47 protein-coding genes, 1 tRNA gene and 2 pseudogenes (2 of these 50 running past the window's edge) are annotated in these 57671 nt (G+C 60.3%); 21 read left to right on the top strand and 29 right to left on the bottom strand.

Features of this window, described 5'->3' with window-relative positions:
* Positions 1-1304 carry the 5' portion of a sensor domain-containing diguanylate cyclase gene (locus ORL50_RS14665; protein ID WP_266016091.1) on the bottom strand. It extends 1087 nt beyond the left edge of the window, so the window shows 1304 of its 2391 coding nt (coding positions 1-1304); its start codon is at positions 1302-1304; the stop codon falls past the left edge of the window.
* Positions 1305-1529: 225 nt separating this feature from the next.
* A complete protein-coding gene (gene rlmKL, locus ORL50_RS14660) occupies positions 1530-3800 on the bottom strand; it encodes a bifunctional 23S rRNA (guanine(2069)-N(7))-methyltransferase RlmK/23S rRNA (guanine(2445)-N(2))-methyltransferase RlmL (RefSeq protein ID WP_266016089.1) in 2271 nt (756 codons plus the stop codon).
* Positions 3801-4329: 529 nt separating this feature from the next.
* Here rlmKL and rmf point away from each other — a divergent pair.
* Positions 4330-4545 (top strand): ribosome modulation factor, encoded by a 216-nt coding sequence (rmf, locus tag ORL50_RS14655; protein WP_266016087.1) that lies wholly within the window; start codon positions 4330-4332, stop codon positions 4543-4545.
* 254 nt (positions 4546-4799) lie between these two features.
* On the opposite strand, the gene ORL50_RS14650 is transcribed toward rmf, so the two are convergent.
* The 3 genes from ORL50_RS14650 to ORL50_RS14640 all read right to left on the bottom strand — a co-directional run bounded on the left by ORL50_RS14650 (position 4800) and on the right by ORL50_RS14640 (position 6821).
* Positions 4800-5819 (bottom strand): quinone-dependent dihydroorotate dehydrogenase, encoded by a 1020-nt coding sequence (locus ORL50_RS14650; RefSeq protein WP_266016085.1) that lies wholly within the window; start codon positions 5817-5819, stop codon positions 4800-4802.
* A 75-nt stretch (positions 5820-5894) separates the two neighbouring features.
* Positions 5895-6254: a winged helix-turn-helix domain-containing protein gene (locus ORL50_RS14645; RefSeq protein WP_266016083.1), complete on the bottom strand. Its 360-nt coding sequence runs from the start codon at positions 6252-6254 to the stop codon at positions 5895-5897.
* A 159-nt stretch (positions 6255-6413) separates the two neighbouring features.
* The gene (locus ORL50_RS14640) at positions 6414-6821 is read right to left on the bottom strand and encodes an InvB/SpaK family type III secretion system chaperone (RefSeq protein ID WP_266016081.1); all 408 of its coding nucleotides are present in this window, start codon (positions 6819-6821) and stop codon (positions 6414-6416) included.
* Between the two features lie 222 nt (positions 6822-7043).
* On the opposite strand from ORL50_RS14640, the gene ORL50_RS14635 reads away from it, so the two are divergent.
* From ORL50_RS14635 to cobA, 7 genes and pseudogenes are all read left to right on the top strand, one after another.
* Complete coding sequence (locus ORL50_RS14635; RefSeq protein ID WP_266016078.1) at positions 7044-8255, top strand: CmpA/NrtA family ABC transporter substrate-binding protein; 1212 nt, start codon at positions 7044-7046, stop codon at positions 8253-8255.
* Positions 8256-8271: 16 nt separating this feature from the next.
* Positions 8272-8847: an ANTAR domain-containing response regulator gene (locus tag ORL50_RS14630; RefSeq protein ID WP_266016077.1), complete on the top strand. Its 576-nt coding sequence runs from the start codon at positions 8272-8274 to the stop codon at positions 8845-8847.
* 327 nt (positions 8848-9174) lie between these two features.
* On the top strand, positions 9175-10386 hold the full coding sequence (locus tag ORL50_RS14625) for a nitrate/nitrite transporter (protein ID WP_266016075.1): 1212 nt from the start codon (positions 9175-9177) through the stop codon (positions 10384-10386).
* Positions 10387-10393: 7 nt separating this feature from the next.
* The gene (locus tag ORL50_RS14620) at positions 10394-12064 is read left to right on the top strand and encodes a bifunctional protein-serine/threonine kinase/phosphatase (protein ID WP_266016073.1); all 1671 of its coding nucleotides are present in this window, start codon (positions 10394-10396) and stop codon (positions 12062-12064) included.
* A gap of 383 nt (positions 12065-12447) precedes the next feature.
* Positions 12448-13656: pseudogene (locus ORL50_RS14615) on the top strand (NAD(P)/FAD-dependent oxidoreductase); the annotation flags it as partial.
* A 23-nt stretch (positions 13657-13679) separates the two neighbouring features.
* Complete coding sequence (locus ORL50_RS14610) at positions 13680-16400, top strand: nitrate reductase (RefSeq protein WP_266016071.1); 2721 nt, start codon at positions 13680-13682, stop codon at positions 16398-16400.
* Between the two features lie 10 nt (positions 16401-16410).
* Positions 16411-17166 (top strand): uroporphyrinogen-III C-methyltransferase, encoded by a 756-nt coding sequence (gene cobA, locus ORL50_RS14605; protein ID WP_266016069.1) that lies wholly within the window; start codon positions 16411-16413, stop codon positions 17164-17166.
* A 517-nt stretch (positions 17167-17683) separates the two neighbouring features.
* On the opposite strand, the gene ORL50_RS14600 is transcribed toward cobA, so the two are convergent.
* From ORL50_RS14600 to ppsA, 8 genes are all read right to left on the bottom strand, one after another.
* Positions 17684-18718, bottom strand: coding sequence for an OmpA family protein (locus tag ORL50_RS14600; protein WP_122838091.1), 1035 nt, complete (start codon positions 18716-18718; stop codon positions 17684-17686).
* 107 nt (positions 18719-18825) lie between these two features.
* Positions 18826-19416 carry an RNA polymerase sigma factor SigX gene (sigX, locus tag ORL50_RS14595; protein WP_045060998.1) on the bottom strand — a complete coding sequence of 197 codons (591 nt, stop codon included), beginning with the start codon at positions 19414-19416 and terminating at the stop codon, positions 18826-18828.
* An 88-nt stretch (positions 19417-19504) separates the two neighbouring features.
* On the bottom strand, positions 19505-20329 hold the full coding sequence (locus tag ORL50_RS14590; RefSeq protein ID WP_008048604.1) for a mechanosensitive ion channel family protein: 825 nt from the start codon (positions 20327-20329) through the stop codon (positions 19505-19507).
* A gap of 2 nt (positions 20330-20331) precedes the next feature.
* Complete coding sequence (locus tag ORL50_RS14585) at positions 20332-20580, bottom strand: CrfX protein (RefSeq protein WP_266016042.1); 249 nt, start codon at positions 20578-20580, stop codon at positions 20332-20334.
* A 63-nt stretch (positions 20581-20643) separates the two neighbouring features.
* Positions 20644-21639 (bottom strand): zinc transporter ZntB, encoded by a 996-nt coding sequence (locus ORL50_RS14580; RefSeq protein ID WP_266016040.1) that lies wholly within the window; start codon positions 21637-21639, stop codon positions 20644-20646.
* Between the two features lie 27 nt (positions 21640-21666).
* Positions 21667-22158: a ribonuclease E activity regulator RraA gene (gene rraA, locus ORL50_RS14575; RefSeq protein ID WP_266016038.1), complete on the bottom strand. Its 492-nt coding sequence runs from the start codon at positions 22156-22158 to the stop codon at positions 21667-21669.
* Between the two features lie 121 nt (positions 22159-22279).
* Positions 22280-23269 (bottom strand): alpha/beta fold hydrolase, encoded by a 990-nt coding sequence (locus ORL50_RS14570; protein WP_266016036.1) that lies wholly within the window; start codon positions 23267-23269, stop codon positions 22280-22282.
* Positions 23270-23474: 205 nt separating this feature from the next.
* Positions 23475-25850, bottom strand: coding sequence for a phosphoenolpyruvate synthase (gene ppsA, locus ORL50_RS14565; protein WP_266016034.1), 2376 nt, complete (start codon positions 25848-25850; stop codon positions 23475-23477).
* 174 nt (positions 25851-26024) lie between these two features.
* On the opposite strand from ppsA, the gene ppsR reads away from it, so the two are divergent.
* Complete coding sequence (gene ppsR, locus ORL50_RS14560; RefSeq protein ID WP_090181892.1) at positions 26025-26843, top strand: posphoenolpyruvate synthetase regulatory kinase/phosphorylase PpsR; 819 nt, start codon at positions 26025-26027, stop codon at positions 26841-26843.
* A gap of 206 nt (positions 26844-27049) precedes the next feature.
* On the opposite strand, the gene prpD is transcribed toward ppsR, so the two are convergent.
* The 6 genes from prpD to ORL50_RS14530 all read right to left on the bottom strand — a co-directional run bounded on the left by prpD (position 27050) and on the right by ORL50_RS14530 (position 35724).
* On the bottom strand, positions 27050-28534 hold the full coding sequence (gene prpD, locus ORL50_RS14555) for a 2-methylcitrate dehydratase (protein ID WP_266016028.1): 1485 nt from the start codon (positions 28532-28534) through the stop codon (positions 27050-27052).
* Positions 28535-28748: 214 nt separating this feature from the next.
* On the bottom strand, positions 28749-29939 hold the full coding sequence (gene prpF / locus ORL50_RS14550) for a 2-methylaconitate cis-trans isomerase PrpF (protein ID WP_266016026.1): 1191 nt from the start codon (positions 29937-29939) through the stop codon (positions 28749-28751).
* A 56-nt stretch (positions 29940-29995) separates the two neighbouring features.
* Entirely contained in the window at positions 29996-32593 is a 2598-nt protein-coding gene (gene acnD, locus ORL50_RS14545) for a Fe/S-dependent 2-methylisocitrate dehydratase AcnD (protein ID WP_266016024.1), read from the bottom strand.
* Positions 32594-32796: 203 nt separating this feature from the next.
* A complete protein-coding gene (prpC, locus tag ORL50_RS14540; protein ID WP_266016023.1) occupies positions 32797-33924 on the bottom strand; it encodes a bifunctional 2-methylcitrate synthase/citrate synthase in 1128 nt (375 codons plus the stop codon).
* Between the two features lie 193 nt (positions 33925-34117).
* On the bottom strand, positions 34118-35008 hold the full coding sequence (prpB, locus tag ORL50_RS14535) for a methylisocitrate lyase (protein ID WP_266016021.1): 891 nt from the start codon (positions 35006-35008) through the stop codon (positions 34118-34120).
* On the bottom strand, positions 35005-35724 hold the full coding sequence (locus ORL50_RS14530) for a GntR family transcriptional regulator (RefSeq protein WP_266016226.1): 720 nt from the start codon (positions 35722-35724) through the stop codon (positions 35005-35007). The genes prpB and ORL50_RS14530 overlap by 4 nt, the downstream gene beginning before the upstream one ends.
* Before the next feature lie 302 nt (positions 35725-36026).
* Between ORL50_RS14530 and rloA the strand changes: the two genes are divergently transcribed.
* The 4 genes from rloA to pabB are packed head-to-tail and all read left to right on the top strand — an operon-like array spanning position 36027 to position 40434.
* Entirely contained in the window at positions 36027-36563 is a 537-nt protein-coding gene (gene rloA, locus ORL50_RS14525) for a retropepsin-like aspartic peptidase RloA (RefSeq protein WP_266016019.1), read from the top strand.
* A gap of 5 nt (positions 36564-36568) precedes the next feature.
* Positions 36569-38104 (top strand): osmotic stress tolerance membrane protein RloB, encoded by a 1536-nt coding sequence (gene rloB / locus ORL50_RS14520; protein WP_266016017.1) that lies wholly within the window; start codon positions 36569-36571, stop codon positions 38102-38104.
* The gene (locus ORL50_RS14515; RefSeq protein WP_266016015.1) at positions 38104-39090 is read left to right on the top strand and encodes an alpha-L-glutamate ligase-like protein; all 987 of its coding nucleotides are present in this window, start codon (positions 38104-38106) and stop codon (positions 39088-39090) included. Before rloB ends, ORL50_RS14515 begins: the two co-directional genes overlap by 1 nt.
* A gap of 6 nt (positions 39091-39096) precedes the next feature.
* On the top strand, positions 39097-40434 hold the full coding sequence (pabB, locus tag ORL50_RS14510) for an aminodeoxychorismate synthase component I (protein ID WP_266016013.1): 1338 nt from the start codon (positions 39097-39099) through the stop codon (positions 40432-40434).
* Between the two features lie 111 nt (positions 40435-40545).
* On the opposite strand, the gene thrH is transcribed toward pabB, so the two are convergent.
* Positions 40546-41163 (bottom strand): bifunctional phosphoserine phosphatase/homoserine phosphotransferase ThrH, encoded by a 618-nt coding sequence (gene thrH, locus ORL50_RS14505; protein ID WP_194690534.1) that lies wholly within the window; start codon positions 41161-41163, stop codon positions 40546-40548.
* Between the two features lie 173 nt (positions 41164-41336).
* Here thrH and ORL50_RS14500 point away from each other — a divergent pair, with 173 nt between their 5' ends.
* The 3 genes from ORL50_RS14500 to ORL50_RS14490 all read left to right on the top strand — a co-directional run bounded on the left by ORL50_RS14500 (position 41337) and on the right by ORL50_RS14490 (position 44961).
* Positions 41337-42077, top strand: a complete 741-nt coding sequence (locus tag ORL50_RS14500; protein WP_266016009.1) for a phosphoadenylyl-sulfate reductase — start codon at positions 41337-41339, stop codon at positions 42075-42077.
* Between the two features lie 576 nt (positions 42078-42653).
* Positions 42654-44177, top strand: a complete 1524-nt coding sequence (locus tag ORL50_RS14495; RefSeq protein WP_266016007.1) for an NCS1 family nucleobase:cation symporter-1 — start codon at positions 42654-42656, stop codon at positions 44175-44177.
* 55 nt (positions 44178-44232) lie between these two features.
* The gene (locus ORL50_RS14490; RefSeq protein WP_266016005.1) at positions 44233-44961 is read left to right on the top strand and encodes an aspartate/glutamate racemase family protein; all 729 of its coding nucleotides are present in this window, start codon (positions 44233-44235) and stop codon (positions 44959-44961) included.
* Between the two features lie 107 nt (positions 44962-45068).
* On the opposite strand, the gene ORL50_RS14485 is transcribed toward ORL50_RS14490, so the two are convergent.
* Positions 45069-45992 (bottom strand): LysR family transcriptional regulator, encoded by a 924-nt coding sequence (locus ORL50_RS14485; protein ID WP_266016224.1) that lies wholly within the window; start codon positions 45990-45992, stop codon positions 45069-45071.
* A 126-nt stretch (positions 45993-46118) separates the two neighbouring features.
* Here ORL50_RS14485 and ORL50_RS14480 point away from each other — a divergent pair, with 126 nt between their 5' ends.
* Positions 46119-46865 carry a 3-oxoacyl-ACP reductase family protein gene (locus ORL50_RS14480; RefSeq protein ID WP_266016003.1) on the top strand — a complete coding sequence of 249 codons (747 nt, stop codon included), beginning with the start codon at positions 46119-46121 and terminating at the stop codon, positions 46863-46865.
* A 60-nt stretch (positions 46866-46925) separates the two neighbouring features.
* Here ORL50_RS14480 and ORL50_RS14475 read toward each other — a convergent pair whose 3' ends face one another.
* On the bottom strand, positions 46926-47621 hold the full coding sequence (locus ORL50_RS14475) for an HAD-IA family hydrolase (RefSeq protein ID WP_266016001.1): 696 nt from the start codon (positions 47619-47621) through the stop codon (positions 46926-46928).
* 254 nt (positions 47622-47875) lie between these two features.
* On the opposite strand from ORL50_RS14475, the pseudogene ORL50_RS14470 reads away from it, so the two are divergent.
* Positions 47876-50728, top strand: a pseudogene (locus ORL50_RS14470) (RHS domain-containing protein); the annotation flags it as partial.
* Between the two features lie 46 nt (positions 50729-50774).
* On the opposite strand, the gene ORL50_RS14465 reads toward ORL50_RS14470, so the two are convergent.
* From ORL50_RS14465 to ORL50_RS14435, 7 genes are all read right to left on the bottom strand, one after another.
* Positions 50775-50987, bottom strand: a complete 213-nt coding sequence (locus ORL50_RS14465) for a hypothetical protein (RefSeq protein ID WP_266016222.1) — start codon at positions 50985-50987, stop codon at positions 50775-50777.
* A 95-nt stretch (positions 50988-51082) separates the two neighbouring features.
* A complete protein-coding gene (locus ORL50_RS14460) occupies positions 51083-51271 on the bottom strand; it encodes a hypothetical protein (protein WP_266015999.1) in 189 nt (62 codons plus the stop codon).
* Positions 51272-51297: 26 nt separating this feature from the next.
* On the bottom strand, positions 51298-51777 hold the full coding sequence (locus tag ORL50_RS14455; RefSeq protein ID WP_266015996.1) for a glycine zipper domain-containing protein: 480 nt from the start codon (positions 51775-51777) through the stop codon (positions 51298-51300).
* A gap of 111 nt (positions 51778-51888) precedes the next feature.
* Positions 51889-52260: a hypothetical protein gene (locus tag ORL50_RS14450; RefSeq protein WP_045058977.1), complete on the bottom strand. Its 372-nt coding sequence runs from the start codon at positions 52258-52260 to the stop codon at positions 51889-51891.
* A gap of 311 nt (positions 52261-52571) precedes the next feature.
* Positions 52572-52760, bottom strand: a complete 189-nt coding sequence (locus ORL50_RS14445; RefSeq protein ID WP_266015993.1) for a hypothetical protein — start codon at positions 52758-52760, stop codon at positions 52572-52574.
* Positions 52761-52902: 142 nt separating this feature from the next.
* Positions 52903-54234: a serine hydrolase domain-containing protein gene (locus ORL50_RS14440; protein WP_266015991.1), complete on the bottom strand. Its 1332-nt coding sequence runs from the start codon at positions 54232-54234 to the stop codon at positions 52903-52905.
* A 215-nt stretch (positions 54235-54449) separates the two neighbouring features.
* Positions 54450-54539: transfer RNA gene (locus tag ORL50_RS14435), tRNA-Ser, on the bottom strand.
* Positions 54540-54847: 308 nt separating this feature from the next.
* Between ORL50_RS14435 and ORL50_RS14430 the strand changes: the two genes are divergently transcribed.
* The 3 genes from ORL50_RS14430 to ORL50_RS14420 all read left to right on the top strand — a co-directional run.
* Entirely contained in the window at positions 54848-55537 is a 690-nt protein-coding gene (locus tag ORL50_RS14430; protein WP_266015990.1) for a crotonase/enoyl-CoA hydratase family protein, read from the top strand.
* 212 nt (positions 55538-55749) lie between these two features.
* A complete protein-coding gene (locus ORL50_RS14425; RefSeq protein ID WP_266015988.1) occupies positions 55750-56472 on the top strand; it encodes a 1-acylglycerol-3-phosphate O-acyltransferase in 723 nt (240 codons plus the stop codon).
* A gap of 786 nt (positions 56473-57258) precedes the next feature.
* A protein-coding gene (locus ORL50_RS14420; protein ID WP_266015986.1) for a magnesium and cobalt transport protein CorA crosses the window boundary here: on the top strand, positions 57259-57671 show its start. Its footprint extends 562 nt past the window's final position; only the first 413 of its 975 coding nucleotides appear in the window; the start codon lies at positions 57259-57261; the stop codon falls past the right edge of the window.

The following is a 57671-nucleotide window of genomic DNA, read 5'->3' as shown; positions in this document are numbered from 1 at the left end:
ATCGGCTTGCCATAACGCGCACTCAACTCTGCCGAGCGGGCCAGGAGTTCCCGGGGCAGGTGCAGGTTTTCCAGGGTCATGCAGCCCACCACCTCGGCGCTGGAGTAGCCCAGCATGTGCTCGGCGCCGGCATTGAAGGTGGTGATAACCCCGCGCAGGTCCGTGGCAATGATCGCCACTTGGGTCGCGGCATCCAGGACGCCACGCAACTGGCCATGCGTGCCGCGCAGTTCCTGCTCGCGGGCGCGCAGTTCCTGAGTGCGCTGCTCGACCATTTTCAGCGCTCGTTGCCGCTGGCTGACCAGCACGTACAGCAAGGCGCTGAGTAGCAGGCTGAGCATGCCGCCGAGCGCTACCAGGCTGGCTAGCGAAGAATGGTTGGCCTGGGTGAACGCCATGCTGGGCCGCATCTCGACCTGGTACTCGTGGTCGGCCAGGCGGATCAGCTGGGTCGATGACAGCTCGCTGGCGGCGGGCGTGTTGCCCGACTCGTAGAGCACTTCATGCTGATCGGCGGTCGACAGGTCGAGAATCCGCACCGAAAGAAAATCATGGGCCTCCTCCGGCAATCCATCCGCCAACAGCTGGCGCATGCTGATGACCGCCATGACATAACCCTCGGAGGCCCCACCGGGTTGTGAAGGGCTATCGACGGGCGCGACCAGCAGGATGCCGCGGGCATAGGTCGGTTCGATGCCCACCAGGTACAGCGGTTGCGACACTGCCATGCCGCCCAGTGCATCGGCCCTCTCGAGGGTCGCCCGGCGCTGAGGTTGGCCGAGCAGATCGAAGCCCAGTGGCGTCGGCAGCCGACTTTGGGTTTGCGTGTACAGCACCGGCGCGTACTGGTCGCGCTCGGCGGCGATTTGCAGGCGCCCTGCGGCATCCAGTTCGCGCACGCTGAATTCGCTCAGGCCCTCTGCATGGGCCGCCTGCTCAAGCGCCGCCCGTTCAGCGCGGGTTATCCGCGGAGCCCACGAATAGGCCTGGGTGCGGTGCAACAAAGGTTTGGCGTAGCCGTCGAATTCCGCGCGCGAGACCGCGTCGGAATTGGCAAAGAACCGGCGCAGCCCGTCCAGGCGCTGTTCCTGATCTTCGAAACGTTCTTCGATACGGCTGTAACGTTCACTGGCTAGCAGTTGGAAACGTTGCCGCAATTGATGGTGAAACAGATTTTGTGTCGACCAGGCGAGCAAGCCGGTGAGAATTCCGCCGACGAGTAATACCAGTAGCGCGACCAGCCAGGCCGAAACGTGTTCACTGATAAACCCCAGGATCTTAGGGCGCACGACGTGCAGCGACATATAGGCAGACTCGAAACGCCAAGTGCCGGGAAAACCCACTGGCCCTGGGTTGAGTTATAGCTATTAGCCACTAATTTGGCTAGCGCGGCTGATGGCCCTATCGCCGGCAAGCCGGCTCCTACAGGGGAACGCGTTGACAATATCGAGACACTACCCCGCCTGTAGGAGCCGGCTTGCCGGCGATGGCGGCGTAACAGTCGCCATCGCCCGCAGGTTCCACCAACCTCAACGCGCCATGATTTTCCATGCGCGGTGGATCTTGCCGTTTCGAGCAAAGTCCGGGTCGATGGTCTTGGCAGTGATCTCCTCGACTGCGTAGCGCTCGCTCAGGTTGGGCTCGAGCTCGAACTTGCGGAAGTTGTTGGAGAAATACAGCACGCCACCGGGTGCCAGGCGCGCCATGGCCAGGTCGATCAATTGCACCTGGTCGCGTTGCACGTCGAAGATCCCTTCCATGCGCTTGGAGTTGGAGAACGTCGGCGGGTCGATGAAGATCAGGTCGTACTCGTCACGGCAGGCATCCAGCCAGACCATCACATCGCCCTGCTCCAAACGGTTCTTGTCGGAAAAGCCGTTCAGCGACAGGTTACGCCGCGCCCAGTCCAGGTAGGTTTTCGACAGGTCGACGCTGGTGGTGCTGCGCGCCCCGCCCTTGGCGGCATGCACACTGGCCGTCGCGGTGTAGCAGTACAGGTTGAGGAAACGCTTGCCAGCCGCCTCCTGCTGGATGCGCATGCGCATCGGCCGGTGGTCGAGGAACAGACCGGTGTCGAGATAATCGGTGAGGTTCACCAGCAGCTTGACGCCACCTTCGTTGACTTCGACGAACTTGCCCTGCGCTGCCTGGCGCTCGTACTGCTTGGTGCCGCTCTGACGCTCGCGACGCTTGACCACCACGCGGCTCTTGTCGACGTTCAGCGCCTGGGGAATCGCAGCCAGGGCATCGAACATGCGCGCCGAGGCTTTTTCCGGGTCGATGGATTTTGGCGCGGCGTATTCCTGGACGTGGACCCAATCCTGATACAGGTCGATGGCCATGGAGTATTCCGGCATGTCGGCATCGTAGACGCGGTAGCAGTCGATACTCTCGCGCTTGACCCACTTGCCCAGGGCCTTGAGGTTCTTTTGCAGGCGGTTGGCGAACATTTGCCCGCCCTCGCTCAAGCGTGGCTGCTCGATCACCACCGGAGCCGGTTTGATCGGGTTGCCGTTCTTGTTGTACTTCTCGTACTTGCCCGGCGCCACGTCGTTGCCTTCGACCTGCACTTGCGCCTGCTCGCGCTCGACCTGGCGCTGTTCCGGGGTCCGACGTTCGCCGGTGACGAACTGGTCCGGGGTGACCTTGATCAGCAGCAGCTTGCACGGCAAGGCGCCGTTCCAGAACGAATACTGTTTGTGACTGCGGATGCCCATGCGCTTGCCCAGGTCCGGCGCGCCGGTGAACACCGCGGCCTCCCAGTTCAGGCAGGCCTGACGCAGGCGCTCGCCGAGGTTCTGGTAGAGATAGAGCAGGCTCGCCTCGTCGCCCAGGCGCTCGCCGTACGGCGGGTTGCAGATGACCAGGCCTTTCTGGTTCTGGTCCGGACGCGGCTCAAAGGTGCCGACTTCGCCCTGGTAGATCTTGATCCACTCACTCAGGCCAGCCCGTTCAACGTTGTTGCGACCCGGCTGAATCAGGCGCGGGTCAGCTTCGTAACCACGAATCCACAGCGGTGGCTTGGCCAGGCCGGCCGCGCAGCGCTCGGTGGCTTCTTCGTGAAGTTTTTTCCACAGTGCCGGAACGTGCCCGAGCCAGGCGGTGAAACCCCACTGCTCGCGACGCAGGTTGGGCGCCATGTCGGCGGCAATCATCGCCGCTTCGACCAGGAAGGTGCCCACACCGCACATCGGGTCAGCCAGGGCGCCGCCATCGGCAGCAATCCGCGGCCAGCCGGAACGGATCAGGATCGCCGCCGCCAGGTTTTCCTTCAGCGGCGCCGCACCCTGCTGCAGGCGGTAACCGCGCTGGTGCAGGCTGTGGCCGGACAGATCGAGGGACAGGATCGCTTCACCACGGTCCAGGCGCAGGTGAATGCGCAGGTCCGGGTTGAGTTTGTCGATCGACGGACGGTCGCCTTGCGGAGTGCGCAGCTTGTCGACGATGGCGTCCTTGACCTTCAGTGCACCGAAGTGGGTGTTGTCGATGCCCGAGCCGTGACCGCTGAACTCGACGGCCAGCGTGCCGTCGCTGAGCATGTGGTCCTGCCATTCGATGTCGAGCACGCCGTGGTACAGGTCTTCAGCGTCCTTCATCGGGAAACGCTTGAGTACCAGCAGCACCCGGTTTGCCAGGCGCGACCACAGGCACAGGCGATAGGCGGTTTCCATGGTTGCCATGCCGCGCACGGCAGAGGTGTGCTCACGCGCTTCCTCAAGGCCAAGCCCGACGGCTTCCTCGATGAGCAGGCCTTCGAGGCCTTTTGGGCAAGTGAGGAAGAGTTCGAAACGATCGGACATGGGAATTCCAGAACCTTTAGCTGAGTGAACGGGCAACGCATTGCCGGTCCGGTTTTCAATCAGGCGCTTTTCTAAAAGAACGCCCGCGTGGCACGAAGGTGTGCCGACCCACCCTTGCTGCTCGGTGTAAAGGAGCTTAGATGCAAAGACAGGCAAAAAAGTTGGTGCAACAAAATGTCATAACTCGACCCTTCGTCGAATAGTGCGCTCACTCAACGCGAGGCATTCTCACTAAGGGATTAACGTCATCATCCTGCGGGGTGCCGATCATACCGGGGTTTGACCAATAAACGCTGGCAAATATGAAGTTACTTATGGCCATACCACCTTAATGGTTACGTCCTTATGACAAAACGATCATTCCCTCGATGTGACGCATTGGTTAGAACTCATCTCAGGTTGACGCCGCAACGACGTCAACAACTTGGCTCGCGACGCCGGCAGCGAGCCCCCAACGGCAGGTTATTTCTGCCAGACCTCAATTGAGGTCAACGCGAAAAATACAGTCAACAAGTGAGGGCAACACCCTATGAGAAGACTTAAGCGTGATCCGTTGGAAAGAGCATTTTTGCGCGGATATCAATATGGCCTTGGTGGCAAATCCCGTGAGCTTTGCCCATTTACTCTACCGTCGGTACGCCAAGCCTGGATTAACGGCTGGCGAGAAGGACGCGGCGACAACTGGGACGGTATGACCGGCACTGCGGGAATCCACAGACTCAACGAACTTCACGCCGTCGGCTAATTTTACAGGGCCTAACACTCCGACACGACAATCTGAATACTGCTTGAATTAACCACGCACGCCCCATCCGGGCGGCGGGCTCCGGCCCAGGGGCTCCTTCGAGGAGCCCTTTTTTATGCCTGGGTAGAAATCCGGTCCTGAACTGTAGACACATCACCTGTGGGAGCGGGCTTGCTCGCGAATGCGGTGTATCAGTCGACATCAATGTTCGATGACAGACCGCATTCGCGAGCAAGCCCGCTCCCACAGGGGAATTAACGCAAGGCGGCTATGGCGTCCACAGACTCACGAATCAACGCAGGGCCCTTGTAGATGAACCCGGAGTAGATCTGCACCAGGCTTGCCCCAGCGGCGATTTTTTCGGCCGCGTGCTTGCCTTCGGTGATCCCGCCCACCGCGATGATCGGCAAACGACCCGCCAGCTCCGCCGCCAGCACCTTGACTGTATGCGTGCTCTTCTCGCGAACCGGGGCGCCAGACAAACCGCCCGCCTCGTCACCATGCTCCATACCTTCGACGCCAACGCGACTCAAGGTGGTATTGGTGGCGATGACGGCGTCCATTCCGGTCTCAATCAGGGCCTGGGCGACCTGGGCCGTTTCTTCATCGGTCATGTCCGGCGCGATCTTTATGGCCAGCGGCACATGTTTGCCGTGGCGCAAGGCCAGTTCCGCGCGGCGGGTGGCCAGGTCAGCGAGCAATTGCTTGAGCGAATCACCAAATTGCAGGCTGCGCAGCCCAGGTGTGTTCGGCGAACTGACGTTGACCGTCACATAGCTGGCGTGGGCGTACACCTTGTCCAGGCAGATCAGGTAGTCATCCACGGCGCGCTCGACCGGCGTATCGAAATTCTTGCCGATGTTGATACCCAGCACGCCCTTGTATTTCGCCGCAGCCACCCGGGCCAGCAAATGATCGACGCCCAGGTTGTTGAAGCCCATGCGATTGATGATTGCTTCGGCTTCCGGCAGACGGAAGATCCGCGGCTTGGGATTGCCCGGCTGCGGACGCGGGGTAATGGTGCCTATTTCGACAAAACCGAAACCCAGTTGGGCAAAACCGTCAATGGCCGCGCCGTTCTTGTCCAGGCCCGCAGCCAGGCCTACCGGATTGGGGAAATCCAGGCCCATGACGGTCACCGGCTTCTTCGCCGGGGCCTTGCACAGCATGCCGTTGAGCCCCAGGCGTCCGCCCGCGCCGATCAAGTCCAGGGACAGATCGTGGGAGGTTTCTGGAGAAAGTTTGAACAACAGCTGACGGGCCAGGGTGTACATGGGCGGCTTTGACTCTGGGCGGTGAAAAGTGGCGGCGATTATAGCCGGGGTGGAGGGTGGCGTGCGAGAGACCGGTTAAAACGAGTTCGGCAGATTGGTTCGCTCAGCAGCCGCAATCACCGGACAGTCGAATCGATACCCCTGACCATATACAGTCGCGATGAAGTCCCGGTTCTCCTTCAACAGCTTGCGCAACACGTAGATACAGCGGGTCAGGGACTCCTCGGCGGCGTCGGTCTCGGGCCAGACCGCGCCCAGCAACAGGTCCTTGCTGACCACCCTGCCGGCCGAACCCAGCAGCAGGCGCAGCACGCATAATTCTTTGGGCGGAACGTGGACGACCTTGCCCCGGTGCATCAGGGTGCCGTCATTGTGAAGCTGCCACTGGTCAAAGACGAATGACTCGGGTGTGAATGAATCAGTACCGCTGTTCATTGTTCGCAATCCCCTATGGTTGTGCGCTTCCAGGCTCAACGATGAGTGGCGCGACTATAGAGAATCGGGCGACAGCCTTCCGTAGGACTCCCGACTTACCAATCAGGGGAAATGTCGATCCTGCATGTAGGATTGTTTACCGCCATTCAAACACCTGCCTCACGGCCGAAGGATGGTGCACAGCTCCTCGTGCACCGCCATGAAGTGGTCCAGGGCCTGGGAAAAATGGCGGGCGTTGACCAGTGCCTGGTCGTTGGTCTGCAGGCGCAATTCAAGCTGCCCCTGCACCTCGCACAGATGCAGTTGCCCAGTGCGAGACCAGGGGCAGCCCTGGAGCAATATGCGCAGCAGGTCGACTGCGCAATGTCGCAGCAGCTCGGGCCTGGATTCCATGACTGTCGACCAGATCACCACGTCGCCCTCCACGTCCGCCACATGGATGCTGGGCAGATCGGCCATCCGCAGGTCGAGGGTGCTGCGGTCGTCAAAGTGCATCGGCGGCCTGCCCGCGCAGGTGCTGTACAACAGCGCTTCGTTCAGCAGTCGGGCAATCTCCGCGTGTCTCATTCAGCGTTGATCCTTATGGCAATTGGAGGAACGCGGCAGGATGGATCACGCAGCGGCTTGAATCCTGATGAAAAGCTGATGATCGCTGGCATATGCCTTGCACCAATACTTGCATCAGTGCTCGGACCAACGTCGGACATGAGCGCAAAGACAATGGCGTCGCCACCCGGCTCTGCTCGCGCATGGATCGGTGGCGACGTCTTTTTTATAGGTGCACAGTCAATGAATGAACCCTCCGCCGGCCCGTTGGCCTGGGTCAATGGCAGCGATGCCCCGGAAAAGACCGAAATCAACCTCGGTTTCATGGCCCTGAGCGACTGTGCCTCCGTGGTCGTCGCCGCCACCCAGGGCTTTGCCCAGCCTTACGGCCTGACCCTTAACCTCAAGCGCCAGTCCTCCTGGGCGAACCTGCGCGACAAGCTGGTCAGCGGCGAACTGGATGCCGCCCACAGCCTGTACGGCTTGATTTACGCGGTTCACTTGGGCATCGGTGGCATCGCGGGCACCGACATGGCGGTGCTGATGGGCCTGAACCAGAATGGTCAGAGCATCAACCTTTCCCCCGGCTTGCAGGCGCTTGGCGTGACCAGTCCTGAGGCGCTGGATCGCCACGTGCACCAAAGTCGCCCACGACTGACGTTTGCCCAGACTTTTCCCACCGGCACCCACGCCATGTGGCTGTACTACTGGCTGGCAAGCCAGGGCATCCATCCGCTGCAGGACGTCGACAGTGTGGTGGTGCCGCCGCCGCAGATGGTTGCGCACCTGCAGGCTGGACGTATCGACGGCTTCTGCGTGGGCGAACCCTGGTCCGCCAGCGCGGTGAAACAAAACCTCGGATTTACCCTGGCGACTACCCAGGCCATCTGGCCCGATCACCCGGAGAAAGTCCTGGGCTGCACGCGCACCTTCGTCGAGCAGTACCCCAATACGGCCCGCGCCCTGGTCATGGCGATTCTCGAGGCCAGCCGCTTTATCGAAGCCAGCAGCGAAAACCGTCGCAGCACCGCGCAATTGCTCAGTGCCCAGCAATACCTCGATGCGCCGCTCGACTGCATCGAGCCGCGACTGCTGGGTGAGTACGCCGACGGCCTCGGTAATCGCTGGCAGGACCCACACGCCCTGCGCTTTCATGGTGATGGCGAGGTCAATCTGCCTTATCTGTCCGATGGCCTGTGGTTCATGACGCAATTCCGGCGTTGGGGATTGTTGCGCGACGATCCGGATTATCTCGCGGTCGCCCGGCAAGTTCAGCAGCTCGACCTGTACCGCGAAGCCGCCAGCGCCGTGGGTGTCGCCTGCCAGCCTGGGGATATGCGCCGCAGCCAGCTGATCGACGGCAAGGTCTGGGACGGCTCGGACCCTGCCGGCTATGCACACAGTTTCAAGCTGCATGCCCTGAATGCCCCCTCTGCACTATTCGCCAGCCGCTGAACAGGAGATTGCCGACATGTTGCGAATCCTGCTGATCAACGACACGGCGAAAAAAGTCGGACGCCTCAAGGCCGCGCTCACCGAAGCCGGTTTCGAGGTGATCGACGAGTCCGGCCTGACCATCGACCTGCCCGCACGCGTCGAAACGGTGCGTCCGGACGTGATTCTGATCGATACCGAGTCACCGAGCCGCGACGTCATGGAGCAGGTGGTGCTGGTAAGCCGCGACCAGCCAAGGCCGATCGTAATGTTTACCGACGAACACGACCCGGACGTGATGCGCCAGGCGATCAAGTCCGGGGTCAGTGCCTACATTGTCGAAGGCATTCACGCACAGCGCTTGCAGCCGATTCTCGATGTGGCCATGGCGCGGTTCGAGAGTGACCAGGCCCTGCGCGCGCAGCTGCACGCCCGGGATCAGCAGCTGGCTGAACGCAAGCGCATAGAACTGGCCAAGGGCTTGCTGATGAAGATGAAGGACTGCAACGAGGAAGAGGCCTACACCTTGATGCGCCGCCAGGCGATGAGCCGGCAGCAGAAGCTGATTCAGGTGGCCGAGCAGATCATTACGATGAGTGAGCTGCTGGGCTGACGTTGGAGGGTGGCTGTGCGAGCGCTATCGCGAGCAGGCTCACTCCTACAGGGTTCACCGCCCTCTGTAGGAGTGAGCCTGCTCGCGATGGCCACACCTCGGTCCAACTGGTTGGCACAATTCTGGCTAAGTAATCACCACAGGTAACCAACGGCGGTTGCCCCACCTACGACAAAGACGTCGCTCACCTTGTTTGCCCCTGGCGAATCCGGTAGCGGCGTTTTTTCGTTTTGGCCCCACAGCACGGGGTCGGTGGTGCGGCCGTCAAGGCGCCCCATCTGCTAGCTCATGGTTCCCACTCGAGACTCTTCACAGCTGAGGTGCGCGATGAATTCAAGCTTCTGGAAATCCGGCCATACCCCGACTCTGTTCGCGGCGTTCCTCTATTTCGACCTGAGTTTCATGGTCTGGTACCTGCTCGGCCCCCTGGCGGTGCAAATAGCCACCGACCTGCAGCTGACTACCCAACAACGCGGCCTGGTCGTAGCCACGCCCATTCTGGCCGGGGCGATACTGCGCTTCATCATGGGCATGCTGGCGGATCGCCTTTCGCCTAAAACCGCCGGGATCATTGGCCAGGTAATCGTCATCTGCGCGCTGTTCGTGGCCTGGAAGCACGGCATCCACAGCTACGAACAAGCGTTGTTGCTGGGGTTGTTCCTCGGCATGGCCGGCGCATCGTTTGCCGTGGCCTTGCCCCTGGCTTCGCAGTGGTATCCGCCGCAACACCAAGGCAAGGCCATGGGCATCGCGGGCGCGGGCAATTCCGGCACGGTGCTGGCCGCATTGATCGCCCCGGTACTGGCGGCCGCGTTCGGCTGGAGCAACGTGTTTGGTTTCGCCCTGATCCCGTTGATCCTGACCCTCGTGGTTTTCACCTGGCTGGCGAAAAACGCCCCGGAGCGCCCAAAAGCCAAGTCGGTCACCGACTACTTCAAGGCGCTGGGCGATCGTGACAGCTGGTGGTTCATGTTCTTCTACAGCGTGACGTTCGGCGGCTTCATCGGCCTGGCCAGCGCCCTGCCCGGCTATTTCAACGATCAATATGGGCTGAGCCCGGTTACCGCCGGTTACTACACCGCCGCCTGCGTGTTTGGCGGCAGCCTGATGCGCCCCCTGGGCGGTGCGCTGGCAGACCGGTTCGGCGGGATTCGCACGCTGTTGGCGATGTACACCGTAGCAGCCGTGTGCATTGCAGCAGTCGGCTTTAACCTGCCAAGTTCCTACGCTGCTCTGGCACTTTTCGTCTGCACCATGCTCGGTTTGGGGGCAGGCAATGGCGCGGTTTTCCAACTGGTTCCGCAGCGCTTTCGTCGGGAAATCGGCGTGATGACCGGCTTGATCGGCATGGCAGGCGGCATTGGCGGCTTCGCCCTGGCAGCCGGCATGGGCGCCATCAAGCAGAGTACCGGCAGCTACCAGCTGGCCTTGTGGTTGTTCGCCAGCCTGGGAGTGCTCGCCTGGTTCGGCCTGCATGGCGTCAAGCGTCGCTGGAGAACCACCTGGGGTTCTGCCGCAGTCACCGCCGCCCGGGTCTGAAGGCGCAATGAGTCTGCAGCTGAGTTTCGCCGAAGCCAGCGCCATCGGGCCGCGCGAGGAGAACCAGGACGCCCTGCGCCTGGTGACACCGACCCCGGCGCTGGCCGCGAGCAAGGGCTACCTGTTCGCGATTGCCGATGGGGTCAGCCAATGCGCCGACGGCGGGCTGGCGGCCCGCTCGACCTTGCAGGCACTGGCACAGGATTACTACGCGACCCCGGAAACCTGGGCAGTTGCCCAGGCTTTGGATCGCTTGCTGCTGGCGCAGAACCGCTGGCTGCAGGCCAATGGCGGCGGGCAACCGCTACTAACCACTGTCAGCGCCCTGGTGGTTCGCGGCCGGCGCTTCACCCTGGCGCACGTGGGTGATTGCCGGGTGTATCGCTGGCATGCCGGCAAGCTGCAGCGCATCAGCGAGGATCACGTCTGGGATCAGCCCGGCATGCAGCATGTGCTCAAGCGCGCCATGGGCCTGGACCAGCATCTGGTGCTGGATTTCCTCGACGGCGAGTTGCGCCTGGATGAGAGCTTTGTCCTGCTCAGCGACGGCGTCTGGGCGGTGCTGGGCGACACGGCGATCGCGGCGATCCTGCGCGACCAGCCGGATCTGCACAGCGCCGCGCAAACCCTGGTCAGTGCCGCGCACCTGGCGGGCAGCCAGGACAACGCCAGCGCGCTGCTGGTGCGGGTGGATGCCCTGGGCGAAACCAGCATCGGCGATGCCCTGGTGCACTTGCAGCAATGGCCGTTGCCGCCGGCGCTCAAGTCGGGGCAGATGTTTGAGGGCTGGCAAGTCGACGCCATACTCGCGCAGAGCCAGCAATCGCTGCTCTACCGGGTGCATGACGGGCAGCAACAGCCCTGGTTGCTGAAAACCCTGCCCGGGCGCCTGTACGACGACCACCAGGCCGGGCAGGCCTTGCTGGCAGAAGAGTGGTTTCTCAAGCGAGTGGCCGGGCGGCACTTTCCTGAAGTCCATCCCGCCTCCCAACGTCAGCATTTGTACTACGTGATGCGGGAATATTCCGGTTCGACCCTGGCGGCACTCTATGCCGACGCCGGCCCGCTGCCGCTGGCTCACTGGCTGGACCTGGCAGAGCGTCTTTTGCGCGCGGTCGGCATGCTGCATCGCCGGCAAATCCTGCATCGCGACATCAAGCCGGAGAACCTGCTGCTGGGGGATGACGGCGAGCTGCGGCTGCTGGATTTTGGCCTCGCCTATTGTCCGGGTCTGTCCCAGGACCAAGTCTGCGCCCTGCCCGGAACCCCGACGTACATTGCCCCGGAAGCCTTTGGCGGTGCTGCGCCGACCCCACAACAGGACCTGTACTCGGTCGGGGTGACCCTGTATTTCCTGCTGACCGGGCACTATCCCCATGGCGAGATCGAAGCGTTCCAGCGCCCGCGTTTTGGCGTGCCGGTCAGTGCCAGCCGCTACCGCCCGGACCTGCCGGAGTGGATCGCGCAGAGCCTGGAGCAAGCTGTTGCGGTTGATCCGGCCCAGCGCTTTGAAACGGCGGAACAATGGTTGCTGGTTCTGGAGCAGGGCGAGCGACGCAGCTTGAGCGTTCGACCCAGGCCGCTGCTGGAGCGCGAGCCGGTGAAGGTTTGGCGGACTGTGGCGTTGGTGATGTTGGTGGTGAACGTGGTGCTGCTGGTTTTAGTGTTTCAGAGCTGATAGCGGGTCGCGCACTTCGCGAGCAAGCCCGCTCCCACAATTGGACCGCATATCTCCATGGTTACCCGGTCAACTGTGGGAGCGGGCTTGCTCGCGAAGACGCACTCAAAGACGCTCCATTTCCGGGCGACGCGCATTCATTCGGTGCACCACATCGAACGCTGTAAAGAAAACACACAGCGCTTCTCCCATTAAATCCGCCGTCTGACGACTTTGGCACAACCACTGCATTACCTCCCCCAACAGACATAAAGCCCATCCTCAACGAAGAGGGCTGCGCTTCCCGATAGAACGGGACAAGGACAAAGGCGTCCTCGCTAGGCAACTAGCGGGACGCCTTTTTTTTGTTTGCGCGAAATTTCTCGAAGACGCCGGAGAACCTGATGAAAAAATTGAAACTGGTGATGATCGGCAACGGCATGGCCGGGGTTCGCACCCTGGAGGAACTGCTCAAGCTGAGCAACGACCTGTACGACATCACCGTCTTCGGCGCCGAACCCCATACCAACTACAACCGCATCCTGCTGTCGCCGGTCTTGGCCGGCGAGCAGACATTCGAAGAGATCGTGCTCAACGACCTCGACTGGTATCACGACAACCACATCAAGCTGTTGCTTAACCGCAAAGTGGTGCAGATCGACCGGGTACGGCGCCGGGTGATCGCCGATGACGGCACCGAAGCCGAGTACGACCGCCTGCTGATCGCCACCGGCTCGACACCTTTCATCCTGCCGATTCCGGGCAATACTTTGCAGGGCGTGATCGGCTACCGCGACATCGCCGACACCCAGGCGATGATCAATACTGCCAAGACCCACACCCACGCGGTGGTCATCGGCGGTGGCCTGCTCGGCCTCGAAGCGGCTAATGGCCTGATGCTGCGCGGCATGCATGTCACCGTGGTGCACATCGGCGAGTGGCTGCTGGAGCGGCAGCTGGACAAGACCAGCGGCCAGCTGCTGCAAACCGCCCTCGAAAGCCGCGGCCTGCACTTTCGCCTGCGCGAACAGACCCAGGCACTGCACGACGCCGGCAATGGCCGGGTCGGCTCGGTGCAATTCACCAACGGCGACGTGATCCCTGCCGACCTGGTGGTGATGGCAGCCGGTATTCGGCCCTGCATCGAGCTCGCGGAGCAATCCGGGCTTCCCTGCAGCCGCGGAATCCTGGTCAACGACACCCTGCAAACCTACGACCCGCGCATCTATGCGATCGGCGAATGCGCCAGCCATCGGGGCACTGCCTACGGCCTGGTCGCGCCGCTGTTCGAACAGGCCAAGGTCTGCGCCAACCATCTGGCCCAGCTGGGTTTCGCCACTTACAAGGGCTCGGTGACTTCGACCAAGTTGAAGGTGACCGGTATCGATCTGTTTTCCGCCGGTGATTTCATGGGCGGCGAAGGTACGGAAACCATCACCCTGTCCGACCCGATCGGCGGAATCTACAAAAAACTGGTGATCAAGGATGACGTCCTGGTCGGCGCTTGCCTGTACGGCGATACCGCAGACGGCGCCTGGTATTTCCGGCAGATCCGCGAGAACCAGGACATCGAGCACATCCGTGACCACTTGATGTTTGGCGATAGCTGCTTGCCAACATTGCGGGAAGCAAGCTGATGGACCGGCAAATCACCGCTTCGACCTGCTGCTACTGCGGGGTCGGCTGCGGCGTGCTGATCGAACATGACGGCGAGCGCATTCTCGGCGTCAGCGGCGATCCGACGCACCCGGCCAACTTCGGCAAATTGTGCAGCAAGGGCTCGACCTTGCACCTGACGGGCGATCTGGCGGCGCGAGCGCTGTACCCGGAATTGCGCCTGGGTAAATCCCTGGCCCGCAGCCGCACCGACTGGGACACCGCCCTCGATCACGCCGCCAGCGTCTTCGCCCGCACCATCGCCGAGCACGGCCCCGACAGCGTGGCGTTCTACATCTCCGGACAATTGCTGACCGAGGATTACTACAGTTTCAACAAGCTGGCGCGAGCGCTGGTGGGCACCAACAACATCGACAGCAATTCGCGCCTGTGCATGTCTTCGGCAGTGGTCGGCTACAAGCGCAGCCTCGGCGCAGACGCCCCGCCCTGCAGCTACGAAGACCTGGAGTCGAGTGATTGCGTGATGATCGTTGGCAGTAATATGGCCTACGCCCACCCGGTGCTTTTCCGACGCCTGGAAGAGGCCAAATCCCGCCGGCCGCAAATGAAAGTCATCGTTATCGACCCCCGTCGGACCGACACCTGCGACCTGGCCGACCTGCATTTGGCGATTCAGCCCGGCAGCGATGTCGCCCTGTTCCACGGGATCCTGCATCTATTGTTGTGGGAAGACTGGATTGATCGCGACTTTATCAAGGCGCACACCCAAGGCCTGCCGGAGCTGAAAAACCTGGTGCGCGACTACACCCCGCAAATGGTCGCGCAACTGTGCGGGATCAGCCTCGAACAACTGCAGCAATGTGCGCAGTGGGTGGGAACCTCGCCGACTTTCCTGTCGTTATGGTGCATGGGGCTCAACCAGTCCACAGCGGGCAGCGCCAAGAACAGCGCGCTGATAAATCTGCACCTGGCCACCGGGCAAATCGGTCGTCCAGGTGCAGGATCTTTCTCGCTGACCGGTCAGCCCAATGCCATGGGCGGACGCGAAACCGGCAGTCTGTCGAACTTGCTGCCAGGCCATCGCGAAGCCGCCAATGCCCAGCATCGTGCAGAAGTGGCGGCCTACTGGGGCGTTGAGCAACTGCCGCACAGCACCGGCCTGACCGCGATCGAGCTGTTCGAGCAGGTCCGTAGCGGTCGGATCAAAGCCCTGTGGATCGCCTGTACCAACCCTGCGCAATCGCTGCCCGACCAGAATGCCGTGCGCGAAGCCCTGCAGGCGTGCCCGTTCGTGGTCTTGCAGGAAGCCTTTCGCACTACGGAAACCGCAGCCTTCGCCGACCTGTTGCTGCCTGCCGCCAGTTGGGGAGAAAAGGATGGCACCGTCACCAACTCCGAACGGCGCGTTTCCCACGTGCGCCAGGCCGTTGTCGCACCTGGCGAAGCCCGGCCGGACTGGGCCATCACGGTGGATTTCGCACGCCGCCTGGAACACCATCTGCGCCCACAGCAAACCAGCCTGTTTGCCCTGGACTCTGCGGCGCAGATCTTTGATGAGTACAAGCAGCTGACCCATGGCCGCGACCTGGACCTGTCGGGACTCAGCCACGCCTTGATCGACCAGATTGGCCCGCAGCAATGGCCGTTCCCTTGCGGTGCCAGCCAAGGCACAGCGCGGCTGTACGCTGACGGGGTGTTCCCGACCGCCAACGGTCGCGCCCAATTCGTCGCCGACCCTTTTTGCGCAGCCAAGGAACAACGCGATTCTCAGTTTCCCCTGACCTTGATCACCGGGCGCCTGCGCGATCAATGGCACGGCATGAGCCGCACCGGTACCGCCGCGCAGTTGTTCGGTCACGTCAGTGAAGCGGTGCTGAGCCTGCACCCGGATGAACTGCGCCGCCACCGCTTGCAGTCCGGCGACCTGATCAGCCTGGAGAGTCGGCGCGGCGCGGTGATTCTACCGGTGGCGAGTGACGAGAACGTACGGCCGGGGCAGGCGTTTTTACCCATGCACTGGGGTGACCGGTTTCTCAAAGGCGGGGTTAATACGCTGACTCAACCGGCCTTCGACCCCTTGTCGAAACAGCCTGAACTGAAGCACAGCGCTGTACGAATTGATCCGGTAGAACTGCCGTGGCAGCTGTTTGCCCTGGTCGAAGGCAATGTTCAACAGCGATTTGAGCGCCTGCGATCGCTCTGCGAGGAATTTTCCTACGTCAGCCTAAGCCTGAGTGGCCGTGAGCGCCCAGCGTTGCTTATACGCGCTGCCAGCGCCTCGGCGCCTGCTGCTTCGCTGTTACGCGACATCGATCAATGCCTGGGCCTGGACCAGGGCGCGGTGCTGGCCTACGACGACGAACGGCGCTCGATCGGCAAACGGGTGCGCATCGAGGACGGCAGAATCATCGCCATCCGCCTGGCCGGAGAAACCCTGGCCCAGCACTGGCTGCACAACCTGTGGCTCGAAGGGCGCACCACTGAACAACTGCGGCGCTGGATGTTGGCCCCCTTGATTGCACCACCCGGCGGCGACGGCGCCGCCGTTGGCATGGCCAATAAAATCCTCTGCAACTGCCGCAACGTCAGCCACACCGCAGTCTGCGCCGGCATCGGCCGAGGCTTGGATTTGCAGGGGCTTAAACAGGAACTGGGTTGCGGCACGCAGTGCGGTTCGTGCGTCCCGGAAATCAAACGACTACTGGCCGCCACGGCGCGAGCGATCGCTGTTATCTCGTGAGGAAAACACTATGAGCGCAAAAGTCTGGCTGGTGGGTGCGGGTCCTGGCGACCCGGAATTGTTGACCCTCAAAGCGGTACGCGCCATGCGCGACGCAGATGTGGTGCTGATCGACGACCTGGTCAATGAAGCAGTCCTGGAACACTGTCCCCATGCGCGAATCATTGCCGTGGGCAAGCGCGGCGGCTGTCGCTCCACGCCACAGGCGTTCATCCATCGCCTGATGTTGCGCTACGCGCGCCAGGGTAAGTGCGTGGTGCGGCTCAAAGGCGGTGACCCGTGCATTTTCGGCCGTGGCGGAGAGGAAGCACAATGGTTGCGTGAGCGTGGTGTTGAGGTTGAGCTGGTCAATGGCATCACGGCGGGGCTTGCCGGCGCGACCCAGTGCGACATTTCCCTGACCCTGCGCGGAGTAGCCCGGGGAGTGACGCTGGTGACGGCGCATACCCAGGACGGCAGCAGCCTGAATTGGCAGGCACTGGCCCAGGGCGGCACAACGCTGGTGGTGTACATGGGGGTGGCGAAACTGAGCGAGATCCGCGAGCAACTGCTCGCCGGCGGCATGGCACCGGAAACGCCGGTGGCCATGATCGAAAACGCCTCCCTGCCCCATCAGCGCGAATGCCGCAGCGACCTGAGCGCCATGGAACAGGCCGCCAGCGCGTTCGAACTGAAGAGCCCGGCGATTCTGGTGATTGGGGCTGTGGCAAAGGATCAAAAGATCGCAGCCTGCGGCAGCTCCTACGCAATGGCATCAGGCCTCTAGACCATAGGAGCCTGCTTGCTGGCGATCGTCGCAGCGCGGTGTACCTGGCGTACCGCCATCGCTGGCAAGCCAGGCTCCTACACAATCATGTGCAAGCCCCAGGTCCTGTGTACACCACCAAACCGTAGGAGCCTGCTTGCTGGCGATCACTGCCACGCGGTGTGCCAGGCGTACCGCCATCGCTGGCAAGCCAGGCGCCTACAAAATCATGTGCAAGCCCCAGGTCCTGTGTACACCACCGAACCGTAGGAGCCTGCTTGCTGGCGATCACTGCCACGCGGTGTGCCAGGCGCACCGCCATCGCTGGCAAGCCAGGCTCCTACACAATCATGTGCAAGCCGCAGGTGCTGTGTACACCACCGAACCGTAGGAGCCTGCTTGCTGGCGATCACTGCTACGCGGTGTGCCAGGCGCACCGCCATCGCGAGCAAGCTTTGCTCCTACTGGCTTGCCGAGCCAAATCGCAGGCAAAGAAAAGCCCGGCCTAAGCCGGGCTTTTCTCAGAGCTGCGAGCTAATTACTTAGCTTGAGCTTCAACCTGCGCTTCTACGCGACGGTTTACAGCGCGGCCAGCGTCAGTTGCGTTGTCAGCAACTGGGCGGGATTCGCCGTAACCAACGGACTGAACGCGGGACGACTCAACACCGTACTGGTTGGTCAGAACTTGCTTAACGGCGTTTGCACGACGCTCAGACAGTTTCTGGTTGTAAGCGTCAGGACCGACGGAGTCAGTGTGACCTTCAACAGTGGTGCTGGTGGATGGGTACTGCTTCATGAAGTCAGCCAGGTTCTTGATGTCGCCGTAGCTGTTGGTTTTAACAACAGATTTGTCGAAATCGAACTTAACGTCCAGCTCTACACGAACAACTTCAGCAACTGCTGGGCAGCCGTCAGCGTCAACAGTTACGTTGGCTGGGGTGTCCGGGCACTTGTCAACGTTGTCGCATACGCCGTCGTTGTCGCTGTCGGAGCAGACTTCAGCTGGTGCTGGAACTGGAGCAGCAGCAGGCTTGGAGCCGCCACCGAAGTTCACACCGATACCGACGCTAGGAGCCCACTCAGTGTCGCCCTGGTCGATGTTGTATTGAGCTTCAACGCCAGCACGGGCGTAGAAGTTCTCGGTGAAGTACAGCTTGGCACCGCCGCCAACGTTGGCGAAGGTGGAACGGTTACGACCGTTCGAGCCGTTCTGATCGATGCTCTGATCGGAGAAACCAGCCGAGACGTATGGACGAACCATGTCGCCTGGGTTGTTGAAGTGGTACAGAGCGTCCAGAGCGGTGTTAGCGCCCTTGATGTTCTGGCCGCTGTCGGAACGGACATTGTGCACTTCGTCGTAGGCCAGACGCAGTTCAACGTCGTCAGTCAGGAAGTAACCTACGGAACCGCCGAACAGGTTGCCGTCATTCTTGAAGTTACGAGCGCTGTCGAATTGTTCTTTCTTAGCGAAGCCTTCGATTTCAACTGCGCCTTGGCCTTGTGCCAGAGCGCCGAACGAAGTGGCAGCAATAAGAGAACCAATGGCCAAGCCCAAGGTGTTTTTCAGTTTCATCCGTTAAATCCCCATCTGGTGATTGTGAAGCAGTCCCGCAAACCGGGGGACAACTCGGCGGCAAGTCTATCAGAACTTGCCTACACGTAAGAGATATTTGCGTCGAACTAAGTTTCAGCCACGCCTGCAAATTTCTCACGCAATTTATCTAGAGCACGTTTGTAACGCATTTTTGTCGCACTCAAACCCATGTGCATGATGTCTGCGATCTCCTGAAATTCCAGCTCTGCGACAAATCGTAGCACCAGAATTTCGCGGTCAATCGGGTTCACATACACCAGCCAGCGATCAAGTCCACCCTTTTCCTCGGCTTTGGGCATCTTTTCTTCAGATGCTTCCTCGAGGGGGTCCAGACTCAAAGCGTCCATCAAGCGACGCTTACGCCGTTCCTTCCGATACTGCGTGATGCATTCGTTGTACGTGATGCTGTAGAGCCATGTCTTGAACTTCGATTTCCCCTCGAAGTTCTTCAGGCCATACAACACCTTCAACATCACTTCCTGACAGACATCGTCCGCGTCGCGATCGTTCCCAAGATATCGTGCGCAGACGTTAAATAATGTTCTCTGGTAACGCCGCATCAGTTCTTCATAGGCGCGCGTTACGTGAAACAGCTCGGTGTGCGAGCGCGCGACCAACTCCTCATCAGAGAGCTCGCGGGGGTCGTAGCGCGTGGAGAGCGATTGAGCTTTATTCAAAACAAGTCGGGCCGACAGTCAGGTCAATGTCCGCCGCAGCCCTTTCCAGGGCAATTTGCGGCGGCATACATTAGCAGGGTTTGCCGGGTTAGCGGCTACTCACATGCTGCTCCAGGAGGATCCGATTGGAGAGAGAGACTAGCTCACCCTCGTCGGTCAGCAATGTGGTTTTAACCGTGCCGATCTCTTCGATCTGGCCTTCGACCTCGCCAACACGCACTTGTTGCCCAACCTGATACAACTCACGCACATAGATTCCCGCAAGAATCTGACCGGCAATTTCCCGGCTTCCCAAGCCCATGGCCAGCGCTACTGCCAGACCAACGGTAATCAAAACGATCACGATCACATGGTTGAGCAGGTCAGTCTTGACCTCCAACTGGCTGATCGCCACCGAAATACTGATGATGATCACCAGGCCCTGAGCGATTCGCCCCAGGCCCGATGCGTAATCCAGCCCCACACCCTCTGCGGCTCCGCGCACCAGCCCGTTGGCCAGTTGCGCCAGAAGCACACCCACCAGCAGCACCAGCGCGGCGCCGAAAACCTTCGGCAAATACAGCGCGAGCATGTCTAGCGTAGCTGAGACTCGCTCAAGTCCAAGAGATTCCGCAGCAGATACCAAAAAAATCAGCAGAACGAACCAATAGACGATTTTACCAATCAATGTCGAGATTGGCACCTGCAGCCCGGCGCGGGACAGCAGCTTGGTCAGCCCGGTGCCGCCCATCAGGCGATCAAGGCCGAGTTTGGCGAGCAATTTGGAGAGCAGCGTGTCGAGCAACTTGGCCACCACGAAGCCCAGGAGCAGCACCACCAGTGCGCCAAAGAGGTTCGGGATGAAGTTTGCAACCTTGGTCCATAACGCAGTCATTGCAGTGACGAGGCTCTGAGTCCAGAGATCAAGTTCCATATTCAATCAGCCTTATCAGCAGTGCGAACGTTAGGTTTACGGTGACGGGAAACCGGCGACACATGGGCCGATCCGTTATTCAGGGCGATCATCAGCGCGGGCAACCAGCGGCCCAGCAGGCTGAACAGATCACCGGCGCCGACCTGGCGGTTGGCGGTTTTCAATACACGCCCAAGGCACGCATCGTCGTCCCGAGTGGACGGTGATGCCTTGAGCATGTCGCGCAAAGACTGTTCAAACGGATCGTGCATACGCACCTCTCGTGATGTCTGTGAAAGACGCGACCAAATTTGCCCGGGTCACATGACGCATGTTCAGACCCACCGCAAACGACGGAATAACCACCATTGCCCGAGTGCCACCGAGATCATCATCAGGCAGGCAACAAGGAAGCCATAAGGGCTCTCGGAGAACGGAATTCCGCCCACATTGATACCCAGTAGGCCGGTCAGGAAACTCATCGGCAAAAAGATCCCGGTGATGATCCCGAAACGGTACATCGTGCGGTTCATGCGCACGCTCAAACGCCGGTCTTCGGCCTCGAGGACCAGCCCCACCCGCTCCCTCGTCAATTCCAGCTCTTCGAGATAACGGGTCAGGCTGTTGTTCAATTCGTTCCAGTAATCGGCATCGTCATCGACGAACCAGGGGAGTTTGATCCGCGTCAGCTGGCCGAAAATATCCCGCTGCGGAGCCAGGAATCGTTTCAGCGCCGCAGCCCTGCGACGGATCTGCAAAATGGCCCCATGCTCAGGCGTATACCGTTCGTCGGCATCCAGCTTTTCTTCTTCCTCATCGACCACTTCGGAGAGGCAACTGACCAGATCCTGCACCTTGTTGGTAAGGAACTGCGCCATATAAAGGATGAGTTCAGAGGCGGTTTTCGGCCCTTTGCCTTCATCGAGTTGCACCAGCAACTCATCGGTGGCCCGCAAAGGACGCAGACGCAGGGAAATCACCCGCTGCGCCGAGCCGAAGATGCGGACCGAGACCATGTCTTCGGGTTCAGCCCCCGGGTTGAGATTGATTCCGCGCAGGAACAGCAGCAACTCGGAGTCCGGCAGCGGCAACAGGCGCGGCCGGGTATTCTCTTCAAGCAGCAGGTCGCAGCTGAACTCAGTCAGGCCGCTGTATTTGCGCAGCCAGGTCTGGGTCTGCGGGTGACTGCGGTCCCAGTGCAGCCACAGGCTTTCGTGGGCCTGCAACTGCAAGTCATCGAGCTCAGTCCGGGCTATCGAACGCGCACCGCCTTTACCATCCAGCACCAGGGCATGCACCAGCCCCCACTGCGCGTTGTCTTCCTCGAACATCCTCACCCCTAAGTTGGTCGTGCGCTGTTACTCGGGCATCTGCAGCGGGCTTGGCGAGATGATCACGCCGTTGTTGTCCGCATAAATGTAATGGCCTGGATGGAACGTCACGCCGGCAAATGTCACCGGAACATTGAGTTCACCGATTCCGCGGCGGTCGGACTTGCGCGGGTGACTGGCGAGGGCCTGAACCCCAAGGTCGGTCTGCGCGATGATATCGACGTCGCGGATGCAGCCGTAGATCACCAGCCCGGCCCAGCCGTTCTTCGCAGCCTTCTCGGCCAGCATGTCGCCCAGCAACGCATGACGCAGGGAGCCTCCCCCATCGACCACCAGCACCTTGCCATTGCCCTCAAGCTCGACCTGTTCCTTGACCCGCGAGTTGTCTTCGAAGCACTTGATGGTCACGATTTCGCCGCCGAAGGAATCACGGCCACCAAAATTGCTGAACATGGGTTCCAGCACCTGGACCAGCTCCGGGTAGGCGTCGCACAGGTCAGGCGTGATGTAATGGTTCATCGAGAAACTCCTGTAGAGAGGAAGACAATCGAGGATGTCGCAAAGTGACCAGAAAAGCTTGATGCGTCATATCTTAGCCGCAACCCGGTGAGAGCGAAATGCCCTTGATAGAGCCCCAGGCTCAAATTGCCGCGGCAAAATCAGCCTGCCCGCCCAGCAGCGGCGTCCGCTGATCTGCCAGCCAGCGCGCCACCAACGGCCACACTTCAGCCTGCGCCGCTTTGCTGACGAGCATTTCGACGTGACCGAAATTATCGGTGAATCCCTGCTCCCGGCCCAGATTGACGAACTGCTTGTGTTCCGAGCCGATTTGGTCGAACAGCTTGCGACAGGCCCAGGCCGGGTCCTGGTGATCACCCGCAGCGCTCACCGCGAGTACCGGCAATTGCACGTCCGCCAACCCCGCCCACCAATCCTTGTCCGCGTCGCCAAAGCGCCCGAACAGGCCGTACCAGCGCATGCTTTCCAGGGCCAGGCCGATCGGCTCGTCCTCCGGGCCGCGCTTGAGCCTTGAGCCGGACAGTTGGGCAAAGCGCTTGAGGATGAAGCGCCCGCCCCACTCCAACGGTGGAATTTTCAGCGGCCAATAAGTGCGGCTGACCTGTGTTCCGAAGAACGCGGCAGACGCTACCACCGCCTCATCGATGTACTGGCCACCCAGCGCTGCCGCCAGGGTAATGCCCCCCAGCGAATGGCCGATCCAGTGTGCGGGCTGGCCACTCTGCTCGCGCACGAACGCGCCGATGGCCGGCAGGTCGTAGCGCGCGTAGTCGCTGACGCGGTTCTGGCGATACCCCTGGTTGCGCTGGGACAGGCCGTGGCCGCGCATTTCCGGGATCCACACATCAAAACCGAGGCGGGCCAGGTAAGCACCCAGCCCCAGGCCTTTGGGGGAAAACCAGAATCGGCGATTGGAGAAGCTGCCATGCAACAGAATGACCGGCACGCCGCGCTGCGCTGGCTCATCGGCCATGCCCAGGCGCGTCACGGCCAGCTCGACGGTACCGTCAGGGCTGTTGGCGGGTTTCAAACGATAGACGTCTTCGCTCAGATCACTGCGGCGTTCAGCGCTGATCAGGGCGACAGGAAATAGGTTGCTGCTGCTTTGCATAATGCTCTTGCACAAAAAAGGGCGGCTTCCAGAGGAGCCCGCCCTACTTCAATCTCAAAAGACGGCCGCCCTGACTTTATGTCGACCCCTGTAGGAGCCTGCTTGCTGGCGATGCAGGCACCACGGTCTGTCGAGAAAACCGTGGTGATGCAATCGCCGGCAAGCAGGCTCCTACAAAGGCATGGCAGCGGCCGGTCTCACACCGTTACGCCGAAGCTTGGCCTTCCGCCAGGAAGAACCAGGTTTCCAGTACGGAGTCCGGGTTCAGCGAAACGCTTTCGATGCCCTGCTCCATCAGCCACTTGGCCAGGTCCGGGTGGTCCGAAGGCCCCTGCCCGCAAATGCCGATGTACTTGCCGGCCTTGTTGCACGCGGCAATGGCGTTGGCCAGCAGCTTTTTCACCGCCGGGTTACGCTCGTCGAACAGGTGGGCGATGATCCCGGAGTCACGGTCCAGGCCCAGGGTCAGCTGGGTCAGGTCGTTGGAACCGATGGAGAAGCCGTCGAAGAACTCGAGGAACTCTTCCGCAAGGATCGCGTTGGATGGCAGTTCGCACATCATGATGATGCGCAGACCGTTCTCGCCGCGGGCCAGGCCATTTTCCGCCAGCAGGTCGATCACCTGGCTCGCTTCGCCGAGGGTACGGACGAACGGCACCATGATCTCAACGTTGGTCAGGCCCATCTCGTTGCGCACACGCTTGAGGGCACGGCACTCGAGTTCGAAGCAGTCGCGGAACGACTCGCTGATGTAACGCGAGGCACCACGGAAGCCCAGCATCGGGTTTTCTTCTTCCGGCTCGTAGAGCTTGCCGCCGATCAGGTTGGCGTATTCGTTGGACTTGAAGTCCGACAGGCGCACGATGACCTTTTTCGGGGTGAACGCCGCAGCCAGGGTGCTGATGCCTTCAACCAGCTTGTCGACATAGAAGTCCACAGGATCGTTGTAACCGGCGATGCGCTTGTCAACGCTGTCCTTGATGTCTTGCGGCAGGCCGTCGTAATTCAGCAGCGCCTTGGGGTGCACGCCGATCATGCGGTTGATGATGAACTCCAGACGGGCCAGGCCCACACCGGCGTTCGGCAGTTGCGCGAAGTCGAATGCACGGTCCGGGTTACCGACGTTCATCATGATCTTGAACGGCAGGTCAGGCATGGCATCGACGGAGTTTTTCTTGATGTCGAAGCCCAGCTCACCTTCGAAGATGTAACCGGTGTCGCCTTCCGCGCAGGAAACAGTCACGCCCTGGCCATCTTTCAACAGCTGGGTGGCGTTGCCGCAACCGACCACGGCCGGGATGCCCAGCTCGCGAGCGATGATCGCCGCGTGGCAGGTACGACCACCACGGTTGGTGACGATGGCGCTGGCGCGCTTCATGACCGGTTCCCAGTCCGGGTCGGTCATGTCGGAAACCAGGACGTCGCCCGGCTGGACCTTGTCCATCTCGGACACGTCCTTGATGATGCGCACCTTGCCCGCGCCGATGCGCTGGCCGATGGCACGACCTTCAACCAGCACGGTGCCGGTTTCTTTCAACAGGTAACGTTCCATGACGTTGGCCTGGGTACGGCTCTTCACGGTTTCCGGACGAGCCTGAACGATGTAGAGCTTGCCGTCGTCACCGTCTTTGGCCCACTCGATGTCCATCGGGCACTGGTAGTGCTTCTCGATGATCATCGCTTGTTTGGCCAGTTCGCTGACTTCGGCGTCGCTCAGGCAGAAACGTGCACGGTCAGCCTTGTCGACGTCGATGGTTTTCACCGATTTGCCGGCCGTGGCGACTTCGCCGTAGATCATCTTGATGGCTTTGCTGCCCAGGTTGCGGCGCAGGATGGCCGGACGACCGGCCGCCAGCGTGCCCTTGTGGACATAGAACTCATCCGGGTTCACCGCGCCTTGTACGACGGTTTCACCCAGGCCGTAGGCGCCGGTGATGAACACCACGTCACGGAAACCCGATTCGGTATCGAGGGTAAACATCACGCCGGCGGTGCCGGTTTCGGAGCGGACCATGCGCTGCACGCCAGCCGACAGGGCGACCAGCTTGTGGTCGAAGCCCTGGTGCACGCGGTAGGAGATCGCACGGTCGTTGAACAGCGAAGCGAACACCTCTTTGGCGGCGCGAATAACGTTTTCGACACCACGGATGTTCAGGAAGGTTTCCTGCTGACCGGCGAAGGAAGCATCCGGCAGGTCTTCGGCGGTAGCGGAAGAGCGCACGGCCACGGCCATGTCAGGGTTGCCGGCCGACAGCGTGGCGAACGCGGTGCGGATCTCGGCGTTGAGCTTCTCGGGGAACTCGGCTTCCATGATCCATTGACGGATCTGGGCGCCGGTCTTGGCGAGGGCGTTGACATCGTCGACGTCAAGCGCGTCGAGGGCGGCGTGGATCTGGTCGTTCAGGCCGCTGAGTTCAAGAAAATCACGATAAGCCTGAGCTGTCGTGGCGAAGCCACCGGGCACCGATACACCGGCACCTGCAAGGTTGCTGATCATCTCGCCCAGGGATGCGTTCTTGCCCCCCACATGCTCAACATCGTGTTTGCCGAGCTTATCGAGGGAAACTACGTACTCTACCAAGGTGATCTCTCCACTAACTGTGTTGGAAAAGCTCAGAAGCCGGCTGCCCTGAGGAGCGTTTACCGGCTGTATGGCCTGGACCTGGAAAATAAGTGAGAATGCGGGCCATTGGCGGCCGACAAATCGCGCCTATCATATCCAAGATTCGTCACGAGCTTAAGGCCCAAGGTGCAAATGAAACGATCTGCTTTCTTTATTTCCGACGGCACCGGCATCACAGCCGAAACCCTGGGCCAAAGCCTCCTGGCGCAGTTCGAAAACATAACCTTCAGCAAATTCACGCGACCGTACATCGACAACGTGGATAAAGCGCGGGCCATGGTACAACAAATCAACAAAGCCGCCGAAACCGACGGCTTCCGGCCGATCATCTTCGACACCATCGTCAATCAGGACATCCGTGAGATCCTCGCGACCTCCAATGGTTTCATGATCGACATTTTCTCGACCTTCCTGGCGCCTCTGGAACAGGAACTGACCGAGCATTCTTCCTACACCGTCGGCAAATCCCATTCGATCGGCACCAACTCCAATTACATGGAGCGCATCGAGGCGGTGAACTTCGCCCTGGACAACGACGACGGCGCCCGCACGCACTACTACGACAAGGCCGACCTGATCCTGGTGGGCGTCTCGCGGTGCGGCAAGACTCCGACCTGCCTGTACATGGCCATGCAGTTCGGCATCCGTGCGGCAAACTACCCGCTCACCGAAGATGACATGGAACGCCTGCAACTGCCTGCGGCCCTGCGCGCCCACCAGCACAAGCTGTTCGGCCTGACCATCGACCCGGACCGCCTGACCGCCATCCGCAACGAGCGCAAACCCAACAGCCGCTATTCGAGTTACGCCCAATGCGAATTCGAAGTGCGCGAGGTGGAGAATCTGTTTCGTCGCGAGAACATTCCGAATATCAATTCGACGCATTTTTCGGTTGAAGAAATCTCCGCGAAAATTCTGGTGGAAAAAGGCGTTGAGCGGCGGTTCAAATAACCCTGTAGAGCCTGATCCACCGCCATCGCGGGCAAGCCTTGCTCCACAGGTTGCCAGGGTGTTCGCAAGTTTTTGCAGCCACTGCAAACCCCTGTGGGAGCAAGGCTTTCCCCCACAGGTTGCCAGGGTAATTCGCGAGTTTTTGCATTCACTACAAAACCCTGTGGGAGCAAGGCTTGCCCGCGATTGAACGATAACGCGGTCAATCAAATAACAAACAAATCCACAAACCGGTTAACCGGTGTTGCCTCAAGACTTTGCTGATCCTTGCACAACGCAAAAATCTCCTCGCTCCGCTGACCGGTGAATCGTGTCAGCAGGTTGGCCTTGAACTTGTCCTGCAGCAGCGCAATGCCCTGCGCACGGCGGCGACGATGGCCGATCGGGTACTCCACCGCCACGTCCTCGGTGCTGGTGCCGTCCTTGAAAAACACCTGGATCGCATTGGCAATGGAACGCTTGTCGGCTTCCAGATATTCGCGGGTGTACTGCGGGCTTTCGACGATGACCATTTTCTCGCGCAGCACATCGATGATCGGATGCGCTTGATGGAAATCATCTTCGTACTGCTCGGCCACCAGATTGCCGAACGCCAGCGGTACTGCGGTCATGTACTGGAGGCAATGATCGCGGTCCGCCGCGTTGGCCAGCGGCCCGACCTTGGAAATGATACGAATCGCCGACTCATGGGTGGTGATGACTATCCGGTCGATTTCGTGCAGGCGGTTACGCACCTGGGGATGCAGGATCACCGCCGCCTCGCAGGCGGTCTGGGCGTGGAACTCGGCGGGAAAACTGATTTTGAACAACACGTTTTCCATGACATAGCTGCCGTACGGCCGGGAGAAACTGAACTCACGCTTGGCTTCGGCTTTCAACGCCAGATCGTTATTGGTGTGGCTGAACAACACGTCGTAGAACCCCCACTGCCTGGCGGTCAGCACGCCAGGGATTCCCATTTCCCCGCGCATGGCGATATCCGCCAGGCGCACGCCACGGCTGGTGGCATCGCCCGCCGCCCAGGACTTGCGCGAGCCGGCGTTCGGCGCATGGCGGTACATGCGCAGCGCCTGGCCGTCGGCAAACGCATGGGACAAGGCTGACAACAGCTGTTCGCGACTGGCGCCCATGAGCTTGGCAGTGACCGCCGTCGAGGCCACTTTGACCAGGATGACGTGATCCAGGCCGACCCGGTTGAAGGAGTTCTCCAAGGCGATCACACCCTGGATTTCGTGCGCCATGATCATGGCTTCGAGCACTGCACGCATGGTCAGCGGGGCATCGCCATTGGCCAGGCGCTTTTGCGAAAGGTGATCGGCTACCGCGAGAATGGCACCGAGGTTATCGGACGGATGGCCCCATTCGGCCGCCAACCACGTGTCGTTGTAGTCGAGCCAGCGCACGATGCAGCCGATGTCCCAGGCGGCCTTCACCGGGTCGAGGCGATAACTGGTGCCCGGCACCCGTGCGCCAAATGGCACCAGCGTGCCTTCGACGATCGGGCCCAGGTGCTTGGTGCATTCGGGGAAGCGCAGGGCCAGCAGGCCGCAGCCGAGCGTGTCGATCAGGCAGTTGCGGGCGGTGTCCAGCGCTTCTGCGGATTCGATTTTGAAGTGCAGGACGTAGTCGGCGATGTCCTGCAGGACGGAGTCGTAGTCGGGGCGGTTGTTCTGGTCGACGTTGGTGCTCATGTTCGATTCACTCGTGAAGTGGTTCGTTGATGGGACCTCGGTTCAGGGTTTCTCTCGGCGGATGCACATTGTTGTTTTGGTAAATCGATCCAAACTGTGGGAGCGGGCTTGCTCGCGAAAGCAATGTGTCAGTCGACATAATTGTTGAATGTCAGTCCGTCTTCGCGAGCAAGCCCGCTCCCACAGGGGTTAGGCATCTGTTGCAGGAATTGGGTTAGAAGGAATCACCCGGCACGCGCACGAAACCTTCCATCAACACCCGCGCACTGCGGCTCATGATGGCTTTGTTGACGGTCCACTCGCCATTCACCTGGCTGGCCTCGGCGCCGACGCGCAAGGTGCCGGACGGATGGCCGAAGCGCACGGCATTGCGTTCAATACCGCCCGCCGCGAGGTTGACCAGCGTGCCGGAAATCGCCGCCGCCGTGCCAATGGCCACCGCTGCCGTGCCCATCATCGCGTGGTGCAGCTTGCCCATGGACAACGCCCGAACCAGCAGATCGACGTCACCGGCCTTGACCGCCTTACCGCTAGACGCCACGTAGTCCGCTGGCTTGGCCACGAACGCCACTTTCGGCGTGTGCTGACGCTTGGCGGCTTCGTCCAGATCCTTGATTAAACCCATGCGCAAAGCACCGTAGGCGCGAATGGTCTCAAACATCGCCAACACTTTCGGATCGCCATTGATCGCACCCTGCAACTCGGTGCCGGTGTAACCGATGTCTTCGGCGTTGACGAAAATCGTCGGGATACCGGCGTTAATCATGGTCGCCTTGAAGGTCCCGACGCCGGGCACTTCCAGGTCGTCCACCAGGTTGCCGGTGGGGAACATCGAACCACCGCCGCCCTCTTCTTCCGCCGCCGGGTCCATAAATTCGACCTGCACTTCAGCCGCCGGAAAGGTCACGCCGTCGAGTTCGAAATCACCGGTTTCCTGCACTTCTCCGTTGGTGATCGGCACGTGGGCGATGATGGTCTTGCCGATGTTGGCCTGCCATACGCGCACCACTGCAATACCGTTCTGCGGAATGCGGTTGGCGTCCACCAGACCGTTGCTGATGGCGAACGAACCGACCGCTGCCGACAAGTTGCCGCAGTTGCCGCTCCAGTCGACGAAAGGCTTGTCGATGGAGACCTGACCGAACAGGTAATCGACGTCGTGATCGGCCTTGAGGCTTTTCGACAGGATCACGGTTTTGCTGGTGCTGGAGGTCGCGCCGCCCATGCCGTCGATTTGCTTGTCGTAGGGGTCCGGGCTGCCGATCACCCGCAGTAGCAACGCATCGCGTGCGGGGCCGGGAACCTGTGCCGCTTCGGGCAGATCAGTGAGGCTGAAGAACACGCCTTTGCTGGTGCCGCCGCGCATGTAAGTCGCAGGGATTTTAATTTGCGGTACGTGAGCCATGGGTGCTCCTTCAAGGCGGGCCAGGGAATGCACATTCCCGGCCCGCACAGCGTGTTTTAAACGGCGACTGCCGACTCTTCGAGGAAGTCCTGGGCGAAGCGTTGCAACACGCCGCCAGCCTCATAAATCGACACTTCTTCAGCGGTATCCAGGCGGCAAGTCACCGGCACATCCACGCGCTCGCCGTTCTTGCGATGGATCACCAGCGTCAGCTCGGCGCGCGGGGTGCGCTCGCCGATCACGTCGTAGGTTTCGCTGCCGTCGATGGCCAGGGTGTGGCGGTCGGTGCCCGGCTTGAACTCCAGTGGCAACACGCCCATGCCCACCAGGTTGGTGCGGTGGATGCGCTCGAAACCTTCGGCGGCAATCGCTTCCACACCCGCCAGGCGCACGCCCTTGGCCGCCCAGTCTCGGGACGAACCCTGACCGTAGTCGGCACCGGCGATGATGATCAGCGGCTGCTTGCGTTCCATGTAGGTTTCGATGGCTTCCCACATGCGCATCACCTGACCTTCAGGCTCGACGCGAGCCAGCGAACCCTGCTTGACCTTGCCGTTTTCCTTGACCATTTCGTTGAACAGTTTCGGGTTGGCAAAGGTTGCGCGCTGCGCAGTTAAATGGTCTCCCCTATGAGTCGCGTAAGAGTTGAAGTCCTCTTCCGGCAGGCCCATTTTCGCCAAATATTCACCGGCCGCGCTGTCGAGCATGATCGCGTTCGACGGCGACAGGTGATCGGTGGTGATGTTGTCCGGAAGCACCGCCAACGGGCGCATGCCTTTGAGCGGCCGTGCACCGGCCAGTGCGCCTTCCCAGTACGGCGGACGACGGATGTAGGTGCTCATCTCACGCCAGTCGTACAGCGGCGTGACCTTCGGGCCGGTGTCTTCGTGGATGGCGAACATCGGGATGTAGACCTGGCGGAACTGCTCGGGCTTGACCGATGCCTTGACCACCGCGTCGATCTCTTCGTCACTTGGCCAAATGTCTTTCAGGCGAATTTCGTTGCCCTGCGCATCGAGCCCCAGCACGTCTTTTTCGATATCGAAACGGATGGTCCCGGCGATGGCGTAAGCGACCACCAAGGGCGGCGACGCCAGGAACGCATTCTTGGCGTAAGGGTGAATCCGCCCGTCGAAGTTGCGGTTACCGGACAGCACGGCGGTGGCGTACAGGTCGCGGTCGATGATCTCTTGCTGGATCACCGGGTCCAATGCGCCGGACATGCCGTTGCAGGTGGTGCAGGCAAATGCGACTACGCCGAAACCCAGCTGCTCCAGTTCGTCGGTCAGGCCGGCTTCGTCGAGGTACAGCGCCACGGTTTTCGAGCCGGGTGCCAGGGACGATTTAACCCATGGCTTGCGGGTCAGCCCCAGCTTGTTGGCGTTGCGCGCCAGCAGGCCGGCGGCGATCACGTTGCGCGGGTTGCTAGTGTTGGTGCAGCTGGTGATGGCGGCGATGATCACCGCGCCATCCGGCATCTGGCCTGGCACGTCGTCCCACTGACCGGAGATACCTTTGGCGGCCAGGTCCGACACTGCCACGCGAGCGTGCGGGTTGCTCGGGCCGGCCATGTTGCGCACTACCGACGACAGGTCGAAGGTCAAGCCGCGCTCGTATTGCGCATGCTTCAAGCTGTCAGCCCACAGACCTGTGGTCTTGGCGTAGTTCTCGACCAACTGCACCTGCTCGTCTTCACGACCGGTGAGCTTGAGGTAGTCGATGGTTTGCTGGTCGATGTAGAACATCGCCGCCGTGGCGCCGTATTCCGGGGCCATGTTGGAGATCGTCGCGCGGTCGCCGAGGGTCAGCGCGGCGGCGCCTTCGCCGAAGAATTCCAGCCATGCGCCGACGACTTTTTGCTGACGCAGGAACTCGGTCAGCGCCAGCACCATGTCGGTGGCGGTGATGCCCGGTTGCAGCTTGCCAGTGAGTTCAACGCCGACGCTTTCCGGCAGGCGCATCCACGACGCGCGGCCGAGCATCACGCTTTCCGCTTCCAGGCCGCCGACACCGATGGCGATCACGCCCAGTGCATCGACGTGCGGAGTGTGGCTGTCGGTGCCGACGCAGGTATCCGGGAACGCCACGCCATCGCGCACCTGGATCACCGGGGACATTTTCTCCAGGTTGATCTGGTGCATGATGCCGTTGCCAGGCGGGATCACATCAACGTTCTTGAAGGCTTTTTTGGTCCAGTTGATGAAGTGGAAACGGTCTTCGTTGCGACGGTCTTCAATGGCGCGGTTCTTCTCGAACGCCTCTGGATCGAAGCCACCACGCTCGACGGCCAGGGAGTGGTCGACGATCAACTGAGTCGGCACCACCGGGTTCACTTGCGCGGGATCGCCACCCTGCAGGGCGATGGCGTCACGCAGGCCGGCGAGGTCGACCAGCGCGGTCTGGCCGAGAATGTCGTGGCACACCACCCGGGCCGGAAACCACGGGAAGTCGAGGTCGCGTTTGCGTTCAATGAATTGCTTGAGGGATTCGGTGAGCGTGGCCGGGTCGCAGCGACGCACCAGGTTTTCCGCGAGCACGCGGGAGGTGTATGGCAGGGTGTCGTAGGCACCCGGCTGGATGGCTTCGACAGCCGCGCGGACGTCGAAGTAATCCAGATGGCTGCCGGGCAGCGGTTTACGGAATTCAGTATTCATCGTCAGGGACTCGGTCACGGTAATTGCAAAAGGTCGGGGCCGGCACCGGACTTGAAGTCGCACAATCCACTGTAGGAGTGAGCCTGCTCGCGATAGCGGTAAATCAGTCGACATCCATTTCGAATGTCAGTCCGTCATCGCGAGCAGGCTCGCTCCTACAGGGATCTGTGTTGAATTCAGATCCCGCTGCAAGCCTCCACCATTCAGCGTTGTTCGATTGGCACGAACTTGCGCTGTTCGACGCCGGTGTACTCGGCGCTCGGGCGGATGATGCGGTTGTTGGCGCGTTGTTCGAACACGTGCGCCGCCCAGCCGGTCAGGCGCGAGCAGACGAAAATCGGGGTGAACAACTTGGTCGGGATGCCCATGAAGTGATACGTCGACGCATGGTAGAAGTCGGCGTTGGGGAACAGTTTTTTCTGCTCCCACATGGTCTTGTCGATCGCCTCGGACACCGGGAACAACACCGTGTCGCCGACTTCTTCGGCGAGCTTTTTCGACCAGCCCTTGATCACCTCGTTGCGCGGATCGTTGTCCTTATAGATCGCGTGGCCGAAGCCCATGATCTTGTCCTTGCGCTCGAGCATGCCGAGGGTGCCCTTGATCGCCTCTTCCGGCGACGAGAAACGCTCGATCATTTCCATCGCCGCTTCGTTGGCGCCACCGTGCAGTGGGCCGCGTAGCGAACCAATGGCTGCGGTGATGCACGAGTACAGGTCGGACAGGGTCGAGGCACACACTCGCGCGGTGAAGGTCGAGGCGTTGAATTCGTGTTCCGCATAAAGGATCAGCGAAACGTTCATCACCTTGACGTGCAGCTCGCTTGGCTTCTTGCTGTGCAGCAGGTGCAGGAAGTGGCCACCGATGGATTGTTCGTCGCTCACGCAGCTGATGCGCTTGCCGTCGTGGCTGTAGCGATACCAGTAGCACATGATCGCCGGGAACGCGGCCAACAGGCGGTCGGTCTTGTCGTGCTGTTCGGAGAAGTCTTTCTCCGGTTCCAGGTTGCCCAGGAACGAACAGCCGGTGCGCATCACGTCCATCGGGTGGGCGTCGGCGGGGATGCGTTCCAGCACTTCTTTCAGCGCTTGCGGCAGGTCGCGCAGCTTGCCGAGTTTGTCCTGGTAGGCGGCGAGCTGCGCCTGGGTCGGCAGTTCGCCGTACAGCAGCAGGTACGCCACTTCTTCAAATTGAGCGTCTGCCGCCAGTTCGCGAACGTCATAACCGCGATAGGTCAGGCCTGCGCCCTCCTGGCCCACGGTGGACAGTGCGGTTTGCCCGGCTACCTGACCACGGAGCCCGGCGCCACTGAGTACTTTTGCTTCGGCCATTGCTGTCTCCAATCTTGAATTTGTTAGGGAATCGGCAAATTTTTCAAATTGCATCGCACACTCTGTAGCAGCTGGCGAAGCCTGCGTCCGACTGCTCAGCAGTCGTAAGACCTGCACACACGATCGCCCGGTTCAGCGAGTCCTTCGGCCTCGAACGCAGCCTCGCAGGCTCGGCAGCTGCTACAGGATTGCGTTATTTCTTTGCGGCAAACAACGCATCAAGCTTCTGCTCGAACGTGTGGTAATCGATGCGATCGTAAAGCTCCATACGAGTCTGCATGGTGTCGATGACGTTCTGTTGCGTGCCGTCGCGGCGGATTGCGGTGTAGACGTTTTCCGCGGCCTTGTTCATGGCGCGGAAGGCCGACAGCGGATACAGCACCAGCGACACGTCGGCAGCGGCGAGCTGCTCGGTGGTGTACAGCGGGGTCGCCCCGAACTCGGTGATGTTGGCCAGGATCGGCGCTTTCACGCGGCTGGCGAACAGCTTGTACATGTCCAGTTCGGTGATGGCTTCCGGGAAGATCATGTCGGCGCCCGCCTCGATGCACGCTGCAGCGCGATCCAGGGCAGATTCCAGGCCTTCCACTGCCAGGGCGTCGGTGCGCGCCATGATCACGAAGCTGTCATCGGTCCGCGCATCCACGGCCGCCTTGATGCGGTCGACCATTTCCTGCAGCGACACGATCTCCTTGTTCGGGCGATGACCGCAGCGCTTGGCGCCAACCTGGTCTTCGATATGAATCGCCGCCGCGCCAAATTTGATCATCGACTTGACGGTGCGCGCGACGTTGAACGCCGAAGAACCAAAACCGGTGTCCACGTCCACCAGCAGCGGCAGGTCGCACACGTCGGTGATGCGCAGCACGTCAGTCAGCACGTCATCCAGGCCAGTGATGCCCAGGTCCGGCACACCGAGGGAGCCAGCCGCTACCCCGCCACCCGACAGATAGATGGCCTTGAAACCGGCGCGCTTGGCCAGCAACGCATGGTTGGCGTTGATCGCGCCAACGACTTGCAGCGGATGCTCGCTGGCGACCGCATCGCGGAAACGCTGGCCTGGAGTGCTCTTGTTGGAACTCATGACTCACCTCGTTCAGTGGCTGTCTGGTTAGCGCCGTCCTGGTAGTGACGGGCGATATTGCGTTTGGAGGCGCCGATATGGCGGCGCATCAACAACTCGGCCAGTTCACCGTCACGGTCGGCGATGGCATCGAGAATTCTGTGGTGTTCGGCGAACGCCTGGTGCGGGCGATTGGGCGTGGTGGAAAACTTCATGCGGTACATGCGCACCAGTTGATACAACTCGCCACAGAGCATCTGGGTCAGGGTCCGGTTGCCGCTGCCCTGGATGATCCGGTAGTGAAAATCGAAGTCGCCTTCCTGCTGGTAGTAGCCGATGCCGGCCTGGAACGCCTCATCGCGCTCATGGGTTTCAAGCACCCGGCGCAGTTCGTCGATTTCTTCCAGGGTCATGCGCTCGGCCGCCAGGCGGCAGGCCATGCCCTCGAGGGATTCGCGAATTTCGTAGAGTTCCAGCAGTTCTGCGTGATTCAGCGAAACCACGCGCGCCCCGACGTGCGGCACGCGCACCAGCAGGCGCTGGCCTTCCAGGCGATGGATGGCCTCGCGCAGCGGCCCACGGCTGATGCCATAGGTGCGCGCCAGCTCCGGCTCGGAGATCTTGCTGCCCGGGGCGATCTCACCCTTGACGATGGCCGCCTGGATGCGCCGGAAGACGTTCTCGGACAAAGTCTCCGAATCGTCCTGCGTTATGACCGGGGGATCGAGTTGATCCAGCATATTGTCGACACCTTGAAAGCTGATGCCGCAAAAACTAGCTAAAACAGCGCGCACAGTCAAAGGAAATATGGATATTGTCGACAATCGTCTAATAACCGCTTATTTCATACCCAAGCGGCACTAGAGGTTATAGCCCCCTGCCAGCGGTGGCGCCATAAAACCACCGTGCTAGAATGCTGCCCGCATTTGTTTGTGACATCTGCACTGCCTGTCATCAAATGATGGCTGGCATACGAGGGAGCTTGCGCAGCGATGCCAGGGCCTAGAATCAATACACGGACCGCTGCGCCCCAGGATTTATGAGACTCAAGCCCTTTTCCACCTTCCTTTATTTCCTTTGCCTGCCCGGCTTCGCTGCGGCGGGAGAAAAGACCGTTTACGGCCTCAACGAATATGCGTCCCTCAATGGCATCGACCTCGAAGTCGCGGCCAAGCTCGACACGGGCGCGAAAACCGCCTCGTTGAGTGCCCGGGATATCAAGCGCTTCAAGCGCAATGGCGAATCCTGGGTGCGCTTCTACCTGGCCATCGACGCCGCGCACTCGCACCCGATCGAAAGACCGCTGGCCCGGGTCAGCAAGATCAAGCGACGCGCCGGCGACTACGATCCCGATGAGGGCAAGAAATACACCGCCCGTCCGGTGATCGAGCTGGATATCTGCATGGGTTCGGCTTTACGCAGCATCGAAGTGAACCTAACTGACCGCAGTGCTTTCCAATTCCCGCTCCTGATCGGCTCCGAAGCGCTGAAACGCTTCGACGCGCTGGTCGATCCCAGTCTTAAATACGCTGCTGGCAAACCCGCCTGCGCCACCGACGCACATACCGCAGAGTAATTCCAATGCGCGCTCTTACCCTCCATCTGAAAATCCTGATCGCCATCTTGGTGGTGCTGGGCATTTCAGTTACGGCCTATCAGATTTTCGTGCTCGGCATTCCCGTGACCGAAGACGCCACCGACGACTTGTGGAACATCGACGCCAAGGTCGAGTTCGTCGCCAGTGCCAAGGATCCGGTCAAGATCCAGATGTTCGTGCCACCGCTGAGCCGCGACTATGTCAGCCTCAACGAAAGCTTCATCTCCAATAACTATGGCGTGGCGGTCAACCGTGTCGACGGCAACCGCAAGGTCACCTGGTCTGCGCGCCGGGCCAAGGGCAACCAGACGTTGTACTACCGCCTGGTGCTGACCAAGCGCTACACCGGCGAGAAAGCCAAGATCAAGGGCCCGACTTTCCGCGACAGCATCGTCGTCGAAGGCCCGGAAAAAATCGCCGCCGAAGCACTGCTCGCGCCAATCCGCCAGCACTCGGCCGACGTCGAGACCTTTATTGGCGAGGCGATCAAGCGCGTCAATAATCTCAACGACGACAACGTGAAACTGCTGCTGGGTGGCGATCCTTCCACCGTGCACAAGGCGCGGATCGTCGAACTGCTGCTGTCCATCGCCCACGTGCCGATCGAGAAGGTGCACACCATTCGCCTGGTGGCCGACCAGCCGCAAGTGCCCGAATTATGGCTGCGCAGCTTCAACGGCACCGACTGGCTGTACTTCAACCCGGAAACCGGCGAGCAGGGTCTGCCAACCGACCGCCTGCTGTGGTGGACCGGTGATGAAAACCTGATCACCGTCGATGGCGGCAAAAAAGCCAATGTGACCTTCAGCCTGAACAACAGCGAAATGAACGCCATTCGCCTGGCCAAGCTGACGGATGAAAACACCGACGCCAACTTCCTCGAATATTCGCTGTATGGCTTGCCGCTGCAGACCCAGCAGACGTTCATGATCATGGTGATGATCCCGATCGGCGTGCTGGTGATCCTGATCCTGCGCAACCTGATCGGCATCCAGACCCTCGGTACCTTCACCCCGGTACTGATCGCCCTGGCCTTCCGGGAAACCCAGCTGGGCTTTGGCATCGTGCTGTTCACCATCATTACGGCGCTGGGGCTGTCACTGCGCTCCTACCTCGAACACCTGAAGTTGCAGATGTTGCCAAGGCTGTCGGTGGTGCTGACGTTCGTGGTGGTGCTGATTGCGGCTATCAGCCTGTTCAGCCACAAGCTCGGCCTGGAACGCGGGCTGTCGGTCGCGCTGTTCCCGATGGTGATCCTGACGATGACCATCGAACGCCTGTCGATCACCTGGGAAGAGCGTGGTGGCGGCCATGCCATGAAAGTGGCGATTGGCACCCTGTTCGCCGCGTCATTGGCGCACCTGATCATGAGCGTGCCGGAACTGGTGTACTTCGTGTTCACCTTCCCGGCGGTCCTGCTGATCCTGGTGGGCTTCATGCTGGCCATGGGTCGTTATCGCGGTTACCGCCTGACCGAACTGGTGCGTTTCAAGGCGTTCCTGAAGAAGGCTGACGCCTGATGTTCGGTTTCTGGAAGACCTGGAAGGCCCTGGAAGCCCGGGGCATCATGGGCATCAATCGGCGTAATGCGGACTACGTGCTCAAGTACAACAAGCGCAGCCTGTACCCGATCGTCGATGACAAGATCATCACCAAGGAACACGCCATTGCGGCCGGCATCCACGTGCCGGAACTGTATGGGGTGATTTCCACAGAGAAGGAAATCGACAAGCTCGACGCGATCATCGGCGGGCGCACCGACTTTGTGGTCAAGCCCGCACAAGGCGCGGGCGGCGACGGCATTATCGTCATCGCCGACCGCTTCGAAGGACGCTACCGCACGGTGTCCGGCAAGATCATCAGCCACGAGGAGATCGAGCACCATATCTCCAGCATCCTCACTGGCCTGTACTCCCTGGGCGGTCACCGCGACCGGGCCCTGATCGAGTACCGGGTGATCCCGGACCAGATTTTCAAGAGCATCAGCTATGAGGGTGTGCCGGACATCCGCATCATCGTGTTGATGGGCTACCCGGTGATGGCCATGTTGCGCCTGCCGACTCGCCAGTCCGGCGGCAAGGCCAACCTGCACCAGGGCGCCATTGGCGTGGGAGTCGACCTTGCCACCGGCCTGACATTGCGCGGCACCTGGCTGAACAACATCATCACCAAGCACCCTGACACCACCAATGCGGTCGATGGTGTGCAGTTGCCTTATTGGGACGGGTTCATGAAGCTCGCCGCCGGCTGCTATGAGCTGTGTGGCCTGGGTTACATAGGCGTCGACATGGTGCTCGACCAGGAAAAAGGCCCGCTGATCCTGGAGCTCAATGCCCGGCCAGGCCTGAACATCCAGATTGCCAACGATTGCGGGCTGACGTTGCGCACCCATGCAGTCGAGGCGCGGCTGGAAGACCTGAAGGCCCGTGGCGTGACCGAGACGGTCGAGGAGCGCGTGGCGTTCGTGCAGGAGATGTTCGGGCATATTCCGCCGGTTGAAGGCTGACCGCTCATGCTGACCTGCTCCGTACACCCGCTACCCTATCGCGCCAATCCCGCCGACTATTTCGCGCGCATTCACCATTCTCCAGGGGCCGTGCTGCTCGACAGCGGCCGGCCAACCGCCGATCGCGGTCGTTATGATCTGCTCAGTGCCTGGCCGCTGGAGCAGCTGGCGGTGCTGCCTGACGAAAGTGGCAGCCATTTCCTGCAGCGCCTGCGCGCCAACCTGGCACGTCTGGGCGAAGCCTCGGTGCCACTGGACCTGCCTTTCGCTGGCGGCCTGATCGGCTATTTGAGTTATGACTTCGGCCGCCATCTTGAGCACCTGCCGAGCCTGGCCAAGGACGATCTGCAGCTGCCAGACGCACGCTTCGGTCTGTACGCCTGGGCGCTGATCAGTGACCACCAACTGGCCACCAGCCAGCTGGTATTCCACCCGACAATGACCGATGGCGAACGCCAGCGCCTGATCGAACTGTTCAGTCAGCCGGCCAGCGAAGAAGTCGAGCCGTTCAAACTCACCGCGCCAATGCATGCAGACCTGAGCGCCGATGAATATCGCCAGGCGCTGGAGCGTATTCAGCAGTACATCCAGGCCGGTGACTGTTATCAGGTCAACTTCGCCCAGCGCTTCCGCGCCGAATGCCAGGGCGATCCCTGGGCCGCCTATTGCGCCCTGCGAGCCGCCTGCCCGACTCCATTTTCCGGTTTCCAGGCTCTGCCTGATGGCGGCGCGGTGCTGAGCCTGTCACCCGAGCGCTTCGTCAAGGTCAGCCAGGGCCAGGTTGAAACCCGCCCCATCAAGGGCACGCGGCCTCGCGGGCTGACGGAAGCTGAAGACCTGGCGAACGCCGCCGAATTGCTCGCCAGCCCGAAGGACCGCGCAGAAAACCTGATGATCGTCGATTTGCTGCGCAACGACCTCGGCCGCACATGCCGCATCGGTTCGGTGCGGGTGCCGGAGCTGTTCAGTCTGGAAAGCTACCCGAATGTGCATCACCTGGTGAGCAGTGTCACCGGGGAACTGGCCGCAGACCACGACGCCCTGGACCTGATCGCCGGCAGCTTCCCCGGTGGATCGATTACCGGCGCACCGAAAATCCGCGCGATGCAGATCATCGACGAACTGGAGCCGACCCGGCGCGGATTGTACTGCGGCTCGCTGCTGTATCTGGATGTGCGCGGCGAGATGGACAGCTCGATCGCGATTCGCAGTTTGCTGGTCAAGGATGGGCAGGTGTGTTGCTGGGGTGGCGGCGGAATCGTCGCGGATTCGCAGTGGCAGGCTGAGTATGCGGAGTCGATTACCAAGGTGAAGGTGCTGCTCGATACCTTGCAAAACCTCTAAAAGCATCGCGAGCAAGCTTTGCTCCCACAGGTTTTGTGTCGGCACTCAATTGTGGTTTGACACAGAACCTGTGGGAGCAAGGCTTGCCCGCGATTGCATGCGAACAGTCGACTACAGGCTCAGGGCCCGGTTGGAGGCCTTGATAAACTCCTGCTTCAACTCCTCAAACGTATGCACCGCCGGGAACTGCGGGAACTCGCGAATTACATTGTCCGGCGCGTGAAACAGGATCCCCGCATCAGCCTCGCCCAACATCGTCGTATCGTTATACGAATCCCCCGCCGCAATCACCCGATAGTAGAGGCTCTTGAACGCCAGCACCGATTGGCGCTTGGGATCTCTCTGGCGCAACTGATAGCTGGTGACCCGCCCGGTATCATCGGTAATCAGGCGATGGCACAACAGCGTCGGGAACCCCAGCTGCCGCATCAGCGGCTGCGAGAATTCGTAGAACGTATCGGACAGGATCACAACCTGGAAGCGCTCGCGCAGCCAATTGACGAACTCCACCGCGCCGTCCAGCGGCTTCAGCGTGGCGATCACTTCCTGGATATCGGACAGCTTCAGGCCGTGCTCGTCAAGAATGCGCAGGCGCTGCTTCATCAGCACGTCGTAGTCGGGAATGTCCCGGGTGGTGGCCTTGAGGGATTCGATTCCGGTTTTTTCGGCAAAGGCGATCCAGATTTCCGGAACCAGTACCCCTTCAAGATCCAGGCATGCAATTTCCACAAGACACTCCCATTTGTAGTGATTATTGAGTCGAGCGAGCAAAAAGACTGCCGAACTCTAACCACTCGCACTGGCCTGCGCAACGCACAGGGCGCGCCAGCGCTCGCCGGATTTTGTTACCATCAGCCCCATATAGAGCGCCCAGCGCCACCGACCTGTAGGAAGCCGCCCTGATGAGCCCATCGTTCGATGTCGTGGAACTCGCCACGACCTATGCCAATAAATCTGCCCAGGACATTCTCAAGCTCGCGTTTGCCGAGTTCGGCGATGACCTGTGGATATCTTTCAGCGGCGCCGAAGACGTGGTGCTCGTGGACATGGCCTGGAAGCTGAACAAGAACGTCAAGGTCTTCAGCCTCGACACCGGCCGCCTGCACCCCGAGACCTATCGCTTCATCGACCAGGTGCGCGAGCATTACAAGATCGACATCGAACTGGTGTCGCCGGACTACACGAAACTTGAACCCTTCGTGAAGGAAAAAGGCCTGTTCAGTTTCTACAAGGATGGCCATGGCGAATGCTGTGGCATCCGCAAGATCGAACCGCTGCGGCGCAAACTGTCCGGCGTCAGCGCCTGGGCGACCGGCCAGCGTCGCGACCAGAGCCCGGGCACCCGCAGTGCCGTGGCCGTGATGGAAATCGACACCGCCTTCTCCACCCCGGAACGCACCTTGTACAAGTTCAACCCGCTGGCGCAGATGACCAGTGAAGAGATCTGGGGTTACATCCGCATGCTCGAACTGCCGTACAACAGCCTGCATGAACGCGGCTTCATCAGCATCGGCTGCGAACCCTGCACGCGCCCAGTGCTGCCAAACCAGCATGAGCGCGAAGGCCGCTGGTGGTGGGAAGAGGCGACGCAGAAAGAGTGCGGGCTGCACGCGGGGAATATCATCGGTAAATCCAAGGCCTGACCTCGCGCCGTGCAATTTCCAAATGTGAGAGCGGGCTTGCTCGCGAAGAGGCCGTAACATTCACCATTATGGTTAATTGTTAAACCGATTTCGCGAGCCAGCCCGCCGCCCCAGTGGCCTGCGCCACTCCAATAAAATGTGTACACACAACTGTCACCATCGGTGCCATTTGTGTGTGCACTTTTAGTTTGTGCGCCCCAAAAAGTTACACCTCCCCGCCCTGACTCCCTCAGTCGACCTTGTGCCTCCTCCCGACAGCAAAAATAAATACCTGTTCAATTGGTCAATTTATTTAGCCAGCTATTCAACGACTTACTTGGAACCGATAACAAAACGAAATTATCAGGCGGTTTCATAGATCGCTCACTGGCACAGATCTCGCTTAAGTGCATACATGTTTTGTATACAACACTCATCAAAACATACACACACTTTAGATCCGCAAGCCTGAAGCGCCCTATCCCGTACAGGCTGCAGATGCCCCGAAACCAATGATGCTTGCCGTTCGCGACGAAGATTTGTCGAGCCTTGCTCAAGCACAGTCATCGCAGCGCCAAGCTTCAGGAGCCTGCCGGAATGCGTACTAGCCTCTCCAATAACAATATTGCGCTGGATCTACACGTCCCTCTTGATCAAACCTCTCCCGGCCCCGTGGTGCTTAGCCCGCGCCTGCATAACAAGGACCTGGCCCCGACCAAGGCCGAAGGTCGGCGCTGGGGCCGATACAGTATTTTTGCCCTGTGGACCAATGACGTGCACAACATTGCCAACTACTCCTTCGCCATCGGCCTGTATGCGCTGGGGCTGGGCGGTTGGCAGATTTTGCTGTCCCTGGGGATCGGCGCAGCGCTGGTGTACTGCTTCATGAACCTGTCCGGCTACATGGGCCAGAAGACCGGAGTGCCGTTTCCGGTGATCAGCCGGATCAGTTTCGGCATCCACGGCGCGCAAATTCCTGCGTTGATCCGCGCCGTTATCGCCATCGCCTGGTTCGGTATTCAGACGTACCTGGCTTCCGTGGTCTTCCGGGTATTGCTGACGGCCGTGCATCCGGGTTTTGCCGACTACGACCACAACTCGATCCTTGGCTTGTCGAGCCTGGGCTGGGTGTGTTTCGTGGCGATCTGGCTGGTGCAACTGGCAATCCTGGCCTACGGCATGGAGATGGTCCGGCGCTACGAAGCGTTTGCCGGCCCGGTGATTTTGCTGACCGTGGCCGCCCTCGCCGGCTGGATGTACACCCAGGCCAACGCGACCATCGCCTGGTCGATCCGCGAACCGTTGAGCGGCGCCGAGATGTGGCGCAACATCTTTGCCGGCGGCGCCTTGTGGCTGGCCATCTACGGCACGCTGATCCTCAACTTCTGCGATTTCGCGCGCTCTTCGCCCTGCCGCAAGACCATCAAGGTGGGCAATTTCTGGGGGCTGCCGGTGAATATCCTGGTGTTCGCCGCCATCACCGTCCTGCTATGCGGTGCGCAGTTCCAGATCAATGGCCGGATCATCGAAAGCCCGACCGAGATCATTGCCTCGATTCCCAACACCTTCTTCCTGGTGCTTGGATGCCTGGCGTTCCTCATCGTCACGGTGGCCGTGAACATCATGGCCAACTTTGTCGCACCGGCTTTTGTCCTGAGCAACCTGGCGCCGAAATACCTGACCTTTCGCCGGGCCGGCCTGATCAGCGCGACCATTGCGGTGCTGATCCTGCCGTGGAACCTCTACAACAGCCCACTGGTGATCGTGTACTTCCTCTCCGGCCTGGGCGCCCTGCTGGGCCCGCTGTACGGGGTGATCATGGTCGATTACTGGCTGGTGCGAAAAGGCCAGGTCAACGTTCCGCAGTTGTACAGCGAAGACCCGAACGGCGCCTATTACTACAGCCGCGGGGTCAACCTGCGCGCGGTAGCTGCGTTCATTCCGGCGGCGCTGATCGCCATCGTCCTGGCGCTGGTGCCGGGTTTCCACAGCGTGTCGCCATTTTCCTGGCTGATTGGTGCCGGGATTGCCGGGATGCTCTACCTGATCATCGCCAGGCGCGAGCCGCATTACGCCGACGTCAGCGGCGAATCCATCGCAGTCGACAACGCCAGTCATTAACCCTTGGCGGCCCGCCGGCTGCGGGCCGCAGAACCACCTGTCATAAGGACTTCCCATGCGAATTCTCGTGGTCAACGTCAACACCACCGAGTCCATCACCCAGGCGATTGCCCGTTCGGCCCAGGCCGTTGCCGCCCCCGGTACCGAAATCGTCGGCCTGACCCCCTACTTCGGCGCCGACTCAGTGGAGGGCAATTTCGAAAGTTACCTGGCGGCGATTGCCGTGATGGACCGGGTGATGTCTTACGATCAGCCTTTCGACGCAGTGATCCAGGCCGGCTACGGCGAGCACGGCCGCGAAGGCCTGCAGGAGCTGCTCAATGTGCCGGTGGTGGACATCACCGACGCAGCCGCCAGTACCGCGATGTTTTTGGGCCATGCCTATTCGGTGGTCACGACCCTGGATCGCACCGTGCCACTGATCGAGGACAGGTTGAAACTCTCCGGCCTGTGGGACCGCTGCGCCTCCGTGCGGGCCAGTGGCCTGGCGGTGCTGGAGCTGGAAGCGGACCCGAAGCGTGCGCTGGAAGCCATCGTCCGCCAGGCGGAATTGGCCGTGCTGGAAGACAAGGCCGAGGTGATCTGCCTGGGTTGCGGCGGCATGGCCGGGCTGGACGAGCAGATCCGCCAGCGCACCGGGGTGCCGGTGGTGGATGGCGTGACGGCGGCGGTGACCATTGCCGAGTCGCTGGTGCGGCTCGGGTTGTCGACGTCCAAGGTGCGGACTTACGCGACGCCGAGGCCCAAGACCATTATTGGCTGGCCAGGGCGGTTTGGCCGGTAGACCGAGGCGCGACTATCGCGGGCAAGCCTTGCTCCCACAAGTTACATGTCACCCTGTGGGAGCAAGGCTTGCCCGCGATGGGCGCGACTCGGTATCAAGCCAAACACTCAAACCGCACTGAACCGCTGCCCCAACCCCTGCTCCGCGAACTGCTCAATCACAAAATCCACAAACGCCCGGGTCTTGCCCGGCAGCAATTTATGCTCCGCGTAGTAGATGGAGATGTTGCCATCGTCGACATACCAATCCGGCAACACCCGCTGCAAGGTTCCCGCCTGCAGATACCCGGCGGCAAAGGGCATGCTGACCAGCGCGATGCCCAATCCCTGAGCCGCCGTGGCACACGCGGCTTCGGAATCGCTCATGGTCATGCGCGCCTTGAGCACCAGGGGGCTGTGTTGGCGGGTGCGGCTGGTCAATTGCCAGGAACGCACCCGTCCGGTTTGTGGCGAGCGGATCAGGATGCCGTCGTGTGCCCCGAGGTCCTCAGGCTCGAGGATCGGCGCCCGGTGCGCCAGGTAATCAGCCGAGGCCACCAGTACCCGATGCGCCGGCGTCAGCTTGCGAGCGACTACGCCCTGGGGCAGTTCAAAGCCTCCGCCAATCGCCGCGTCAAAACCCTGGGCGATCAGGTCGACCTGGCGGTTATCGAAATGCCAGTCCGGGTTGATCGCCGGGAACCGCTGCAGAAACTCGCCCAGCATCGGCACTATGTACAACCGACCAAACATCGTGCCCATGCTGACCTTCAGCGTCCCCGCCGGGCGCCCCTCCGCGCTGGCCAGATTGGCCACGGCATTCTGGATGGTGTGCAGGCTGGAGCTGACCTCACCGAGAAACAGCTGGCCGGCCTCGGTCAACGTCAGGCTCCGCGTACTGCGCTGGAACAACCGCACGCCCAAGCGCGCCTCGAGCTTGGCGACGCTTTTGCCCACGGCGGCCGGAGTCAGGCTCAAGCGCCGCGCGGCCTCGGCAAAGCTGCCGACTTCGGCACTGCGCACGAAGCATTCGATACTGCTGAAGGTTTCCATAATCACCATTATAAACTTCCGGTTTACACAGACTATCGTAATGACCGTCTACTCAGCAGGTAATCTCGAACTGATACTAGGCTCCATCAACCGGGACATCTCGCCCCGGCGACTTTGGAGACAGACATGACTACTCAGAACCTCAGCGGCAAAGTGGCTTTGATTCAAGGCGGGTCCCGCGGCATTGGCGCAGCCATCGTCAAACGCCTGGCCGCTGAAGGCGCGGCGGTTGCCTTCACCTACGTAAGCTCCACGGCCAAGGCCGAAGAATTGCAGAACAGCATTACGGCCAATGGCGGCAAGGCCCTGGCCATCAAGGCGGACAGCGCCGATGCCGAGGCAATCCGCAACGCCGTCACGGCCACCGTCGAAGCGTTCGGCGCCCTGGATATCCTGGTCAACAATGCGGGTGTGCTGGCGGTTGCGCCACTGGAAGATTTCAAGCTCGAAGACTTCGACCAGACCCTGGCCATTAACGTACGCAGCGTATTCATTGCGACCCAGGCTGCTGCCAGGCACATGACCGAAGGCGGTCGCATCATCAACATCGGCAGCACCAACGCCGAGCGCATGCCCTTCGCCGGTGGCGGTCCCTACGCCATGAGCAAGTCGGCACTGGTCGGCCTGACCAAAGGCCTGGCCCGCGACCTCGGCCCGCGCGGCATTACCATCAACAACGTCCAACCCGGCCCGGTCGACACTGACATGAACCCGGCCCAGGGTGACTTTGCCGACAGCCTGATCCCGTTGATGGCCGTAGGTCGGTACGGTGAAGCTGATGAAATCGCCAGTTTCGTCGCCTACCTGGTGAGCCCGGAAGCGGGCTACATCACGGGTGCCAGCCTGACCATCGACGGCGGGTTTGGCGCCTGATAAAGGCATAAAAAAAGCCGGCCACCTCAGCAGGTGGCCGGCTTTTTCATGCCAGCTGATTTACGCCCATTGCAACGCCGGCAAACCACAATCACCGGGGTTAAACGCTTTCAACGTGCGCAGAATGCCGTCGGCATGTGCGTATTTTTCATCTGCCATGGCCGCATCCGGGATGGCAATCGCCGTCATGCCGGCCGCTTTGGCGGCGGTGACGCCGAAGGGCGAATCCTCGAACACCAGGCAGTCGGCCGGATCGACACCCAAACGCCGTGCGGCTGTCAGAAAAATATCCGGCGCCGGCTTGGCCGCGCCAACTTCAGGATCATCCGCCGTGACGATGAAATCGAACAACTCAAACCAGTCCCGGTGCAGAGTGGTTTTCTGCCCGAACGACTGACGGGACGAACTGGTGCCCACGGCGATAGGGATATTGTTCGCCTTCAAATGCCGCACCAGTTCCTGGGCGCCCGGCATTGCCAGCGCCTGTGGGAACCGCTCACGCATCAGCGGTTCGCGAATCACCAGGAATTCTTCGGCAGAGATTGGCAGGTCCAGTGCTTCCACCACGTACCGCGCCAGATCATTCGCGCCACGTCCGATGATGTTTTGTTTAATGCTCCAGTCGAAAACCCGGCCATAACGCTGGGCGATCATCGACGTGACTTCGGTGTAGATGCCCTCGGTATCCAGTAGCAAGCCGTCCATATCGAAAATCACGGCCTTGATTGGACCGAACTCGTTCAGCGGTGCATTCATCGCATCTGATCCGTTTTTAACAACATGAGGGACCCGCACGTTAGCATCGATTCTGCGCCGGATTAAAGGGTTCAGCACGATAACGATAACGGCCCGCGCGAGCGCCCCTGCAACAAAATTGTCATTATTTAGTCATTTTTCCCTGACCCTGCGCTGCCTTTTCCTACTTTTTTCCGCCCGAATCCCACGCAAAGTCTCGCGCTCATTCAGATCCGCATGAGGGGCTGCGAATGTTCGAACCTGACAAGGTGTGGGCCTTGACCACCAGCATTGGCCCGTCGGCCCATGCGGTTCCGGGTGCTGCACTGCTGACGCTGACGGACGGTTCCTTGCCGGGCATCCTGCCGCTTGAATTCACTCGCCACTATTGCATCGCTGCCGCGCACCTCGATTGCGGGCTGGGTATGGGTTGGAGCCATTGCCTTGCCCATCGACTTGATGTCGAAGCAGAACAGGTCATCTGGACCGATGATGAACAGCGCCGTACGACATTTCCCCGTCCGACAGCCACGCGCCCACCGTCCTGTAAAAACCTGTCCGATCCCGCCATTTACCTGGGGGATAAACCTGAAGAATGGATCATTGCACTGCCTGGCCGTTTCCTGCATTTCCACTGCGGCCAACTGACTGCAATCAGTGACGCCTACGACAACCGACTCACCCTGCAACGGGACAGTGCCGGCAGGATTCAGCGCCTGTACAACGCTGCCGGACGCGCACTGTTGCTGCGCTGGGACCGGCGCTATCTGGCCGCCGTGGAGTATCAGTGCCTTGATCTGACCGCGCGCAAGTCGTGGCGTACTCAACAAGTAATGGTCAGCTATCGCTACGACGCCTGTCATCGCCTGACGAGCGCGACCAACGCCGGCGATGAAAGTGAGCGCTACGACTACGACGACCAGCACCTCATGCTGCAACGGCAACTTGCCGGTGGGGCCAGTCTGTTCTGGGAGTGGGAAAAGACCGAAGAGGTAGTGCGATGCGTCAGGCACTGGGGCAGTTTCGCCCAGTTGGACAGGCAATACCTCTGGGATGAGCAGGGTGGAGTCACGGTAAAACACGTCGACGGTAGCGAAACGGTGCATCCGCCTGAACAGCGCCACGCCTCCTGCCAACGCGATTTCCTGAACCCGCCAGCAGGATGGAATTATCAACACAATGCCCAAGGCGATGTGATCCAGGCAACTGATCCTGCGGGTCACGCCACCCGCTTGCGCTACGACTCCCGGGGACAACTTTGTGCCATCGAGTATCCCGATGGCCGCCAGCACAGTTTCACCCATGACGCCTTCGGTCAGTTAATCAAGGAAACCTTGCCTGATGGTAGTCAGCGGACATGTTCGTACGATGTGCTGGGTCGCCAGAGCTCTGTAGTGGATGAGAACGGTAGCGTAACCGCCTACCAATGGGACGCAGTCGGACGTCTCGCCCTGGTCACGCTGCCCTCAGGGGCCAATCGCGCTTACTCCACAAACGCTTACGGCATGCCCACTGCGCAACGTTGCGAGCTGGGCCGAGTGACGCGGTTCGAGTACGCCGATGATTTACACCTGGTGAGCCGCCGGATCAATTCCGATGGCTCGCGTCTGCAGTATCGTCATGACCATCCACTGCTGTTGCTGACCGAAATGCAGAATGACTCCGGCGAAAGCTACCGCAGGGACTACTTGCCCGACGGAGCACTGCAACAGGAGACCGCCTTCGATGGGCGACGCACCGCGTATGCCTACGACTCTGCGGGCAACCTGTCGCAGAAGACCGAATTCGGCGACGATGGCTCGCAACTGGTCACGCGGTACAAACGCAACAAGGCAGGGCAATTGCTACTCAAGACACTCGCGGATGGGGCGCAGGTCGAATACCGATACGACTCGCTTGGTCGCCTGGTGAGCGTCAGCGATGACCAGCAGCCGCTAGCGTTCGAATACGACGTGCAGAATCGACTGGTCGCCGAGCACCAGGGAAGTCACCGTTTACTTTACCGATATGACGCCTGCGGCAGACTCAACCACCTGCGCCTGCCCGACGATAATACCCTGGACTTTCATTTCGCCAGCGGCGGAGCGCTTGCAGCGATCGACCTCAACGGCGCTCGGCTGACTTCCCACCAATTTGTCGCAGGGCGCGAGTTGCAACGCCAGCAGGGCTCAATCAGCAGCATTTATGGTTACGACGATCAGAGCCGCTTGACCTCGCACGCCCTCGCCCACGGCTCAACACCCTTCTACCGTCGGGATTTTTCCTACAGTGCCAACGGCAACCTTGAGTGCATTGCCGACAGCCGAAACGGTACGCGAAGCTATCAATATGACCAGCTGGACCGCTTGATCCGCGTCCACCACTCCCGGGAACACCAGCCGGAAAGCTTTGTGCATGATCCTGCAGGCAACTTATTAATGCTCGACCGTCCGGGAGCGATCACGCTCAAAACCCATCGCCTGCTCAAGCAAGGTAACCGCCACTACACTTACGATGCCTTCGGCAACCTCATCCGCAAATGCCGGGGCAGCGCGCCTGTGCTGGTGACCGAATACCGTTATGACTGCCAGCACCGCCTGGTCGGCATCACCCTGCCCTGTGGTGTCCACGTGAGATATCGCTACGACACCTTTGGTCGCCGGATCAGCAAGACCGTCGACGGCAAGAGCACTGTGTTTATCTGGCACGGTGACACCCTCATCGCCGAAAGCAGCGCGGAGCATTACCGCAGTTACCTGTACGAACCAGGCACCTTTCGCCCGCTGGTGATGCTCGACGGCAATGGCCCCGCCAAAGCTCGCCCCTATTATTACCAACTCGATCACCTGGGCACGCCGCAGGAGCTCACTGATACCCGCGGCCAGGTCGTGTGGGCTGCCCAATACGCCGCCTACGGCCGACTTACCCGGCTCAATCGCGACACGGACGAAATCCTTGAGCAGCCGTTGCGCTTCCAGGGACATTACTTTGACGCGGAGACAGGCCTGCACTTCAACCGCCAGCGCTACTACAACCCGGACGTGGGTCGGTACCTGACGCCGGGATCGCTGGCAAATGGCTGGAATGGCTATCACTACCCGGGCAACCCGACGGGCTGGATTGCGCCAATGGGATCTGCGGGAATGCCAAACGAAAAGGCCCGGCAGAAGCCGGGCCAGATGCATGACGAAATGTTCAGCTGGGTTCACCCGATGCATCATCACCGGCAATGTCCGGATCATCGGGACTGGCCTCTACATCCCCTCGATTCTTATCATCGTTGGGCACCTGTTCGACACCATTCTCATCGTCAGGCGGGCGTTGATCCCGACTCAGGGAGTCCGTGGGTGACGGCAGCGGATATTCAGGCGTTTCGTCCGGGTCGAATGCTTTGGGATCAGAATTCATGAGTCACCTCTCGACGGGCCTGCAAGGGCAGGCCCTGTTAGTTCGATGACTGCGTCGGTGAGCTGGTTCTGCAAGACAGACGATCGGTCGACGGCTTATTGCTCGTCTTCGTCCAGCTCTTCGTCCTCGTATTCGGTGTTGCCGACATCACCAGCGTCATCGGAATCGTTGAGCGGCACTGTAGCGTCATCCATAAGCGAACCCGGATCTTCGTTGCCCGGATCGTTAATGAATGGCAGTCCACTCGGGCCTTTTTCTTCCTTGCCTTCAGTCTCAGGAGTCATGGCGCATACCTCGCACAGTGCCGGGATTAATCACGATGTTTGTACTTGTTTTTGTTTTTATGTTTGTTCTTGTGCTTGTGGTTGCCATTGGAATGCGAACCACCGTCATCGGTACCCAGATTGTTACCAACTGCGCCACCTGCCGCGCCGCCCAGGCCTGCGCCGATAGTTGAACCGGTGGAACCACCCAGGCTGTTACCAATCACCGAACCACCTGCGGACCCCAAACCGCCACCAATTGCAGCTTCCGTGCGGCTGCCCTTGGGCGCACCGACCGCACTACCTGCGGCCCCACCAACACCTGCGCCGATGGCCGCACCCGTACTGCCACCCATTTGTTGACCCACAACATTACCGAGTGCACCACCCAGGCCTCCGCCGACTGCGGCAGTGCCGTCGCCAGCCGCCAGGGCGCCTTGACTGACCATCAGTCCCAATACCAATGCAGACAACGTCAAGCCTTGACGACGACAGTCGCCTGGTTTGCTTGCGGATTTCGATGTCATGGTGCACCTCTTATACGGGGGGTTAGTAATGGCTTTGAGCCGGTTTCAGGAGAAACGTTCATAAACGCAAAAGCCCGGCATGTAGCCGGGCTTTCGGGTGGATCAACCAGATCAGTGACGCTTGTGCCCTTTTCCAAGGTTGCTGCCCACGCCGCCGCCCAACGCACCGCCCAGGCCTGCGCCGATGGTCGAACCCGTCTTGCCGCCCAGGCTGTTACCGATCACCGAGCCACCTGCAGCGCCAACACCACCGCCGATCGCGGCCTTGGTGCGGCTGCCTTTACGTGCAGCAACAGCGCTGCCGGCTGCGCCCGCAACCCCAGCGCCCACTGCGGCGCCCGTGCTGCCGCCCATGCTTTGGCCGACCACGTTACCCAACGCGCCGCCCAGGCCACCACCGATCGCGGCAGTGCCGTCGCCAGCCGCCATTGCACCTTGAGCAACGAAAAGTCCCAGAACCAGAGCAGGCAGTGTTAAACGCATGACGAAAACCTCAAAAAATAGGGAGAAACCGAAACCCGGGCATTGAATGCCCCAGCGGAGGAAACGTCCACACAAATCCTCCGTTCTTCGAAATAGCGACGGTTGGACAGCGATATTGGAAAAGGTTTTATGACAGGCAAAAAAAAGCCCGCTGGGGAAACGGGCCAGGTGTTGCTTTCTAACGGATGAGCTGAGACTACGTAAGCCCTTGTGAAAAAGTTGTGAAAGACTTCGGGAGAAACACGCCTGGTCAAACTTTTTTTCCAGACATAAAAAACCCCGCTGTTTAACGGGGTTCAGCAGGTGACTGCTTACTTTCTGGAGGATGCCGCTACCTTGGGTAGAAACTTCGCCTTGGGCCCCTGGCTCACCATGGATTTGATTTTGCCAACCTGGTGTTTGTCCTCACCAAAGCTAGCCACATATTCGGTCTGGCCACACTGCACGCAATTGTTGATCGGAAACTCGGACCCGTCGTCTTCGATATACGGTTCAGTCATCACTTCGCCCCTTCAAAAGCGGGATCGACACCGGCAAGCCCTATTTGCCTGAAACATATCGATCACCAAGATTTCGAGACTAGTCGGTCACGACTGGACTTGTCATTCAGATCGCGGTGCAGCCGACGAATGGACCGCAGCGTTATCGGGACAAGTGCCGAGCCAGCGCCTCGAATGCCGGCAGCGTCACCGGGTCATTGGCGGCATTGGCCGCGACCGGGTGCGACGCATATCGCACGATGACCACCTCTGCCTTGGGATCGACATAGATGCGCTGGCCATACACCCCGCGCGCCATGAACGCCCCGCCCTCCTTGTCCGTCACCCACCACATCGAGCGATAGCTCCAGCCTTTGAGCAGGTCATAGCCGGCCTTGGCAAACGCTTGTTTATCGCCACCGCGACGGATGTCGTCGATCACCGCCTTAGGCACAATCTGCTGCCCGTTGTACCGGCCGTCGTTGCGCAACATCTCACCGAAACGCGCCAGATCTCGCAGGCCGGTGTTCAGCCCACCACCGGCAAACGGCGTGCCGATGGAATCAACGGTAAAATACCCGTCCTGCTCCGCGCCCAGACGGCTCCAGATCCGCTCCGACAGCAATTGCGCGACGTTACGCCCGGTCGCCCGCGCGATGATCCAACCCAGCACATCGGTGTTGACCGTCTTGTAGGCAAAGGCTTCGCCATGGTTTCCCTGGGGCTGCACTGTCTGCAGGAATTCGAAGTAGCTGCGCGGTCCGGTGTAATCCTTGGCGAACGGCAGAGGACTCCCTGCCCGCCCATGAGCCCAGACATCGGCCTTCGGGTCTGCGTAGTCTTCACTGAACTTCAGGCCAGTGGTCATATCCAGCACCTGACGCACCGTCGCATTGCCAAACGCCGACCCGGCCAGCTCAGGAACGTACTCGACCACTCGCTTGTTTTGGTCGATCTTTGCTTCAGCCACCAGCGTGGCACCGAGTATGCCGACCACCGACTTGGTCACCGACATCGCCGCGTGCTGACCCTGTGGGTTCAGCACACCGAAGTAACGCTCATAGACCATCTTGCCGCGATGCAGGACAACGATCCCGTCGGTATAAGTCGCCGCCAGGGATTGTTCCCAGGTCATCGGCTCCGACGCACCCAAGGGGGTAAAGCTCAAAGCATCGATGTCCTGGCGCAATGCCGACTCCAACGCAACAGGCGCACCCAGCCCACGGGATACGTTGACGGTGGGCATCAACTGCCGGAAGTTGGAAACGCTCCAGCGCATCGCCGGAAACTGGAAGTAGCTACCGTCAGCAAACCGCACGGTGCGCTCAGGGGGTGGCGGCGAGCCGACCATCCAGCCGAGTTTGGCGGGGTCGCTGGCTGCGGCGTCCGGGAAGGTGGTCGGCGTTGCAGCAAGGCACAGGGCTGGCAGGATCGATATCAGCAGCGCGGCCGCAGACTTGGCGATATTCGGGTGGGCGGCGATGGGGAATAGCATGAGGATCGATTCCATTCGAGAGGGGCCAGGAATGGATGGTAACAGCACACGTGTGAGAATGAAGACCGCAACAACATGTCTGGCGGTTCACATCGATGGGCGTGAATCTCGCTCTCGCCAGGCGGCGAATGACAGACCACGGTGTTATTCAGACGCCAGAAACCACAAACCCCCGATTTTCTCCAGGAAAATCGGGGGTCTGTGTTTACTTAATGTGGCGGTGAAGGAGAGATTCGAACTCTCGATACAATTTCTTGTATACACACTTTCCAGGCGTGCTCCTTAAGCCACTCGGACACTTCACCGTATCTCTTCAAACATGTTCTGTCTGTCGAGGCGCGCTAATGTAGTCGAAAGCTTTTCCGATGGCAAATATTTTTTTCAGAATTTTCATGCGGTTAGCGATTTAGTTGTTCTGGCTGCCCGCAAGCCAGGGCAAACCTGCCAATCTCCGGCTTCGCGGCCCCTTCTATATAGAGGCCAAGGCGCAGCAGCGGTGGCGGGCCAAGCGTTGAGGACCAACGCCGGGTGACCGGTGAGTCAGTCACGGCGCTTTACCTGGCCTACGGCGGTGGGTAACGTCTGCCTCATCTTTCATACAAGGAATAGCGTCATGAGTGAGTTGATCTCCTACCACCTCGAAGACGGTATCGCGACTCTGACCTTGAGCAATGGCAAGGTCAATGCGATCTCGCCGGATGTCATTGCCGCGTTCAACGCTGCGCTGGATCGGGCAGTGACTGATCGCGCGGTGGTGATCATCACGGGCACTCCGGGGATTCTGTCGGGTGGTTATGACTTGAAGGTCATGACTTCCGGGCCCAAGGAAGCCGTAGCGTTGGTGACGGCAGGCTCGACGCTGGCTCGCCGCCTGTTGGCGCACCCCTTCCCGGTGATCGTCGCCTGCCCAGGACACGCGGTGGCCAAGGGTGCATTCCTGCTGTTGTCGGTGGATTACCGCATTGGTGTCGAGGGCGCGTTCAGCATCGGCCTCAACGAAGTACAGATCGGCATGACCATGCACCACGCCGGCATCGAACTGGCTCGTGATCGCCTGCGCAAGTCGGCGTTCCACCGTTCAGTAATCAATGGCGAGATGTTCAACCCGCAAAGTGCAGTCGACGCCGGCTTCCTCGACATCGTGGTCTCTGCCGATGAACTGCAGGGGGCTGCGCTGGACGCTGCACGTCAGTTGAAGAAGATCAACATGACCGCGCACAAGAACACCAAGCTGAAGGTGCGCAAGGCATTGCTGGAGGCGCTGGACAGCGCCATCGTCCAGGATCAGCAACACATGGGTTAAACCCCACACGTTCCATGAACAGCCCGATGCTCGTGTCGGGCTTTTTCTTGCGCCTATTGTTGAAAATCCTACAAACGCTCTAGAACGCGTCTGACATCCAAGTCGGAAACATGCGCTCAAACATCGCCTATCTCCCCACTCTATAGCGGCAATTGCCGAAAACAGTGCACATCCGTACACTGCGCCACCTTTTGTCCCGGTGGGGCCTTTAAATGCTGTTCGTGTTTCGTATGTTATTGATGGGTCTGCACTTTATTCTCGCCGGTGTACTCGGTGTAATTCTGGGCCTGTGCCGACCTTTCAACCCGGACAACAGCCGCCTGTGCGCCCGCCTCTATGCCTGGCCGGCGATGTGTATCCTGCGCCTGCGGGTAAAGGCTGAGGTCAGCACGCTGATGGAAAAACCCGAAAGCTGCGTGATCATTGCCAATCATCAGTCCAACTATGATCTTTTCGTGTTCGGCAATGTGGTGCCGCATCGTACCGTCTGTATCGGCAAGAAGAGCCTGAAGTGGGTGCCGCTGTTCGGGCAGTTGTTCTGGTTGGCCGGTAATGTGCTGATTGACCGGGGCAACGCGCACAAGGCGCGGCAGTCGATGTTGAAGACCACTCACACGCTGCAGAATGAAGACACTTCGATCTGGGTGTTTCCGGAAGGTACGCGCAATCTGGGCGAGGATTTGTTGCCGTTCAAGAAAGGCGCCTTTCAGATGGCGATTGCGGCGGGGGTGCCGATTGTTCCGGTGTGTGTCAGCAGTTATGTGAAGCACATGCGTTTGAATCGCTGGAATAGCGGGAAGATTCTGATTCGCTCTTTGCCGGCGATTCCTACGGCTGGGTTGAGTCTGGATGATATGCCGGCGTTGATTGAGCAATGTCGGGAGCAGATGCGTGAGTGTGTTGCTGTGATGGATCGGCAGGTTTTGGCTGGTTGATTTTCGGGTACATATCTGTTTTTGCGGTCATGGCCTCTTACGGTTCCGCCCTTACGGCGGGTCACTTTCGAAAAGCGCGAAAGTAACCCGCTGCAAGAGCGGAACCGTTAAAAGCCAATACCCCAGCAACGGATATGTACACCTGAAGCCACCATCGCGAGCAAGCTTTGCTCCCACAGGCGCTCATTCAAATTCTATATTGGGACCAGACAGGCTCTATCAAAAGTGACCCGCCGTAAGAGCGGAACCGTTAGAAGCCAATACCCCAGCAACGGATATGTACACCTGAAGGCGCCATCGCGAGCAAGCTTTGCTCCCACAGGCGCTCATTCAAATTCTATATTGGGACCGGACACGCTCTATCAAAAGTAACCCGCTGTAAGAGCGGAACCGTTAGAAGCCAATAGCCCAGCAACGGATATGTACACCTGAAGCCGCCATCGCGAGCAAGCTTTGCTCCCACAGGCGCTCGTTTCAGATTCTATGTTTGGACCTGACACGCTCTATCAAAAGTAACCCGCTGTAAGAGCGGAACCGTTAGAAGCCAATACCCCAGCAACGGATATGTACACCTGAAGCCGCCATCGCGAGCAAGCTTTGCTCCCACAGGCGCTCGTTTCTGATTCTATGTTTGGACGGGACACACTCTATCAAAAGTGACCCGCTGTACGGGCGGAACCAATATCAGCCGTTACCACAAAAACGGATATGTACACCCGACATTCACTCCACCGCTCCCACAGGCTAAGCTGCTCACTGCCTGCCAATCAGAAGTGAACCAACACCATGGGTCGAGTTGTTGCTGCTGCGGTTTACAGCGCCGGGAAAAAAGTTACCAACATAACCCTCGACGAAGGCGCAGCGTGGGCTGCCAAGCCTGGGCACTTTGTCTGGATCGGCTTGGAAGAGCCCGATGCCCAGGAACTGGCCAATCTGCAACGCCAGTTCAACCTGCACGAATTGGCCATTGAAGACGCCCTGGAGAAACACAGCCGGCCCAAGCTCGAGACCTTCGGCGATGCGCTGTTCATCGTCACCTATTCGCCCATCCGCGATGAACAGGGAAAACTCGAGTTCATCGAAACCCACATCTTCGCCGGCAACGGCTACATCATTACCGCGCGCAATGGGCATTCGGCATCCTACGCCTACGTCCGACAACGCTGTGAGGCGCGTCCGCTGCTGCTGGAACATGGCGA

It is taken from the genome of Pseudomonas sp. RIT-562, assembly GCF_026241895.1.
Classification (GTDB): domain Bacteria; phylum Pseudomonadota; class Gammaproteobacteria; order Pseudomonadales; family Pseudomonadaceae; genus Aquipseudomonas; species Aquipseudomonas mandelii_F.
This window is presented reverse-complemented; position numbering and strand designations above follow the sequence as displayed.

Excerpts from the sequence above, each read along its gene's own strand:
- ORL50_RS14425 (WP_266015988.1), top strand. The coding sequence starts at position 55,750 with ATGCTGTTCGTGTTTCGTATGTTATTGATGGGTCTGCACTTTATTCTC.
- ORL50_RS14455 (WP_266015996.1), bottom strand. The coding sequence starts at position 51,777 with ATGACATCGAAATCCGCAAGCAAACCAGGCGACTGTCGTCGTCAAGGC.
- ORL50_RS14600 (WP_122838091.1), bottom strand. The coding sequence starts at position 18,718 with ATGAAACTGAAAAACACCTTGGGCTTGGCCATTGGTTCTCTTATTGCT.
- ORL50_RS14430 (WP_266015990.1), top strand. The coding sequence starts at position 54,848 with ATGAGTGAGTTGATCTCCTACCACCTCGAAGACGGTATCGCGACTCTG.
- ORL50_RS14440 (WP_266015991.1), bottom strand. The coding sequence starts at position 54,234 with ATGCTATTCCCCATCGCCGCCCACCCGAATATCGCCAAGTCTGCGGCC.
- ORL50_RS14465 (WP_266016222.1), bottom strand. The coding sequence starts at position 50,987 with ATGAATTCTGATCCCAAAGCATTCGACCCGGACGAAACGCCTGAATAT.
- prpC (WP_266016023.1), bottom strand. The coding sequence starts at position 33,924 with ATGGCCGAAGCAAAAGTACTCAGTGGCGCCGGGCTCCGTGGTCAGGTA.
- ORL50_RS14495 (WP_266016007.1), top strand. The coding sequence starts at position 42,654 with ATGCGTACTAGCCTCTCCAATAACAATATTGCGCTGGATCTACACGTC.
- rlmKL (WP_266016089.1), bottom strand. The coding sequence starts at position 3,800 with ATGTCCGATCGTTTCGAACTCTTCCTCACTTGCCCAAAAGGCCTCGAA.
- ORL50_RS14480 (WP_266016003.1), top strand. The coding sequence starts at position 46,119 with ATGACTACTCAGAACCTCAGCGGCAAAGTGGCTTTGATTCAAGGCGGG.
- ORL50_RS14485 (WP_266016224.1), bottom strand. The coding sequence starts at position 45,992 with ATGGAAACCTTCAGCAGTATCGAATGCTTCGTGCGCAGTGCCGAAGTC.
- ORL50_RS14500 (WP_266016009.1), top strand. The coding sequence starts at position 41,337 with ATGAGCCCATCGTTCGATGTCGTGGAACTCGCCACGACCTATGCCAAT.
- ORL50_RS14460 (WP_266015999.1), bottom strand. The coding sequence starts at position 51,271 with ATGACTCCTGAGACTGAAGGCAAGGAAGAAAAAGGCCCGAGTGGACTG.
- ORL50_RS14450 (WP_045058977.1), bottom strand. The coding sequence starts at position 52,260 with ATGCGTTTAACACTGCCTGCTCTGGTTCTGGGACTTTTCGTTGCTCAA.
- cobA (WP_266016069.1), top strand. The coding sequence starts at position 16,411 with ATGAGCGCAAAAGTCTGGCTGGTGGGTGCGGGTCCTGGCGACCCGGAA.
- ORL50_RS14650 (WP_266016085.1), bottom strand. The coding sequence starts at position 5,819 with ATGTACACCCTGGCCCGTCAGCTGTTGTTCAAACTTTCTCCAGAAACC.
- ORL50_RS14625 (WP_266016075.1), top strand. The coding sequence starts at position 9,175 with ATGAATTCAAGCTTCTGGAAATCCGGCCATACCCCGACTCTGTTCGCG.
- rloA (WP_266016019.1), top strand. The coding sequence starts at position 36,027 with ATGAGACTCAAGCCCTTTTCCACCTTCCTTTATTTCCTTTGCCTGCCC.
- prpB (WP_266016021.1), bottom strand. The coding sequence starts at position 35,008 with ATGAGTTCCAACAAGAGCACTCCAGGCCAGCGTTTCCGCGATGCGGTC.
- ORL50_RS14610 (WP_266016071.1), top strand. The coding sequence starts at position 13,680 with ATGGACCGGCAAATCACCGCTTCGACCTGCTGCTACTGCGGGGTCGGC.
- ORL50_RS14580 (WP_266016040.1), bottom strand. The coding sequence starts at position 21,639 with ATGTTCGAGGAAGACAACGCGCAGTGGGGGCTGGTGCATGCCCTGGTG.
- prpF (WP_266016026.1), bottom strand. The coding sequence starts at position 29,939 with ATGGCTCACGTACCGCAAATTAAAATCCCTGCGACTTACATGCGCGGC.
- ORL50_RS14570 (WP_266016036.1), bottom strand. The coding sequence starts at position 23,269 with ATGCAAAGCAGCAGCAACCTATTTCCTGTCGCCCTGATCAGCGCTGAA.
- ORL50_RS14635 (WP_266016078.1), top strand. The coding sequence starts at position 7,044 with ATGAATGAACCCTCCGCCGGCCCGTTGGCCTGGGTCAATGGCAGCGAT.
- ORL50_RS14445 (WP_266015993.1), bottom strand. The coding sequence starts at position 52,760 with ATGACTGAACCGTATATCGAAGACGACGGGTCCGAGTTTCCGATCAAC.
- rmf (WP_266016087.1), top strand. The coding sequence starts at position 4,330 with ATGAGAAGACTTAAGCGTGATCCGTTGGAAAGAGCATTTTTGCGCGGA.
- rloB (WP_266016017.1), top strand. The coding sequence starts at position 36,569 with ATGCGCGCTCTTACCCTCCATCTGAAAATCCTGATCGCCATCTTGGTG.
- ORL50_RS14585 (WP_266016042.1), bottom strand. The coding sequence starts at position 20,580 with ATGCACGATCCGTTTGAACAGTCTTTGCGCGACATGCTCAAGGCATCA.
- ORL50_RS14515 (WP_266016015.1), top strand. The coding sequence starts at position 38,104 with ATGTTCGGTTTCTGGAAGACCTGGAAGGCCCTGGAAGCCCGGGGCATC.
- ORL50_RS14620 (WP_266016073.1), top strand. The coding sequence starts at position 10,394 with ATGAGTCTGCAGCTGAGTTTCGCCGAAGCCAGCGCCATCGGGCCGCGC.
- ORL50_RS14640 (WP_266016081.1), bottom strand. The coding sequence starts at position 6,821 with ATGAGACACGCGGAGATTGCCCGACTGCTGAACGAAGCGCTGTTGTAC.
- ppsR (WP_090181892.1), top strand. The coding sequence starts at position 26,025 with ATGAAACGATCTGCTTTCTTTATTTCCGACGGCACCGGCATCACAGCC.
- ORL50_RS14630 (WP_266016077.1), top strand. The coding sequence starts at position 8,272 with ATGTTGCGAATCCTGCTGATCAACGACACGGCGAAAAAAGTCGGACGC.
- pabB (WP_266016013.1), top strand. The coding sequence starts at position 39,097 with ATGCTGACCTGCTCCGTACACCCGCTACCCTATCGCGCCAATCCCGCC.
- rraA (WP_266016038.1), bottom strand. The coding sequence starts at position 22,158 with ATGAACCATTACATCACGCCTGACCTGTGCGACGCCTACCCGGAGCTG.
- acnD (WP_266016024.1), bottom strand. The coding sequence starts at position 32,593 with ATGAATACTGAATTCCGTAAACCGCTGCCCGGCAGCCATCTGGATTAC.
- ORL50_RS14645 (WP_266016083.1), bottom strand. The coding sequence starts at position 6,254 with ATGAACAGCGGTACTGATTCATTCACACCCGAGTCATTCGTCTTTGAC.
- ORL50_RS14490 (WP_266016005.1), top strand. The coding sequence starts at position 44,233 with ATGCGAATTCTCGTGGTCAACGTCAACACCACCGAGTCCATCACCCAG.
- ORL50_RS14590 (WP_008048604.1), bottom strand. The coding sequence starts at position 20,329 with ATGGAACTTGATCTCTGGACTCAGAGCCTCGTCACTGCAATGACTGCG.
- prpD (WP_266016028.1), bottom strand. The coding sequence starts at position 28,534 with ATGAGCACCAACGTCGACCAGAACAACCGCCCCGACTACGACTCCGTC.
- ORL50_RS14475 (WP_266016001.1), bottom strand. The coding sequence starts at position 47,621 with ATGAATGCACCGCTGAACGAGTTCGGTCCAATCAAGGCCGTGATTTTC.